Source organism: Streptomyces sp. NPDC002742 (genome assembly GCF_042888885.1).
GTDB lineage: Bacteria > Actinomycetota > Actinomycetes > Streptomycetales > Streptomycetaceae > Streptomyces.
In genome coordinates this window covers 56,997-113,550 of sequence record NZ_JBIAQF010000030.1, presented here as the reverse complement: position 1 = coordinate 113,550, position 56,554 = coordinate 56,997, and the positions used below count along the sequence as shown (strand labels likewise).

Sequence of the window (56,554 nt, the reverse complement as noted above, 5' to 3'; positions counted from 1 at the left end):
CCGAAGGCCCAGGTCCGGTCGGCGGCGGCGCGTTCGGCGGCGCTGCGGTGGTCGTCCTCCTCGTGCCGTTCGGCCATCCGCTCGGCGTCGATGATGTTGTGCGCGGACAGGATCTCGGAGTCGTCCTCGTGCTTGTCCTCGAACTCGTACGTACGCGAGGCGTAGGAGACGTCCAGCACGCCCTGCGCGTAGGCGATCTGGGTACGGCGTTCCTGGTCGGCCAGCGCCCGCGCGACCCGGTCGTCCTCGCCGAGGAGTTCGGCCGCCTCGTCCAGCAGCGGAACGTCGGCGCCGGTCCAGTCACGGGCGCCGGTCAGCGGGCGGTGGATCGCCGCCGCGTCCTCGTCCGGGAGGTGGCCGTACGGGTCGGCGAGGAAGTCGGCGACCAGTCGCTGCGGGGTCAGCCTCGGCCACAACTGATCGACGGCGGACCAGACTTCGGGGTTCTCTGCGAGTTCGTCGCGGATCTGGGTGATGTCGCTCGGGTCGAGGAGGTTGGAGCCGTCGAAGGGGTCCGTGCCGATGCGCTCGGCGAGCATGTCGGTGAGGGTGTTGAGGATGTGGCCCTCGAAGTGCTCGCGGGCGACGTTGTGGGGCAGGTCGGCCGCGCGGGTGCGGTCCCGGGCGACCTGGACGAGGCCCGCGTCGAGCATCAGGACGTCCCGGTCGTGCTCGATCGCGATCACCGGGTCGGGGAGCGCCTGGCGGTCCCGGACGACCTCGGCCAGGACGTCGGCCATCCGGGCGCGGCCCTTCACGGCGGCCGCGTCGGGCGTGTCGACGGCCGTCGCGTGGACTCCGGGGAAGAGCTCGCCGACGGTCGAGAGCAGCACGCCGGTCTCGCCGAGCGAGGGCAGCACCTCGCCGATGTAGCCGAGGAAGGCCGGGTTGGGGCCGACGATCAGGACGGCCCGCTTGGCGAGCAGTTCCCGGTGTTCGTAGAGGAGATACGCGGCGCGGTGCAGGGCGACGGCCGTCTTGCCGGTGCCGGGACCGCCCTCGACGACCATGATCCCCCGGTGCGGCGCGCGGATGATCCGGTCCTGTTCGGCCTGGATGGTCTGCACGATGTCGCTCATCCGGCCGGTCCGGGCCGAGTTGAGCGCGGCGAGCAGCACGGCGTCGCCGGTGGGGTCCTCGTGGCCGGTTCGTTCGCGGTCGCCGAGGTCGAGGATCTCGTCGTGCAGGTCGGTGACGTGCCGGCCCGCGGTGCCGATGTGCCGGCGGCGGCGCAGGCCCATCGGGGTGTGACCGGTGGCCAGGTAGAAGGGGCGGGCGACCGGGGCCCGCCAGTCGATGAGGATCGGGGTGCGCTCGATGTCGTCGGCGCGGATGCCGATCCGGCCGATGTGATGGGTGACGCCGGCGGGGGTCGCCCCTTCCGCGGGGGATTCCACCGGGGCCAGGTCGATACGGCCGAAGCAGAGCGACCCGTCCACGGCGTTCAGCGCTGCCAGCAGCCCCGAGCGTTCGGCGACAAGGACGTCCCGTTCGAGCCGGGCCTGCATGGGCGTGTTGCCCTGGGCGAGCGCGTCCTCGACGGAGGCCTCGGTGACACCGCGCAGCGCGTCGACACGCGCGTACAGCCCGTCGATGAATTCCTGCTCGCTTCGCAGTTCATCGTCGGGGAATTCTGTGTGCGATCCCTTGTTTGACAATTCCGCTCCCACCCAGATATACTGCGCCTACTGAACTTCTTCACGACTCGATCCCTCGAAGTCGCGAATCATTGAATATACGCAGAGAAATCCCCCGGGCGCAATTGCCCAGGGGATTTTTTGTCTGCCGGGCCGCCGGGGCGGGTCAGAGCACGTCGGACAGCTCCTGCAACAACCGTCGCTTGGCCCGGGCGCCCACCATCGACTTCACGGGCTCACCGTCGCGGAAGACCATGAACGTCGGCATCGAGAGGACGCCGTACGCGAGTGTGGTCTCCGGATTGGTGTCCACGTCCAGCTGGACCACCTTGAACCGGTCGCCCTCCTCGAAGGCCAGCTCGCTGAGCACCGGGCCCATCTGCCGGCACGGCGGACACCAGTCGGCCGTGAACTCCACCAGCACGGGCAGCTCCGACCCGATCACCTCCGCCCCGAAGTCGGCGTCCGTCACTTCCGCCACGCCTGCCGCCCTGATCATCGCGTCCGCCCTCCCAGTTCGCATACGGGTTCCGGACCGCCCGGAACCTCAGCGTCGGCCCCCAGCTCGTCGCGCGCCCGTTCCGCCCGCGCCAGCTGCCCGCCGACCTGCGCGCGCACCGACCGCAGCTCGTCGATCAGCGCGTCGAGCTCGCCGAGCTTGCGGCGGTAGACGTCCAGCGACGCCGGGCACGAGTCGCCCTCGGGATGCCCGGCCCGCAGACACTCCACGAAGGGCCGCGTCTCCTCCAGGTCGAACCCGAAGTCCTGCAGCGTCCTGATCTGCCGGAGCAGCCGCAGGTCGTGCTCGTCGTACGTCCGGTACCCGTTCTCGCCCCGCCTCGCGGGCAGCAGCCCGCGCGACTCGTAGTAGCGCAGAGTCCGTGTGGTCGTCCCGGCACGTGCGGCCAGCTCGCCGATTCGCATGCCCCGACGGTAATCCTTGACGCCGACGTCAAGGCAAGCGTCCGTGGGCGGCCGTCCCCTCGTGCGTCAGCGTGCGGTGCGCGGCAGCAGCGGCTTGTGGTCCACCGGTGACGACAGCACGATCGAGGTCGTCGTCCGCCCCAGCGCGGAGGTCTGTTCCAGGACGTCCTCCAGGTGAATCGTGTCCTCGACGGCGACCTTGAGGATCCAGCAGTCCTCGCCGACGACGTGGTGGACCTCGGTGACCTCGGGACGGGCCAGCAGTTCCAGGGTCCGCGGATGCTTCAGCGTGTACCCGCCGTGCGGGTTGACCCGGATGAAGGCCTGGATGCCGTAACCGAGGAGGGGTGCGGACACCCGGGCGCCGTAGCCGGTGATCGCGCCCGTCGCCTCCAGCCGGCGCACCCGCTCCGCGACCGCCGCCGGGCTCAGCCGGACCCGGCGGCCCAGCTCGCTGAGTTTGATACGGCCGTCGCTCTGGAGCAGTTCCAGGATCTGCCGGTCCAGCGCGTCGAAGCCCACCGACGTTTCGCCGGAGACGGCGCGCGGATGCCGTGTTTCTTTCGGTGCGACAGCCGGATCTCCCACGTCTTCCCCTTCGGACCTGACCCCCGCGACGGGAGAATTATGACCGCAGCCCGAGGCGCCGAACGATCGGCGACCGGCGACCGGTAACGGGTGCAAAAAGCAGAGGTGCACGGGTGCATGAGGCACGGGTTCGGGGAAATAAGGGAGGGCGACGTGCGAGAGATCTGCGTCATCGGCGGAAACCGGTATTTCGGAAAGCGGCTCATTGCCCGGCTGACGGCCGCGGGAGACCGGGTCACCGTCATCAATCGCGGCTCGTCGGCGCCGCCCGCCGGGACGATTCATCTGATCGCCGACCGCAATGACGAGAACTCCCTGGACAAGGCGCTGGGTTCACGGACTTTCGACGTCGTCGTCGACCAGGTCTGCTACACACCGCGGCAGGCGGAGATCGCCCGCCGGGTCTTCGCGGGGCGCACGCGCCGGTACGTGATGACTTCCACCGTCGAGGTGTACGAGTACGAGGACACGGCGGACCCGGTCGGCGAGGACGCCGTGGATCCCCGTACGGTCGCCGTCGATCTCGGACTCCCCTGGGACGACGCCGAGTTCCTCGACGCGCACTACGGCGAGGGCAAGCGGCAGGCCGAGGCGGTGTTCGCGGCCGATCCCGGCTTCCCGTACGTGGCCGTGCGCGTCGCCCATGTCCTGGGCGGGGACGACGACTTCACCGGCCGGCTGGAGCACTACGCCGACCGGATCCGTTCCGGCGCGACGATCGCGGTGCCTCCCGTGAACCACTCGGCGACCTACATCCACGTCGAGGAGATCGCCGACTTCCTGTTCTGGACGGTGGGCGAGGACTTCACCGGCCCGGTCAACGCGGCTTCCCACGGGCCGCTGACCACACGGGAGTTGTGCGAGGCGATCACCGCGCACCTCCCGTACGGCAAGGCGGTCCTGGGTGCCGTCGAAGCGGGCGAGGTCTCCCCGTTCTCCTTCAGCCGTTCCTACGCCATGGACAACTCCCGGGCCGCCGCGCTCGGTTTCCCCTTCGGTGACGCGCGGGCCTGGCTGCCGCGCGCCGTGGCCGAGACCCTCGGAAAGGGCGGCTGACGCACACGGGACGGTGCGTCAGCGCCGTGCGCCCACGGGTCAGACCATGACCCCGGCCGACTCCTCGACCTCCAGGAGCGACGCGCTCTGCCGCTCCGCCTCGAACGCCTTGTGTCCGCCGCGCAGGCCGAACAGCCTTTTGGCGAGGGCGATGTAGAGAACCGCGAGGACGTTGAGGACCAGCGTCGCGATCTTCAACCAGCTGATGTGCTCGGTGAGCTCGTAGATCTCCAGCGGAAGGAACGCTGCGGTGGCGACGACCGTGAGGTACTCCGCCCAGCGCTTGGCGTACCAGAGCCCGACCGCCTCGACGAGTTCGATCAACGCGTACACCAGCAGCAGGACCGCGACCAGCAGCAGCGTGGAGTGCTTGTAGCCGAAGGTCTTCTGGATGGTGCCGACCACGGGCGAGTGGTCGAGGTCGTAGTGGAAGTGCCGGAAGACCGGCCTGAGGACGTCGAGGTACTCGTCGAAGAGCCGGCGCACCGCGAACTGGCTGTTGCTGAACTTCCAGACGGCGGCCGCGACCAGCACGATGAACACCCCGCGCACGGCCCGCTCGATCGCCAGGAAGCGCAGGATGAACAGATCGCGGAGCACCTTGCCGCGGGGCACGAGCGGCGCCTCGTCCGCGGGGCCGAAGCCGTGCGGATCGCCGAGCGCGAAGTCGCCGCAGCGCAGACACCGCCAGGCCTCGCCGAGGCCCGTCTCGGCGCGCAGCCGCTCCCTCAGCACCCGCTCGTCGGGCGCGTACGTCACGTGGCCGCGCCGCGCACACGTACGCCGGTCCCAGTCGATCTTCATGCTCGGTGTCCTCCGCAGAACGTGCCGTGCCGTGCCGGTCGGTCCGGCACGGCACGGTAGTGCATGTTCTAGGAGACGGCGGCCCGGGGGGTCACGGTTCCGGCCGGATCGCCGCTCTGTCCTGCGGTCGCGCTGTCGTCGCCCCGCTCGTCGGCGTCCTTCTCGACCCCGGCCTCGGGCTCGCTCTCGGCCTTGTTCCCGGCCTCGGGCTCGGCCCGGTTCTCGTTCCCGGCCTGACTCTCGGCCTCGTTCTCGTTCACGGCCTTGTTCCCGGCCCCCTTCTCGTCCCCCGCCCCTTTCTCGTTCCCGGCCTCGTTCTCGTTCCCGGCCTCGTTCTCGACCCCCGTGCGGCTCTTGCCCGGCAGCAGCACCGCGACCAGGACCGTGCCCACGCCCAGGATCACCGCTCCGACGAGGCTGGTGTGCGCCACCGCGTCCGAGAAGGACGAGCCGACGGCGTCCGCCATCTGCCGCGCTCCGCCCGCGAGTTGACCGGCCTGCGCCTTCAACTGGGCCGCCTGCTCGGGGTTCGCCGCGTGTGCCGCCTGTGCACCGATCTGACGGGCCTTGTCGCCGATGCCCTGGGCGACGGCGTATCCGGCGCCCACCGAGTCCTGGGCCGTGGCCAGGGCGCCCGCCGGGAGCTTGCTGCCCGCGGTCGCGTCGGCCAGGTGCGAGGAGTACGAACCCGCCAGCACCGAGCCGAGGATGGCGATGCCGAGCGAGCCGCCGAGCTCCAGCGAGGTGTCGTTGACCGCGCCGCCGACACCCAGTTCGGCCTCGGGGAAGGCGCCCATGATGGCGTCCGTGCAGGGGGAGAGAGCCAGTCCGATGGCGAGGCCGAGGATGACCAGGGGCAGCACGAAGTCGCCGTATGCCGACGAGGCGTCCACCCGGGTGAGCAGCGCCAGCGCCGCCGTGCCGCCGACCATGCCCGCGGTGACCGTGAACCTCATGCCGATGCGCGGAGTGAGGTAGCCGGTGAGCGCCGAGCCCACGAAGACGGCGCCGGCCAGCGGCAGCATCCGCACTCCGGTGTCCAGCGCGTCGTAGCCGAGGACGAACTGGAGGTGCTGGGTGAGGTAGTAGAAGGCGCCGAACACGGCCAGGAAGAAGAGGGCGACGGCGAGGTTCGAGCCCGCGAAGCGGCGGTGGGCGAAGCGCCGCACGTCGATGACCGGGCGCGGGTGGCGCAGCTCCCACAGGACGAAGAGGACCAGTCCGGCCCCGGCGACCACCGCGGCGGTCACGGCCTTGACGCCCCACCCGAAGTGCGGGCCTTCGATGATCATGTAGACCAGCGAGCCGATCCAGACGACGGAGAGCAGCCCGCCGACGTAGTCGATGCGGTTGTGGTGCGCGGCCTTGGACGGCGGTACGAGGACGAGGGCGCCGACGATGGCGAGGGCCGCGATCGGCACGTTGATCAGGAACGTGGAGGACCAGCCGTGGTTCTCCAGCAGGGCGCCCGCGACCAGCGGCCCGGCGGCGATGGCCAGTCCGGCGGTGGCGGTCCACAGGACGATCGCCTTGGCCCGCTCGGCGCGCGGGAAGGTCGCGGCGAGCAGGGAGAGCGTGGCGGGCATGATCAGCGCGGCGCCGACGCCCATGACGGCGCGGGCCGCGATGACCCCGGTGGAGCTGTCGACGAGCGAACCGGCGACCGCGCCGCCGCCGAAGACGACGAGCCCCAGGATGAGCGCGCCGCGCCGGCTGTACTTGTCCCCGATGGCGCCGAGCAGCAGCATCAGCGCCGCGTACGGGACGGTGTAGCCGTCGATGACCCATTGCAGGTCGGCGCTGGACAGGCCGAGGTCCTGGGTCATGTCGGGAGCCGCGACCGTGAGGGCGGTGTTCGCCATCACGATGATCAGCAGGCTCAGGCAGAGCACCAGCAGCGCCCACCAGCGCCTGGCGTAGGGCCGGTCCATCCTCTCGACCGGTTCGTTCATGACGAGACGCATGGCTACGGTCGCCCTTCCTTCGTCGACGGGTACGGAGATCCGTCCGCACCAGGACTCGCACTGCAGGACTTGCACTGCAGCACTTGCACAGTGGCGTGCAATTACACAACACTGTGCAATGTACGAGATTGCACAGCACTGTGCAAATGGAGGAGGTGGAGACGCTGTGACCGCGGAGCCGGAAGTCGCCCGGGGGGGCGGGCAGAATGGCAGCCATGACCACGGGTAACCCGAGCCGCGCCGATGTGAACCGCCGCCGCATCCTCGACGTCGCGCTCGCCGAACTGCTGCGTGACCCCGACGCGTCCATGGACCAGATCGCCCGGGCGGCGGGTGTCGTACGGCGCACGGTGTACGGGCATTTCCCCAGCCGCGAGGCGCTGGTCGGCACCCTGACCGACGAGGCCGTGGCGGCGGTCGCGGCGGCGCACGCGGCGGGCCGCGAGGGGGTCGAGGACCCGGCCGAGTCGCTGGCCCGTTCGACCCTGGCCGTCTGGGAGATCGCCGACCGTTACCGGCTGCTGGTCGCCCTCGCCCAGCGCAGCGTCACCATGCAGGGCATCCGCGAACGTCTCACACCGGTCCGCGAGGCCTGCGCGGAGATTCTCCGACGCGGCCTGGAACAGGGCGTGTTCGCGTCACCGCTGCCCCCGAACGCGCTGGCGTACGTGCACGAGCAGACCCTGTTCGCCCTCATGGAGGCGGTGAACGACGGCCTCCTGGCAGCGGAGGAGGCGGGCGGCTCCGCCACGGTCACCATGCTGACCGCGGCGGGCGTACCCGCCTCACGCGCCACCGAACTCGTGGCCGAGCTGAGCGGCTGAGTCCTCGGAGGAGTCAGGGACCTCCGAGGACTCGGCCGTGTTCAGCGGTGCACCGGGCGGCCGGGCCCATGGGGATGAGCCGGGCCGTGGGGATGTGCCGGGCCCGCGGGGACGGGCCGGGCCCGTGGGCGGATACCCGGCCGCCCGGCGTCTCAAGGGTTCCTACGCCCCGGCCGGTTCCTTCTCGCCGCCCTGCTCCGGCACGTCCGCGTGGCCATCGGCGGAGGCGGCGGGACCGCCGTCGGCGTCGTCCAGCAGGGTCTTCTCGTCGAAGGGAAGCTCTCCGGCGAGGACCCTGGCCACCCGCTCCCTGTCGATCTCCTTCGTCCAGGTGCCGATCAGGACCGTGGCCACGGCGTTGCCGGCGAAGTTCGTCAGCGCACGGGCCTCGCTCATGAAGCGGTCGATGCCGACGATGAGGCCGACGCCGTCCACCAGGGCGGGCTTGTGCGACTGGAGGCCGCCGGCCAGCGTGGCGAGGCCCGCCCCGCTGACGCCGGCCGCGCCCTTGGAGGCGACCAGGAGGAAGAGCAGGAGCGGGACCTGCTCCCCGATCGACATGGGCGTGCCCATCGCGTCGGCGATGTAGAGCGAGGCCATGGTCATGTAGATCATCGTGCCGTCGAGGTTGAAGGAGTAGCCGGTCGGGACGGTGATGCCGACGACCGACTTGCCGACGCCCAGGTGCTCCATCTTCGCGATGAGCCGCGGGAGGGCGGACTCGGAGGACGAGGTGGACAGGATCAGCAGGAACTCCCGGCCCAGGTACTTGAAGAACGTGAGGATGTTCAGGCCCGTCACCGCGCGCAGCAGCGCGCCGAGCACGATGAAGACGAAGAGGAAGCAGGTGACGTAGAAGCCGAGCATCAGCACGGCGAGACTCTTGAGCGCGTCCAGGCCCGCGGAACCGACGACGGCGGCGATGGCGCCGAAGGCACCGAGCGGGGCCGCCCACATGACCATGGCGAGGATGCGGAAGACGAGCCGCTGGATGTGCTCCACACCGCGCAGGACCGGCTGCCCGGCCGCTCCCATCGCCTGGAGCGCGAACCCGGTGAGCAGCGCGACGAGCAGGGTCTGCAGGACCTGGCCCTCGGTGAACGCCGAGACCATCGTGGTCGGGATGATCGAGAGCACGAAGTCGACCGGCGGCAGGGCCTCCGCCGACACCTGCCCCTGACCGGCGTGCTTGACCGCGTCGGTCATCGCCAGGCCGCTGCCCGGCTCCAGGATGTTGCCGACGACCAGGCCGATGGCGAGCGCGACCAGCGACATCACCAGGAAGTAGCCGAGCGCGATACCGCCGACGGCGCCGACCTTGGCGGCCTTGCGGACCGAGCCGATGCCCAGCACGATCGTGCAGAAGATGATGGGGGAGATCATCATCTTGATCAGGTTCACGAAGCCCGTACCGATGGGCTTGAGCTCGACGGCGAAGTCGGGGACGATCAGGCCCACCGCGATCCCGAGGATCACGGCGCCGATCACGGCGATGTACAGAAAGTGCGTGCGGTCCCGCTCGGCGGCGGGTGCGGCAGGTGCCGTTTGCGGCGTGCTGGCCACGGCTGCCCTCCTTGACGACGTCTTCGGCATCATCCGGCGTGCGGCTCACGACCGGCGGTACCCGGCGTGCGGCTCACGTCCGGGGAAACCGGGAGGCGTGGGCTCCCGGGGGGATGAGGGGACTATCTCCCGGCGTGTGAGGGCGGTCACCCTTCCGTTCATTGAGTTCACGCGCCCCGGAGGGAGCCCGGTGCCTCCGCCGTCCCGGAGAGCCCCGCCCCGAAGGGCACCGGTCCGGAGAGCCCCCGCCCCGAAGGGCACCGGTCCGGAGGGCCCCCGTCCGGGCGAGGCACACTGAACGGCATGCGTCTCCCCCGTGTCCCGCGACCCCGCAGCCTGGCCGGCCAGCTCTTCGGCATGCAGGCCGTACTCATCGCGGTCCTCGTCGCCGGGTACGCGCTGTTCACCTACGTCGGCGACCGCAGCCAGGCCGAGGAGGCCGCGGGCCGCCACGCGATGGCCGTCGCCCGCTCGATCGCGGACGCCCCGTCCGTCCACGCGGCCATCGGCACCGCGAACCCCACCGAGGAACTCCAGCCGTACGCCCTGCGGGTGCAGCGGGACACCGAGGTCGACTTCGTGACGATCATGGATCCGCGGGGCATCCGCTGGACGCACCCCAAAGAGAAGCTGATAGGCAAGCACTTCCTCGGGCACATCGGGCCCGCGCTGGCGGGCACGTCCTTCACGGAGACGTTCACGGGCAGCCTCGGTGCCTCCGTGCGAGCCGTGACCCCGATCCAGGACGGCGGGCGGACCATCGGCCTGGTCAGCGCGGGCATCAAGGTGCGGGCGATCACCGAACGCGTCCAGAACCAGGTCACGGCCCTGTTCGGGGTCGCGGCGGGCACCCTGCTGCTGGGCGCCATCGGCACGTACGTCATCAACGCCCGGCTGCGCCGCTCCACCCACGGCATGAACGCGGCCGAGCTGAGCCGAATGCACGACTACCACCAGGCCGCGCTGCACGCCGTGCGCGAGGGACTGCTGATGCTGGACGGGCAGTTCCGGGTGGCGCTGATGAACGACGGCGGGCGGGAACTGCTCGGCGTGACCGACGACGTGGTCGGCCGCTCGGTGGCCGAACTCGGGCTGCCCGCGCCGCTGACGGGCGCGCTGCTGTCGGCGGCGCCCCGAGTGGACGAGGTCCATCTGACCGACGCGCGCGTGCTGGTCGTGAACACCTCCCCGGTGTCCGGCGGCGAACGCCGCGGCACCGTGGTCACCTTGCGTGATGTGACCGAACTCCAGGCATTGACGGGCGAGTTGGACTCGGAACGGGGTTTCACCCAGGCGCTGCGCTCGCAGGCGCACGAGGCGGCGAACCGTCTGCACACGGTGGTCTCCCTGATCGAACTGGGCCGCGCCGAGGAGGCCGTCGACTTCGCCACCGCCGAGCTGGAGCTGGCGCAGGCCCTCACCGACGAGGTGATCTCCGCGGTCGGCGAACCGGTCCTCGCCGCGCTGCTGCTGGGCAAGGCGGCGCAGGCGAACGAGCGCGGTGTGGAACTCGTGGTCTCCGAGGACAGCGGCATCGACGACGGACTGCTCCCGGCCTCGCTCTCCGCGCGCGACCTGGTCACCGTCCTCGGCAATCTGATCGACAACGCGATGGACGCGGCCCGGGGCACGGTGGGCGCCCGCGTCACGGTGACGGCCTTCACGGACGACTCGGCCCTGGTACTGCGGGTCTGCGACACCGGCTCCGGCGTGGACCCCTCCCAGGCCGAGCAGGTCTTCCGGCACGGCTGGTCCACGAAACCGGCGGGCCCCGGCGGCCGCGGTCTCGGCCTGGCCCTGGCCCGCCAGACGGTGAGCCGTCACTCGGGCACGCTGGAGGTACGGGAAGGGGCCGACGGCGGAGCGGAGTTCGAGGTGCGCCTGCCGCTGCCCCCGGCCGTCCCGCCCGCGCGGTCCACCCGCCTGCCCGAGCCCGCTCTGTCTGGAGGCGACGCATGACCGATCCGATCCGCGTGCTGGTCGTCGAGGACGACCCCGTCGCCGCCGACGCGCACGTCATGTACGTGGGCCGGGTGCCCGGTTTCACCGCGGTCGGCAAGGTCCACACGGGTGCGCAGGCGCGCCGCGAGCTTGACCGCACCCCCGTGGACCTGCTGCTGCTCGACCTGCACCTGCCGGACACGCACGGCCTCCGGCTCGCCCGTTCCCTGCGCGCCGCCGGCTATCACGCCGACGTCATAGCGGTGACGTCGGCGCGGGACCTGGCGGTCGTACGGGAGGGGGTGTCGCTCGGGGTCGTCCAGTACGTGCTGAAGCCGTTCACCTTCGCCACCCTGCGCGACCGGCTGATCCGGTACGCGGAGTTCCGCGCGGCGGCCGGCGAGGCGAGCGGCCAGGACGACGTGGACCGCGCGCTGGCCGCCCTGCGCGCCCCGGGTCCGGCCGCGCTGCCCAAGGGCCTGAGCGCGCCGACCCTGGAACGCGTGACCGTCACCCTCCGGGAGCACGCCGCCGGACTGACGGCGGCCAAGGTCGCCGAGGCCGTGGGCATCTCCCGGATCACCGCCCGGCGCTATCTGGAACACCTGGTGGAGGCGGGCCTTGCGGTACGCGCTCCGCAGTACGGGACGGTCGGGCGGCCGGAGTTGCGGTACCGCTGGGTGAAGGGCTGACCCGAGAGGGGCAGCCGTTAGGCAAGATCACGGCGCGATCGTCGATCTTGCTGGCGTGCAGGCGCTCGTACGCGAGGGGCGCCTCATCGAGCGAATACGTCTCGGTATGGACGGAGACGGCACAGGCTCTTTGGGGTGACGGTCAGACGGAACGCTGCTGGTTTCCGATGTACTGCTTGACGGCGGTCAGGGGTGCCCTGCCGCATGATCCCGCGAAGTAGGAGCCGGACCAGAAGCGTCCGCCCCACAGGTAGTGGCGGACGTGGCTGTCGTACTCCTGGCGGAGTCTGCGGGAGCTGACGCCCTTTAGGGAGTTGACCAGCTTGGAGAGCTGGACCTTGGGCGGGTAGTGCACCAGCAGGTGGACGTGGTCCTGTCCGCCGTCGAACTGCTTCAGCTCGGCCTCGAAGTCGGCGCAGACCTCCCGCATGATCTCTTCAGTGCGGGCCAGCATGGCGTCGGTGATCGCATTTCGCCGGTACTTCGTGACAAAAACCAAGTGAACATGCAGATTACAAACAACATGACGTCCGGTGCGTACATCGGGATGAGGATTCCAGCGCGGTGACATAAACCAATGCTACGGTCTCGGTCGTGAGTCAAGACACTCTGGTCAAGAGGCAGTTCGGGCATCGCGCCCGACTGGCGCTGTCCCCGGCGTGTGAGCTCAAGGCTGACGCCCAGGCGCACGCCGCCCGTACGATGTGGAATCTTCTCCACGCGTGGTGGCAGATGATGCCGAAGGAGATGCGGACTCTCGCCAACGCGGACGCCGCGATCCGACAAGCCCGCGAGGACATCGACTTCCTTGCCGTCCTGCCCGCCCAGGCCGCGCAAGCGGTGCTCAAGACGTACTTCCAGGCGTGGAAGAACTGCTTGGAGCACCGCGCCGATGCCCCAAACTTCAAGGGCCGCCCGCGCACCGTGATGTCCGTGGATATCCCGCAGGGCCGCGACCTGAACATCACCCGGGTTCACCGCCACTGGGGCATGGTCAACATTCCCAAGGTGGGCCGGGTCCGTTTCCGGTGGACCAAAGACCTCCCCGTGGGCGAACACTCCAACAACGAGAACCGCATCACCGGTGCACGACTGGTCAAAGACTCCCTCGGCTGGCACATCGCATTCCGTGTTCAGACCCTGGAGGTCGAGCCCGATCCACACCAGGGGCCGGACGTCGGCATCGACGTGGGCGTCACCGTGCCCATCGCCCTGTCGGACGGCGAAACCTACGAGCACGGCGCATGGCTGACCGGCAAGGAGAAAGCCAGGCTTCTGTGCCTGGAGCAGCGCGCCGCGCAGCGCAAGCGGCACCGCAAGCCCGGCGAGCGAACCAGCCGCCGGCTGCACCACACCTACGGCCAGATCGCAGGACTTCGTGCGAAAGCCAAGCGCCGGGCCCTGGACTGGCAGCACCAAACGACCACCGCCATCGCCAAGCAGTACGGCACCGTCGTGGTCGAAGCACTCACCATCACGAACATGGTCAAGTCCGCCAAGGGCACCGTCGAGGAGCCGGGAAAGAACGTCGCTCAGAAGTCCGGGCTGAACCGCTCCATCAGCGGCGAGGCGTGGGGCCGGACGGTCGCCATGCTGACGTACAAGACCGTCCAGCTCGGCGGCACCCTACACAAGGTCCCCGCCCCCCACACCTCCCAACGCTGTTCCGCGTGCGGCTTCATCACACCCGGCAGTCGGGAGAGCCAGGCCGTGTTCGTGTGCAAGAACCCGCACTGCGGCTGGTCTGGCAACGCCGACCACAACGCGGCCCGGAACATCCTGCACCTGTACCGGATGGGCCACGCGCTCGTCCCGGCTGCCGGAAGGGCAGTCGTCAGGCGCGCGAAGCGCGTCAAGCCCGCTGCCGCAAGGCAAGCAGGAATCTCCCGGCCTCAGCCGGGAGAGCACTTCAATCGACGCCGGTGATCCTGCTGTACCTGCTGGTGGCCCGGCGGCTGGGCGGGGGGTTCGCTCTCGGCGGGGCCGTCAAGGGGTGAACTCCCGTCACAGTACGGCGAATTCGAGGCCGCGGCCGAAACCGTACGTTCCTACAATCTGTAATTGTGGCCGAACAGACCGTAGTCATCGCCGTTCCCGGACCCATACTTTGTGCGCGTGCACCGACCGCAAGCCCAACAGCCCACCCCGCCCTTCAACGCCCCCGCCGCCCGAAGACTGCGGGCAGCACTCGGAATGGGGCCCGAGCATGTCGCGTACGGACTGCGAGCCTCGTACGGGCTGCCGTACGTCACGCCCGATCTCGTCACCGCCTGGGAGCGCGGCATCGCCGCACCGAGCAGCCCCGAACTCACCGCCCTCGCAGGCGTGTTGTGGTGCTCGGCAGGTGAACTCATAGGAAGCCCGCGTACGTTGCGCGAACACCGCGTCGCGCGTGATCTCGCTCCGGAGGACGTGGCCCACGCCGTCGGGATCGAACTCCTCGCCTACCAGCGGATGGAGGAGTCCGGAAGCTGGCGCGGCAACGAGCGGCAGTCGACCGCGCTCGCCGAGGTGCTGGATCTCTCGCTGCCCGACTTCGTCACCTTGATGGGCCGCGACGGCAGGCTCGCCGACCTGCTGCGCAGCGCCGTGACGACGCGCTGGCAGGCCTACGTGCGCCCGGTCGGCAAGGTGGTGCCCCTGGACCGGGGCGTCCTGGAGACGGCGCTGGAGGAACTGCACACCGACTACCAGGGGCTGATGGTCGCCACACTGAACTGGGGTGGTGTTTCGGCCACCACCGGCTCCGGCGAGTCGGGCCGGGAATTCCTCGACCGGGTCCTCGACCACTTCTGGGCCTCGGTCCGCCGAAGCACGTACTGAGGCACCCGACCACGAGCGCGGGCCCCCGACCACGAGGTCGGGGGCCCGCGCACCGGCCCGGTTCCCGTCCCCGAGGGGACCGAGGGGACTAGAACACCGACTCCGCCTCGTCCATCCGGTCCTTCGGCACCGTCTTCAGTTCGGTGGTCGCGTCCGCGAGCGGCACCATCTCGATGTCCGTGCCGCGCAGCGCGGTCATCCTGCCGAAGTCGCCGCGGTGCGCGGCCTCGACGGCGTGCCAGCCGAAGCGGGTCGCGAGGACGCGGTCGTACGCGGTCGGGGAGCCGCCGCGCTGGACGTGGCCGAGGATGACCGGCTTGGCCTCCTTGCCGAGGCGGCGCTCCAGCTCGTACGCGAGGGCCGTGCCGATGCCCTGGAAGCGCTCGTGGCCGAACTTGTCGATCGCGCCGTGGCCGTAGTCCATGGTGCCCTCGGCCGGATGCGCGCCCTCGGCGACGCAGATCACGGCGAACCGCTTGCCGCGCGCGAAGCGCTCCTCGACCATCGCGACGAGGTCGGAGGGGTCGAAGGGGCGCTCGGGCAGGCAGATGCCGTGGGCGCCGGCCGCCATGCCGGACTCCAGTGCGATCCAGCCCGCGTGCCGGCCCATGACCTCGACGACCATCACACGCTGGTGGGACTCGGCCGTGGTCTTCAGACGGTCCATGGCCTCGGTGGCGACGCCGACGGCGGTGTCGAAGCCGAAGGTGCGGTCCGTCGCGGAGATGTCGTTGTCGATCGTCTTCGGCACGCCGACCACCGGCAGGCCCGCGTCCGCCAGCATCCGGGCCGCGGTGAGCGTGCCCTCTCCGCCGATCGGGATGAGCACGTCGATGCCGAACTCGCGGGCCATGTCCTGCGCGTTGTCGCAGGCCTCGCGGAGCCGGTCGCGCTGCAGCCGGGAGGAGCCGAGGATGGTGCCGCCGCGGGCGAGGATGCCGCTGACGGCGTTGAGGTCGAGGGTGCGGTAGTGGCCGTCGAGGAGCCCGGCGTAGCCGTCCTCGAAGCCGATGACCTCGTCCCCGAAGTTGGTGACCGCTCGGTGCACGACCGACCGGATCACTGCGTTCAGGCCAGGGCAGTCGCCGCCTGCGGTGAGAACTCCGATGCGCATCGTGCTGTGTCTCCTGCTCCCTGCTGGTCCGTGTGAGCCGCTTCGATTGTTTCACGGCCCGGGGTGGGCCGCCGATTCCCTCCGACGGCCCATCCGCCGGGCCGCCGAAACGCCCGTTCCGGCCGACCGGCACGTCTGCCCTGGCGGGCGTCTTAGCCAGCCCCGGAGGTATTGTCAAGAGGGTCCTGCTCACGTTGGTGGGCCCTTTTTCCGAGCCCAGAAACCGCCTGCTGGCGAAACGGATGGAGAGCACGCGTGACGCGCAGCGTGTACGTGACCGGGATCGACCGAGGTGACGGCCGCCAGGTCGTCGAACTGGGGGTCATGGAGCTCCTGACCCGCCAGGTCGACCGGGTGGGGGTGTTCCGTCCGCTCGTGCACGACGGTCCGGACCGGCTCTTCGAGCTGCTGCGGGCCCGCTACCGGCTGGCGCAGGACCCGGCGACGGTGTACGGCATGGACTACCACGAGGCGTCCGCGCTCCAGGCCGAGCAGGGTACCGACGAGCTGGTGTCCACGCTCGTCGACCGGTTCCACCTGGTCGCCCGCGACTACGACGTCGTCCTCGTCCTCGGCACCGACTTCGCCGGCACCCAGGTCCCCGACGAGCTGGCGCTCAACGCCCGCCTGGCGAACGAGTTCGCCGCGTCCGTGATCCCGGTCGTCGGCGGCCGCGGCCAGAGTGCCGAGTCGGTGCGCTCCGAGACGCGCAACGCCTACCGCGCGTACGACGGGCTGGGCTGCGACGTCCTCGCCATGGTGGTGAACCGGGTGGCCCCGGAGGACCGGACGGCGGTCCTGGAGCGGCTCGGCTCCCGGCTTCCGGTGCCCTGTTACGTCCTTCCGGACGAGCCCGCCCTCTCCGCTCCCACGGTCGCGCAGATCACCCACGCGCTCGGCGGCGAGGTGCTCCTCGGCGACGACGCGGGGCTCGCCCGTGACGCGCTCGACTTCGTCTTCGGCGGCGCGATGCTGCCGAACTTCCTGCGGGCGCTGACCCCCGGATGCCTTGTGGTCACCCCTGGGGACCGGGCCGATCTGGTGATCGGCACGCTCGCCGCGCACAGCGCCGGCACCCCGCCCATAGCCGGCATCCTGCTCACCCTGGACGAGCGGCCCAGCAGCGAGATCCTCACGCTCGCGGCCCGTCTCGCGCCCGGCACCCCGGTCGTCTCGGTGGCCGGGAACTCCTTCCCCACCGCGACCGCGCTGTTCGCCATGGAGGGCAAGCTGAACGCGGCCACGCCCCGCAAGGCGGAGACCGCGCTCGGCCTCTTCGAGCGGTACGTGGACACCACCGACCTGCTGAAGCGGGTCTCCGCGCCCAGCAGCGACCGGCTCACCCCGATGATGTTCGAGCACAAGCTGCTGGAGCAGGCCCGCTCCGACCGGCGGCGCGTCGTGCTGCCGGAGGGGACCGAGGAGCGCGTCCTGCACGCCGCCGAGGTGCTGCTGCGCCGGGGTGTCTGCGATCTGACGCTGCTCGGCCCGGTCGACCAGATCCGCAAGAAGGCCGCCGACCTCGGCATCGACATCAGCGCCACCCAGCTCATCGACCCCGTGACCTCGCCGCTGCGCGACTCCTTCGCCGAGAAGTACGCGGAACTGCGCGCCCACAAGGGGGTCACGGTCGAGCTGGCCCACGACGTCGTCGCGGACGTGAACTACTTCGGGACGCTCATGGTGCAGGAGGGTCTCGCAGACGGCATGGTGTCGGGGGCCGTGCACTCGACGGCCGCGACGATCCGGCCCGCGTTCGAGATCATCAAGACCAGGCCGGAGTCGAGGATCGTCTCGTCCGTCTTCTTCATGTGCCTGGCCGACAAGGTCCTGGTCTACGGCGACTGCGCGGTGAACCCCGACCCGAACGCAGAGCAGCTCTGCGACATCGCCATCTCCTCGGCCGCCACCGCTGAGCAGTTCGGGGTGGAACCGCGGATCGCGATGCTGTCGTACTCCACGGGCACCTCGGGTTCGGGCGCCGACGTCGACAAGGTGCGCGAGGCCACCGAGCTGGTGCGCCGACGCCGCGGCGACCTGCGGATCGAGGGGCCGATCCAGTACGACGCCGCCGTCGAGCCGTCGGTCGCGGCGACCAAGCTGCCGGACTCGAAGGTCGCCGGGCAGGCGTCCGTGCTGATCTTCCCCGACCTGAACACCGGCAACAACACGTACAAGGCCGTGCAGCGTTCGGCCGGCGCGATCGCCGTCGGCCCGGTGCTCCAGGGTCTGCGCAAGCCCGTCAACGACCTGTCCCGCGGCGCGCTCGTCCAGGACATCGTCAACACGGTCGCCATCACGGCGATCCAGTCCCAGGCCCCCGAACAGAAGGCTGCCCAGCAGTGAGCGCCCACCCGTCCTCCTCCGCCGCCGCGACCGAAGAGCCCGGCTCCCCGCGGGCCACGCGTGTCCTCGTCCTCAACTCCGGCTCCTCGTCGGTGAAGTACCAGCTGCTCGACATGCGCGACAGCTCACGGCTCGCCGTCGGCCTGGTGGAGCGCATCGGCGAGGGGACCTCCCTGCTGCGGCACACCGCGCTGACGACGGGTGAGACCCGGGAGAGGGCCGCCGAGTTCACCGACCACGAGGCCGCGCTGAAGGCGGTCGCCGCGGAGCTGGCGGTGGACGGCCTCGGCCTGAACTCCCCGGAGCTGGCCGCGATCGGACACCGGGTGGTGCACGGCGGGCGGACCTTCACCGAACCGACCGTCATCGACGAGGCGGTCCTCGCGGAGATCGAGCGGCTGATCCCGGTGGCGCCCCTGCACAACCCGGCGAACCTCACCGGCATCCGCACCGGGATGGCGCTGCGCCCCGACCTTCCCCAGGTCGCGATCTTCGACACGGCGTTCCACACGACGATGCCGGAGTCGGCCGCGCGCTACGCGATCGACGTGGCGACCGCCGACGAGCACCGCATCCGCCGGTACGGCTTCCACGGCACCTCGCACGCCTACGTCTCCCGGGCGACCGCCGAACTCCTCGGCAAGGCACCCGAGGAGGTCAACGTCATCGTGCTGCACCTGGGCAACGGGGCCTCGGCGTCGGCGGTCAGGGGCGGGCGGTGCGTGGACACCTCGATGGGGCTCACGCCGCTGGAGGGCCTGGTGATGGGAACGCGCTCGGGCGACGTGGATCCGGCCGTCATCTTCCATTTGGAGCGCGTTGGCAAAATGTCCACGGACGAGATCGACACTTTGCTCAACAAGAAGAGCGGTCTGATCGGTCTGTGCGGCGACAACGACATGCGGGAGATACGCCGCCGTGTCGACGAGGGCGACGAGCAGGCACGGCTCGCCTTCGACATCTACATCCACCGACTGAAGAAATACATCGGCGCCTACTACGCGGTCCTCGGCCGGGTGGACGCCGTCGTCTTCACCGCCGGAGTGGGCGAGAACGCCGCGCCGGTGCGCGAGGCGGCGATCACGGGCCTGGAGGAACTGGGGCTCGCGGTCGACGGCGAGCTGAACGCCGTGCGCGGCGGTGAGCCCCGGCTGATCTCACCGCCGTACGCGCGCGTCGCGGTCGCCGTGGTGCCGACGGACGAGGAACTGGAGATCGCCACACAGACGTATGCGCTGGTCGGAAAAGGGCAACGCCTGAGCGGGCCGGAGAGCCACGCCTGAGCGCCCGCCCGCCCATTTGTATCTTCCGCCAGACGGAATATTCCGTAGCGAAACAAACCGATAGGATCGCCCCATGCGCCGTTCGAAAATCGTCTGTACTCTCGGCCCCGCGGTCGACTCCCACGAGAAGCTGGTCGAGCTGATCCAGGCCGGCATGAATGTGGCCCGCTTCAACTTCAGCCACGGATCCCACGCCGAGCACCAGGGCCGGTACGACCGGGTCCGGACCGCCTCGGCCGAGACCGGTGTCGCCATCGGTGTGCTCGCCGACCTGCAGGGCCCGAAGATCCGCCTGGAGACCTTCGCCGAAGGCCCCGTCGAGCTGGAGCGTGGCGACGAGTTCGTCATCACGGCCGAGGACGTGCCGGGTGACAAGCACATCTGCGGCACGACCTACAAGGGTCTGCCCGGGGACGTCTCCCACGGCGACCAGATCCTCATCAACGACGGCAACGTCGAGCTGCGCGTCGTCGAGATCGACGGCCCCCGGGTCAAGACGGTCGTCATCGAGGGCGGTGTGATCTCCGACCACAAGGGCATCAACCTGCCCGGTGCGGCCGTGAACGTGCCGGCGCTGTCGGAGAAGGACGTCGAGGACCTGCGCTTCGCCCTGCGGATGGGCTGCGACATGGTCGCCCTGTCCTTCGTGCGTGACGCCAACGACGTGAACGACGTCCACAAGGTGATGGACGAGGAGGGCCGCCGCGTCCCCGTCATCGCCAAGGTGGAGAAGCCGCAGGCGGTCGACAACATGGAGGGCGTCGTCGCCGCGTTCGACGCCGTCATGGTGGCCCGAGGCGACCTGGCCGTCGAGTACCCGCTGGAGCGGGTCCCGATGGTGCAGAAGCGCCTCGTGGAGCTGTGCCGCCGCAACGCCAAGCCGGTGATCGTCGCGACCCAGATGATGGAGTCGATGATCACCAACTCCCGTCCGACCCGCGCCGAGGCCTCCGACGTGGCCAACGCGATCCTGGACGGCGCCGACGCGGTCATGCTGTCGGCCGAGTCCAGCGTGGGCGCGTACCCGGTCGAGACCGTGAAGACGATGTCGAAGATCGTCGTCGCGGCCGAGGAGGAGCTCCTCTCCAAGGGCCTGCAGCCGCTGGTCCCGGGCAAGAAGCCGCGCACGCAGGGCGGTTCGGTCGCCCGTGCCGCCTGCGAGATCGCCGACTTCCTCGGCGGCAAGGGTCTGGTGGCCTTCACCAAGTCCGGTGACACCGCCCGCCGGCTCTCCCGCTACCGCGCCGCCCAGCCGATCCTGGCCTTCACCACGGACGAGGGCACCCGCAACCAGCTCACGCTGAGCTGGGGCGTCGAGTCGCACGTCGTGCCGTTCGTGAACAGCACCGACGAGATGGTCGAGCTGGTCGACCACGAGCTGCAGAAGCTCAAGCGGTTCAACGAGGGCGACGTCGTCGTGATCACCGCCGGTTCGCCCCCCGGCGTCGCCGGCACCACCAACATGGTCCGGGTGCACCACCTGGGCGAGGCCAACCGCGCCTGATCCCGCCCGCCGTACGCCGCTGAGGGCGCCCCCTGCGAACAGGGGGCGCCCTCAGCGTCTTTGCGGCTCCCGGACGGGCTCTGGACGACTCAGCCGGTCGTGTACTGGTGGAGTCCGGGGACGGTCAGGGTGCCGCCGAACTGACCCGCCTGAACGACCGTCACCTTGGTGAAGTAGATCAGCGGGATGTTCAGCGGCGGAGGGTTGTCCGGGTCGAACGTGACCGGGATGAGCCCGAGCAGGTTCCCGGAGATGCTCTCCGTGTACATGATCGTCTTGCCGTCACGGATGGTGGACGTCGAGCCCTTGGCGGCCTGCACGTGGTAGGTCTTGCCACTCTGCTTGTCGTCCACCGTCTGGTGCAGGTCCCCGATGTCGGTGCCGTCGGAGATGACGTACTTCAGCACCTTCTTGACGGAGCCGTCGGCGGTCCGCACCTTGACGATGCCCTGGTAGTCGGCGCCCTTGAGGGTCAGCGAACTGGCGTTGAGGTGCCAGGGGTCGACGGGCAGGGCGACCGGGTTGTCCACGCCGCCCTGGTCGTCGGTGGCGACCGGGCAGTCCGCGGCGTTCGTGGTGGCGCTCGCGGAGGGGCTGGGCGACTCGGTGACCGCGTCGGCCGCCTTCGAGGTGGTGTCGGTGGCGTCCGAGGCGGCCTTCGAGGCCGTGTCGGTGACCTTCCCGGTGGTGTCCTTCAGCGTCTCGGTGACCTTTTCGGTCGTGTCCTTGACGGTTCCGGAGGCGTTCGTGCCGTCGGAGGCGGCCGTGCTCGCGCTCGCCGAGGCGGACGGCGCGGGTGTGGAGCTCGCCGTCTCGTCGGGCGTGAGGATCTTCTTGATGGCGTCGCCGACGCCCAGCGGGTCGAGCGGGTTCGTGGTGCTCGCCGACGCCGAGGGGGCCGGTGTGGACGCGGCGCTGTCCGCCGCCTTGCCCGACGTGCTCGCGGAGGAGGACGCGGAGGGAGCGGGCGTGGCCTTGTCGTCGGAACCTGAATCCGACGAAGAGGTCTTGCCCGGTGCCGCGGACTCCGACGACGCGGAGGGTGCCGGTGTGGCCTGGTCGGAGGACGCGCTCGCACTCGCACTCGCGCTGGCGCTGGCGCTCGCCGAAGCGGACGGCGTGGCTGTGGCCGACGCGTCCTTGCCGTTCACGGCCTCGACGCACGCCTGGTACTCGTCCGCCGTGAGGGTCTTGGACGTGGCGTGGTCGTCGGCCTGGGCGAGCGTGGGGACGAAGCCCATGCCCATGAGGACGGCCGTCGGCATCGCCGCTATCGCTATCGCCTTGCCGGCAGGCATCTGGAACCTGGTGAGCAGCGGCTTCCTCGGGGCCGCGTGGCGCGGCCCGGTTCTCACACGGGAATCCTCCACATCAGTCCCGTGGGTCACCTCGTCAGCCGGCACTGTGCCTCCCGTCCGCCCCGTTGCTCGGGCTCGTTCCTGACAGATCGTTCGGGTCGTAAGCACCGTCCGCCGCCTCGGGCCCGACGGGCTCGGCCGCCGCGCTGTCCGGCGTGCCCTCCTTGTCGAGGGAGCGCTGGGCGGAGTACCCCTCGTCGGGTTCGCCGGGAACCCAGGAGACCGCCATGGCACCGCCGATGAGGGAGAACAGGAAGCCGATCAGGAAGCCGCCCAGGTTGGCCACCGGGATGGACACCAGCGCCAGGAGGATCGCGGCGACACCGGCGAACGTCCGTACGTGCTTCTGGAACCAGAGGCTGATCCCGAGCACGACGAGGAGCACGCCGATGATCAGGGAGCCGGCTCCGGCGGTGGTGGACATCGCCAGCGTCAGATGGCCGACCTGAAGGTGCGCGTACGGGAAGTAGGCGATGGGGACACCGCCGAACCCGATGAACAGACCGGCCCAGAACGGGCGGTCGCCCCTCCAGTCACGGAAGTTCCGCCGGAACACCTGAAGGTAGTGCTCATCGTTCTGGCCGGGCGCGGCAGGAGTCTCGGCGCTCATGGAAACAGCTCCCTGGAACGGCATTGCTGTGAGAAGTACGCGTTGAGTGCTCCGCGTACGACGGGCGGAGCGGCGGGGCGGGCGAAGCGGCCTGGGCCTCCTCGCCCACCCCTGGGGTGCTCAGTAGCACTCGTGGGTGCCCGCGGACACCGACATGTGCAGGCCGCTGAGCTTGAACGTGCCGGCGGTGGTCGCCCACGCCGTCTGCTTCACGTCGGTCAGCGTGGCCGAGGTGGCCTGCTGGGCGAAGCCGTAGGGGTTGGCCGCTTCGCCGCCACCCTTCATGCCCGGACCCTTGGTGGTGTCCTTGGCGGCAACACCGATGTCGATGCCGCGGAACGTCGCGTCGGCGCCGAGGTCCTCGACGTCGATGTACAGGTTGTCCGCCTCGACCGGCGTACCGCTGCCGCCGGCCTTCAGCACGAGGCTGACGGAACCGAACCCCGGGATGCCCGGGGTGACGACGGACTGGCACATGTTGGTGATCTTGGCGCTCGTGAACGCCGAGACCGCGACGGGGTGCCCTGTCTGCTTACCGTCGAGGGTGTAACCCGAGTCAATGGCTCCGTACTGCGAGAAGCCCTGGCCGTCAAGCTTGTCCGCAGACACCTTGAACGACTGACCGGAAACGCTGAACGACGCGGCGAGGGCACCCTGCGCGAGGGCGACACCTATCGCTGCCGTGGCTGCCACGCTGGGCACCATGACGACGGCGAACCGCTTCCATCTGGTCCCGCCACGCACCTGGGACATCATATTTTCCTCCTTCTCGGACGTACATCTCCTGGCCCTGACTGCCACGTTGCGGCGGCTCAGCCGGGCAGGGATGGGAGAAGTGCTACGTCCTCGGGAAGGAGAGCGCCTGTACCCGGAGGTGCGAATGCACCCGAATCACCGGCGATCACCCCCGAGCGACAACCACTGGTCGCGCCTGACACACATCACGCACAACCTGCTGGACAGGCTCTGCCGGACGGCAAAGACCCCCCTGCCCAAGAACCGACCGCACTAGCTGTCGGCCCTACTCGGTGGGGACCCAGAAAGTCCGCCGACCCGATTGGCTGTCGGGGTGCGGGAATGGACCGAGCGTCGCCGATCGTGGTGCATTCTCGCCTCGGACACAAGGGGGTTCGTTACTCGCTAGTAACGGCGGGATAACCGAAGAACGGCCCGTCGGTATCGGGCGGCGACACAGGGTGGCGCCATCGGGGGCGACACAACGGTCAAATGCCGGACGGAACCAGACAGTTCAACGCCCTAGACTTACTACGAGTAACAGCGGCCGCGTTTACCAAGTTTTGGTAAAGCGCGGCCACATGTACCCCTCTCGCCCAATCTTTCACCTGGGCATCACAGGCCCTGACGTTTAGGGACTGGTCAGAACAGAGCCCGGGCCAGCGCCCGGCGCGCCGCGACCACGCGCGGGTCGTCGGCACCGACCACCTCGAAGAGCTCCAGCAGTCGCAGCCGTACGACGTCCCGGTCGTCACCGGCCGTGCGCCGCACCGTCTCGATGAGCCGCCCGAAGGCGTCCTCGACATGACCGCCGACGAGGTCGAGGTCGGCCCCCGCGATCTGCGCCCGCGCGTCACCGGGCTTCTCGGCGGCGTCCTTGCGCACCCGCTGCGGATCGAGGCCCTGCACCCGCTGGAGCAACTCGGCCTGGGCCAGTCCCAGTTTGGCCTCCGTGTTGCCCGGGTCGTCGCCCAGCACGTTCTTGTAGGCCTGGACGGCACCGCCGAAGTCGCCCGCGTCCAGCGCCTGCACGGCGGCCTCCAGCAGCGCGTCGTACGGCCCGGCCGGCGTCTCCTGCACGGCGGGGGCCCCGACCGGCTCGGCGTCGGTGTCGACCGTCAGACCGGTCAGGCCGAAGCGCTGCTCGGCGACCTGGACGAGCTGGTCGAGGGTCCCGCGGATCTGCGCCTCGGCGGCGGCTCCCTGGAAGAGCGGCAGGGCCTGTCCGGCCACCACCGCGAAGACGGCCGGGATCCCCTGGACCCCGAACTGCTGCATCAGCATCTGATTGGCGTCGACGTCGATCTTGGCGAGCACGAAGCGCCCGTTGTATTCGACGGCCAGCCGCTCCAGGACCGGGCTGAGCTGCTTGCAGGGCTCGCACCACTCGGCCCAGAAGTCGATGACGACGGGCACCTCGGTGGAGCGCTGCAGGACGTCCTGCTCGAATCCCGCCTCGTCGACGTCGATGACGAGGCTCGCGGGGGTCACCGCGCCACCCCCGCCACCTTGCCTGGCGGCTTCGGCGCGCGCCTGCTCCGCCTTCGACTTGGCCTCCTGGGCCGCCTTCACCGCGGCGAGGTCGACGACTCCGCTCATGGACATGTTCCGTGGCTGCATGAGTACATCCTCCCCCTTCCTCGCGCACGTGTGAAAAGCGTCGTGAAAGCCAAGCCTTGCCATGCGTGTTCGGCGCCGGGTCCCCACCTGGCGCCAGTGCGGTTGTCGCCGCGTTCGAGCTTTCGCTACGAGTCGTAGCGTAACTGGGTGAGGGCATGCCCATGTGCCGTCTCCCGGTGATCTCCCTCACGGCTTCACAGAACCGCCGGATATGGCTGTTGAATCGGCCGGATATGGTCACTGACATGCAATGTCGCTCCCAGGCCGCCCGTACGGGCCGCCCCCGCAGCGCCGCCGCGGACGCCGCGATCCTGGAGGCGACGCGCACGGCCCTGGTCGAACTGGGCTGGTCCAAACTGACGTTGGGGTACGTGGCGACCCTCGCCGGAGTGGCCAAAACGACCCTCTACCGTCGCTGGGCGGGCAAGAACGAACTCGTCGTCGACGCCGTGGCCGAGCTCTTCGACGAGCTGGAACTCCCCGACCGGGGCAGTCTGGCCGCCGACATCGAGGGCGTGGTGCTCCAGTTCGCGGCGATTCTGGACCGCCCGGAGGCGAAGACGGCGCTGATGGCCGTGGTCGCGGAGTCCACCCGGGACGAACCGCTGCGCGAACGCATCCGCACGTCCATCGTCGACCGGCAGAAGCGCCTGGTCATGGAGGGCCGCGCCCGCGCCCAGGCCCGCGGCGAGCTCCCCCCGGAGACGGACCCGGCCGCCGCCGACCGCACCGCCGCCCTGATCTTCGACGTGGTCGCAGGAGCCGTCGTGCATCGCACCCTGGTCAGCGCGGAACCCGCGGACGAGGAGTGGGTGCGCTCGTTCACCCGGATCCTGCTCTTCGGCCTGACCGGAGCGGCAGCCGACGAACCGGCGCCTCCCTCGACGGAGGGCCCGGCCGGAGTCTGACAGGGTCTGACAGGGCGGCCGGCAACGTCGTGGGGCGGGGCCGCGCCGGTGCATCAGCCCGTCGCTGTCGGACGAGGCGTGACCGTCGGTGGCGACGGGCATCGATGTACCGGCACGTCCCCTCGCACCGGATGCCGACTGCGGGTGCATCGTGATGACCGCGCCACGTTTCAGCCCGGCCGCGGCAAGTTTCAGCCCCGGCCAGGGAAATCCAGCCCCTCCGGCGATTGAGGAGCGGGGGTCCGGGGGCGGAGCCCCCGGGTACGGGACGGGTAGGGGCGGAGGGGGCGAGAAAAGGGCACCTGGCGCCGGGCAGGTCTCGGTGGCGGAGCGAGAGCCCGGAGCCCCGGGCCCGGCCCGGATGCCGGGCAGCCAGGGACGCCGGGCTGCCCGGGCCGTTCAGAAGCCGGCCGGCTCCGTGTACACCCCCCATTCGTCCCGCAGGACGCCGCAGATCTCGCCCAGCGTCGCCTCGGCGCGGACCGCCTCCAGCATGGGGGCGATCATGTTGGACCCGTCGCGCGCGGCGGCGAGCATGGCGTCCAGCGCACCGCGCACGGCGGCCTCGTCACGACCCCCCTTGCGCGAGGCCAGCTCCCGTACCTGCTCACGCTCCACCTCGTGGCTGACCCGGAGGATCTCCAGGTCGCCGGTCACGGACCCGTGGTGGACGTTGACGCCGACGACCCGCTTGTCGCCCTTCTCGACCGAGCGCTGGTACTGGAACGCCGACTCGGCGATCTCGCCGGTGAACCAGCCGTCCTCGATCCCGCGCAGGATGCCGGAGGTGATGGGACCGATGGGGTGCTTCCCGTCGGGGTGCGCCCGCAGTCCGCGCTCCTTGATCTGCTCGAAGATCTTCTCCGCGTCGGCCTCGATGCGGTCGGTGAGCTGCTCGACGTACCAGGAACCGCCCAGCGGGTCGGCGACGTTGGCGACGCCCGTCTCCTCCATGAGCACCTGCTGCGTCCGCAGGGCGATCTCCGCGGCCTGCTCGGACGGCAGGGCGAGCGTCTCGTCCAGCGCGTTGGTGTGCAGCGAGTTCGTGCCGCCGAGTACCGCGGCGAGCGCCTCCACGGCGGTGCGCACGACGTTGTTGTACGGCTGCTGGGCCGTCAGCGAGACGCCGGCGGTCTGCGTGTGGAAGCGCAGCCACTGCGCCTTCTCGGAGGTGGCGCCGTACACGTCGCGCATCCAGCGGGCCCAGATCCGGCGCGCCGCGCGGAACTTGGCGATCTCCTCGAAGAAGTCGACGTGCGCGTCGAAGAAGAAGGAGAGGCCGGGGGCGAAGACGTTCACGTCGAGCCCGCGGGAGAGCCCCAGCTCCACGTAGCCGAAGCCGTCCGCCAGCGTGTACGCGAGCTCCTGCGCGGCCGTGGAGCCGGCCTCCCGGATGTGGTACCCGGAGACGGACAGCGGCTTGTACGCGGGGATCTTCTCGGCGCAGTGCTCCATCAGGTCGCCGATGAGGCGCAGGTGCGGCTCGGGCTGGAAGAGCCACTCCTTCTGCGCGATGTACTCCTTGAAGATGTCGGTCTGGAGCGTGCCGTTCAGCACGGCGGGGTCGATGCCCTGGCGCTCGGCGGCGACCAGGTACATGCAGAAGACCGGCACCGCGGGACCGCTGATCGTCATCGACGTCGTGACGTCACCGAGCGGGATGTCCTGGAAGAGGACCTCCATGTCGGCCGCCGAGTCGATCGCGACACCGCAGTGCCCGACCTCGCCGAGCGCACGGGGGTCGTCCGAGTCGCGGCCCATCAGCGTGGGCATGTCGAAGGCCACGGAGAGGCCGCCGCCGCCGTTGGCGAGGATCTTCTTGTAGCGCTCGTTGGTCTGCTCGGCGTTGCCGAATCCGGCGAACTGCCGGATGGTCCACGTACGCCCCCGGTAGCCGGTCGCGTACAGCCCGCGGGTGAAGGGGTACTCCCCGGGCCAGCCGATCTGCTCGAAGCCTTCGTAGTTGTCCCCGGGCCGGGGACCGTACACCGGCTCCACGGAATCGCCGGAGAGCGTGGTGAAGTCGGCCTCGCGCTTGCGCGAAGCGTCGTAACGGGCCTGCCAGCGTCGGCGGCCTTCCTCGATGGCGTGAGCGTCCATACCCTCGAATTTACTAGGACGTCCTAGTAAATGTCGATGGCAAACCGCCGTACGATCCCGTACGGCGGTGTGGATCAGGCCTTGACGGCCTCGGGAGAGGCCTCCGTGACCTGCGACTCCAGCTCGTGGCTGATGCGGCGCTCCACGAAGAAGGCGGCCGTGGGAATCGTGCCCGCCAGCAGCACCCAGAGCTGCTTGCCGACCGGCCACTTCGCCTTGGACCCCAGGTCGAACGCGAAGACCAGGTAGACGACGTACAGCCAGCCGTGCGCGATGGCGACGACACGGGTGAAGTCCGCGGCCCCGTCGACGCCCAGGCCGTACTTGGCGATCATGCTGAGGCACAGCAGAACCAGCAGCACGCCGGTGACGTAGGCCATGACGCGGTAGCGGGTCAACACGCTCTTCTTCATGGGACGAGGGTAACCACCCTTTTTGCGCGATCTTCACGCGCCCCCATGCCTCGCCGCCCGCCCCGGTGGCGCTCCGCCCGCCGCCGGACCACCGGCCGCCGGACCACTCGCCGCCCGATTGCCGGCCTTCGGACTACACGTCGTCGAAGTCGTGCGCGGCGACCCGCAGCGGCCGCAGCATCGCGAAGATCTCCCCGCACTCCTCGGCGTCGTAGACCCCGAGCCCGAAGTCCATCGCCATCAGGTCGCGGGTGGCCGCGTCGCAGACCTCACGGCCCTTGTCCGTGATGGAGGCGAGGGTGCCGCGCCCGTCCTTCGGGTTCGGGCGCTTGTCGACGAGCCCGGACAGCACGAGCCGGTCCACCGTGTTGGTGACGGACGTCGGATGCACCATGAGCCGCTCGCCGATCTTGGACATCGGCAGCTCGCCCGCCTTGGAGAAGGTGAGCAGCACCAGTGCCTCGTAGCGCGCGAAGGTCAGTCCGTACGGCTTGACGACCGAGTCCACCTCGGCCAGCAGGATCTGGTGCGCGCGCATGATCGAGGTGATCGCGGCCATGGACGGCACGGAGCCCCAGCGCTGCCGCCAGTGTTCGTCGGCGCGGGCGATGGGATCGAAGGCAAGACTGAGCGGCTTCGGCACGCCAAAGACCTTACCGGCCGGTCACATCGTGGTCAGCCCCGTCTCGCGTTTCGGTACACGCCCCCACGGCGGCCGGGTTCCGGGCTTCCTGGACCGCCGGACCCACGCGCTGTCCGCGCCGCTCCCCCATCTGTCTACTCGCCCCGCGCCCCGCCGTGTTCGGTCCGCCGGGCCGCGACCGCCAGGCCCGCGCAGACCGCGGTCCCCAGCACTCCCGCGCCCACGACCGCCGCCCGCACCCCGGCGAACTCCGCCGCCACCCCCGACAGCACCATCCCTACACCCTGAATGGTCATCAGCCCGGCCGCGTTCAACGTCATCGCGCGCCCCAGCAGTTCGTCCGGCACCGCCCGCACGAACCACTGGTCCAGGCCGAGGGTGTACGCCGATCCGGCACCCGCGAGCACGAGCAGGACCAGCGTCCAGCCGAGACCGGGCCGCAGCGCGTAGCCGGCGTAGGGCAGCAGCGTGACGCAGACCAGCGGGAGCGTGAGCCGGTTCCGGGTCGCCGGCCGCAGTCGCGACCCCGCGAACAGCTCCCCCGCGATCGTGCCGACGGGCAGCGCGCACATCAGCAGGCCGAGCCCGGCCGTACCGGCCCCGAGCCCTTCGGCGTACGGCGCCGCCAGCGCCTCCGGCGCCACGGCGAACATCGAAGGCGCCCAGAACAGCAGGAGCAGTACGAGGATCCGACGGTCGCCCAGCACCTGACGGGCCCCACGGAGGGAGTCCCGCACGAGCGGCGCCCCCTGGTGCGCCCGCGCGGGCCGCCGCCGGGTGCCGAACCGCAGCAGCAGGGCGGAGAGGAGGAAGGTGCAGACCGTGACGAGGAGCGCGTGGCGCGGGGACACGACGGTGAGCAGCAGGCCGCCCGTCCCGAACCCGGCCAGGAGCGCGCTCTGCGACAGGATCCGCAGCAGGGAACGGCCGAGCACGAACAGTTCCCCGTCGCCGAGGACGTCCGCGAGGGTCGCCGTCCGCGTTCCCTGGAAGACCGGGGCGACCAGGGCGAGCGCGGCCCGCATCGCGAGCAGCACCGCGATGGGCGCGCCCGGCAGCACCATCACGGCCACGCATCCCGCGCACGCCAGATCACACACCACCAGGACCCGGCGGGCCGGGAAGCGGTCCGCGACGCCCGCCAGCAGGGTCCCGCCGATCAGATAGGGCAGAAAGCCGAGCGCGAACGTCAGGGCGCTCAGCAGCGGAGAGCCCGTCAGGTCGTAGACGAGGACGGAGAGCGCGATCTCGCTGACGACGAGTCCGAGCAACGAGAACGCGTGCGCGGCGAAGACGGCCCGGAACTCGGGCACGGCGAACACGGGACCGTACCCGGTGCGCTCGGCGACGCCCTCCGGGACGCCTGCCCCCTTCGGCGCGCTCGGGGTACTCGGGGCGCTGGTCTCTGCTTCTGGCATGGGCGACAGCGTGCCCGGACCCGCTCCGGCCCCGTAGAGTTTCGGCGTCAGCCGAATCTTCTGGGGTCGTTTCATGCCGTCGCTGCTGCACTTCTCGGAGGACGACCTCCTCAACTGCCGGTTCGCGGTGTCGCCGCTGTGGGAGACGCAGGAGGCGGTACGCACGCTCAGCCGGCCCGCGCGGCACGGCTATCACGCGCACTGGCTGCGCCGCATCCGCGCGGCGGCCGCCGGACTCGACCTCACCCCGCTGTGGCTGCTGATGCCGCAGCGCGGCTACTCCCCCGACTGGCTCGGCCCGCCCCCGCTCGGCCCGGCGGCGAGCTTCGAGGAGGAGATCGCCGCCCTCCGCACGGCCGACCCGGACGTGGTCCGCGAGGAGAGCGCGCGCTCGCTCGCCGATACCCCCGGAGCCCTCGCCTCGCCGCGCGGCCGGGCGCTGCTGGCCGACCCCGCCCGCATGGTGCGTGAACTGACCGACCTGCTGGAAGAGGCCTGGCACACCCTCGTCGAACCGGACTGGCCACGGCTGCGCGCCCTGCTGGAGGCCGACGTCGCCTTCCACTCACGGCGGCTCGCCGAGGTCGGCCTCGGCGGACTCCTCCCGGAGATCGACCGACGGTTCGGCTGGCGCTCCCACACCCTGACCGTCGAGGCCAAAGGCCGGCACGAACGGCACCTGGCCGGGCAGGGCCTGGTCCTCATGCCGAGCGTCTTCTCCTGGCCCGACGTGATCAGCGACTTCGAACCTCCCTGGCAGGCGACGCTCGTCTACCCCGCGCGCGGGATCGGCGGCCTGTGGGCCGAGCCGACGAAGCGCACCCCCGACGTGCTCGTACGGCTCCTCGGGCGCGGCCGGGCCGCCGTGCTCACCGCGCTCGACGAGCCGGCCGGCACGACGGCCCTCGCCCACCGGCTGCGCCTCGCGCCGTCGTCGGTCTCCGCGCATCTCGCCGCCCTGCGCGACGCGGGCCTGCTCGTCTCCCGCCGGTACGGGCACCAGGTGCTGTACGAGCGGACGCCGCTCGGGATCGCGCTGACGTCGGGCGGTGCCTGACCCGGGGAGCGGGACCGGGAGCGGGAGCGCTCATCACGCCACGCCGCTTCCCTGTCGATATGCCCCCTTGTGCAACCATTGGTGACCGGTCGTCACCTTCGCGCAAGGGAGCAGCATGCCCCGGCTGATCCACGCCCTCGCGGCACTCGCGGTGCTCGGACTCGTGGCGGGCTGCACGACCGCGCCCGCGGCCGGCGAGGCCTCCGCCGTCGGTGCCGCCTCGAATCAGGCGGGCCCCGCCGCGCGCTCCCCCTTCTGGGTCGACCCGGCCGGCCCGGCGGCCCGGCAGATCGAGCTGTGGCGGCAGCAGGGCCGCACCCGGGACGCCCTGCTGCTGAAGCGGATCGCGGACCAGCCCGTCGCCCTGTGGCCGGCCGGTGAGCTCGACCCGGGCCCGGCGGTCCGCTCGGCGACCGCGTCCGCGACGCGGGAAGGACGGACGGCGCTGTTCGTGGCGTACGACATCCCGCACCGGGACTGCGGCCGGCACTCGGCGGGCGGGGCGGCGGACGCGGACGCCTACCTGCGGTGGATCGACCGGTTCGCCGACGCCCTCGGCGACGGCCGGGCCCTGGTGGTCCTGGAACCCGACGCGATCGCCCACATCGTGGACGGCTGCACGCCCGGCGCGTACCGGGACGAGCGCGAGCGGCTGCTGAACGAGGCGATCGTGCGGCTGAAGCGCCAGCCGCGCGCCAAGGTGTACCTGGACGCCGGGAACCCCGCCTGGATCCTCGATTCCGGAAAACTGGTCGAGCCCCTGCGACGAGCGGGCATCGCGAGCGCCGACGGCTTCTCGCTCAACGTCTCCAACTTCCAGACGAACGACGTTGTCGGACAGTACGGAGTCCGCCTCTCCGAACGGCTCGGCGGCAAGCACTTCGTCGTCGACACCAGCCGCAACGGCAACGGTCCGCTGGAGGGCGTCTGGTGCAACCCGCCGGGCCGGGCACTCGGCACCCCGCCGACCACGGTCACCGGTGAGCCCGCCCTCGACGCCTACCTGTGGATCAAGCGGCCTGGCGAGTCGGACGGGGAGTGCGGCGGCGGCCCGGCGGCCGGCCGGTGGTGGCCGGACTACGCCCTGGAACTGGCGCGCGGCTCCGTCACCTGACCTGGATCCACTTCGCCTCGGACGGCGTGCCCTGACCGTCCGTCACGAAGAGCATGTACCAGCCGGGCGGCACGAGCGACGGGTCCCTCGGTACGTCGACGGTGACCGAGTCCGCGGTCTTCGTCAGCCCCAGTCGGATCGACCGCTGTTCGACGTCCGTCGTGTGGGTGACGGCGCTGGGGCGCATCAGCCTGGCCCTGACGACCCGTTCCGGGTGGTCGGTGGCGAACGTCGCCCGGTGGTTCCCGTCGAGTTCCTCGGGGCCGTGACCCAGCACCGGACGGTTCCTGCCGTTCCGGTACAGGGCGGGCGGGGTGAAGACCTCCATGCGCTGTTCGAAGTGGCCCAGTTTGGTGTTCTGCCGGTCGTCGAACAGCGGGTCGGAGCCGAAGGTGGCGACGCGGCCGTCGGGCAGGAGCAGCGCCTCGGAGTGGTAGTTGCGGCCCACGCTCGGGGACGCCGCCTCGTGGAAGGCGTTGGCCTTGGGATCGTAGAACTGCGCCCTGAGGATGTTGCTGGCGCCGCGGCCGCGGTAGTCCTTGGAGCCGTTGGTGGTGAAGACGGAGTCGTCCGGCATGATCACGCTGTTGAGATAGCGCGTGCCCTGGGGAAGGTCGGGGCCGTCCTTGAAGGCCGGGCTGTCCTTCTTGAGGTCGACGACGGCGGTGCGGGCGGTCGACTTCCCGGACTCGCCGACGCCTCCGCCGCCGAGGATCATCACCTTCTGGTCCTGGGCGGGCGGGAGCAGCAGCGAGGCGGAGGTCTCCGTCCGGTCGGCGTCCCGCAGACCGGGCACCTTCTGGAAGGTGTTGGTGCGCAGGTCCCACAGGCCGGGCTCACGGCCCCGGTCGGCGGGCCCGTAGCCGGCGTTGGAGGCCGGGTAGAAGAGTTTGCCGCCCTTGGTGAGGAAGAGGGCCGGGTAGGTGGGGAAATAACGGTGCGGGCCCGGGCTCCACTTCTTCGTCCTCGGGTCGTAGATCTCGTTGTCGCCGGGGTCGATGACCCCGAGGTCGTCGAGGCCGGAGACGGCGAGGACCCGTCCGTCGTCGAGTCCGACGAGGGTCGGGTACCAGCGGGCCTTGTCCATCGGGTCGACGGGGATGTACTTCTCGGCCCTCGGGTCGAACTCGTAGGCGGCCCTGATGCCCTGGAAGTCCTGCTTCTCCAGCGTGATCCTCTCCGAGAGGCCGTACGTGTTGCGGGCGTCCTCGCCGCGCAGGCCGACGATCTCGTACTGGGCCTGCCGGTCGGTGACCGACCCCGGTCCCTTCTCCTCGGCCTCGACGAAGACGCGGGCCTCGCCGGCGGTGACCTCGGTCTTCCACGGCCGCATGACGCCGGCCCGGTCGTACGTGATGACCTGGTTCCGTCTGGCCCTGGGGACCGTCACGTCGACCCTGCTGACGTAGTCGACGCCGGCGGGTGAGCGGAAGACGGTGCCCTTCTTGAGGACGACGGCGGTGTCCGGGTTCTCGTTCTTCACGCGCATGCCGCCGCCGGCCCGTACGACCTCGCCGTCCAGCCGTTCGTAGCGGGCGGTGCCGCCGGCCACGAGCAGTCTGCCGTCGGGAAGCTGGGCGTGTCCGGAGCAGAAGAAGTCGTCCGGGGTGGGGACCTTCTTGAAGGTGTCCGTCCTCGGATCCCACAGGATCGTGTCGAAGGACCCCTTGTCGAACTTCTTCTGCTCGTTGCCCGACCCGGCGACGATGAGCACCTTCCCGGTGTGCAGCAGGGCCGCGTGGATCGCGTTGGTGCGGTACTTCGCGGGGATGTCGATCCGGCTCCAGGAGCCGTACTTCGCCCGGTAGGCGGGCTGGGAGATCTTGTACTCGTAGTACTTCTCACCGGCGAATCCCAGCGCCGCCGGGGCGTTGAGTCCCGCGAGGACGGCGATTCCCGCGATGCCGAGCACCGTCTTCTTCGTCTTCTTCGAGGGCCGGTACGCCATGGCCTAGGTTCCTCCTGTCGTGGAGCCGGTGACCGTCATGGGGGAACCGGCCGCGGTCGGCACCGGTTCCGCGCCGTCGGGGACCCTGGTGGGGGCGGGCAGTACGAGCCGCCGGCTCCGGCGCTCCCCGAGGAGGGTGCGGCCCCAGACCGCGACCGGTGCGAGGGAGATCCCCATGGCCAGCAGCGCCCAGGTCCGCATGGCCGCGTGGGTGTGGCCGAGGAAGGCCGACGCGGCGAGCGAGACGGCGAGGAACGCGGCCCAGCCGAGGTGGACGCGGAAGGTCAGCAGCCGGTCGGGGCTGGCGTCGCGGCCCTTCGGGGTGACGACGAAGCGGCTGGGGCGCCGGATCAGGGCCTCGCCCAGCGACTTCAGATAGACGGGGGCCGACAGCGCCGACATCGCCATGCCGGCCAGGCCGCCGGATCCCTCGGGTTCGTGCGGTGAGACGTTGTGCCGCCGGTTCCACAGGTAGAGACAGATCTGGAGGGCGGCGGCGTCGCTGTAGAGCATCAGCCACACGGAGGCCGTCACCTGTGTCCCGGAGGCCCCGAACCACAGGAACAGGAAGCAACTGAGCATTCCCAGAAGCCAGTTGACCGCCGTCATCGGGTAGTAGAGGAGCATCAGGGTGTACGAGAACAGCCGGCCGGGCGGCATGGTGAACGGCGCCTTCCAGTACTGCTTGAACAGGGTCTCGTAGGTGCCGCGCGACCAGCGCGTCTGCTGGGTGAAGAAGTCGGTCCAGGAGGAGGGGCCTTCGCCGACGGCGAGGACGTCCGGTGTGTAGACGGACCGCCAGTGCCGGCCCGTCCGGGGGTTCCGGTGCCGGTGCAGTTCGAACCCGGTGGCCATGTCCTCGGTGATGGAGTCGTACAGCCCGCCGATCTGCTTGAGGGCGGCGATGCGGACGACGTTGTTGGTGCCGACGAACATGGGCGAGCCGTAGCGGTTGCCGGCGCGCTGGATCAGGGCGTGGAAGAGGAACTGCTGGGACTCGGCGGCCTTGGTGACCGGGTTCCCGTAGTTCCCGTACACCTGGGGGCCGACGACGAACGCGACGTCGGGGTCCCGGAAGTAGCCCATCATGCGGTCGAGGAAGCCGGGCAGCGGGACGTGGTCGGTGTCGACCGAGGCGAAGAAATCGTACGCGTGACCGTAGAGGGAGAGCCACGCGTTGTAGTTGCCGTGTTTGGTCCGGGCCCGGTGGCTCCCCTCGGGGCGGTTCCACTCGGGCACCCCGTTGCGGGTGAAGTGCCGCACCCCGAGCTCGGCGCACAGGGCCCTGGCCTGTTCGTCGTCACCCTCGTCGAGCAGCCAGACGTCGAGGCGGCCGGTGTGGGTGATGCCGACGGCACCTTCGAGGGTGGCGCGGACCGTGGCGAGGGGCTCCTTTCCCGGGACGTACGTGGTGAGGAAGGCGACCCGGGTCCCCTGTGCGGGGACGACGGGAACGGGGTCGCACGCGGCCATCGTCGCGTGGGCGATGCTCAGGACGTTGACGACCATGAAGAACTCGATCAGACCGATGGCGACGAGCACGGTCGTGTCGAGGGCGGTCAGCCAGGGCTCGCCGCCCTCGCGTTCCACCCAGTGGGTGGGCCACACGAGGTAGACGAGGAGCGCGCCGGTGAGGACGGGCGCGAGGGTCATCAGCACGATGGCGCGTATTCGGTGCGGCTCGCGGGACAGGAGCTGGGCGTACTGCACCCGGTAGCCCGCGCCGGACGGCTGGGTCAGCGGTCCGGCGAGTCGGCTGTAGGTGTCGTAGTCGTAGCCCTCGGGCCGCACATCGCCCTCCAGTGGTTGAACGTGCCCCGTGATCGTTCTGGCTGGTACCCACACATAAGTGGAGTTTTGACGACGTGTCGAACGGGGCGCGTCCGAAGGGGTGCGGGGGCGTGCGGGCGGGTGGACTTTCGCTCCCGGGGCGGCCGTCCGGCCCCGGACGTGGAACTGCGCGCCCGCGCGGGGACGGTGGCACCGCGGGCATGCGGCGCCGTTCGCCGCCGCCCTCACCGCCACGGCCGCCGCCGTCACCGTCACGGCCGTCGCCGTCACCGTCGCCGCCGGGACATGCTAGAACCCCGGTCCTGGGGACCGGGGTTCTAGGTGCGGGGCCCGCACCCGGAGGTCATGCCGTCATGACGGCATGACGGCAGGGCGTCAGGGCGTCAGGGCGTCAGATGGCGTTCCACCGTGTCCACCTTGGACGTGAGGCCGTCCGTCACGCCGGGGCGGATGTCCGCCTTGAGGACGACCGAGACGCGGGGCGCGCGTTCTTCGACGACGGCGACGGCGCGCTTGACGACGGCCATCACTTCATCCCAGTCGCCCTCGATCGAGGTGAACATCGCGTCGGTGCGGTTGGGCAGGCCCGACTCACGGACGACACGGACGGCATCGGCGACGTACTCCCCCACGTCCTCGCCGACACCGAGCGGTGTCACGGAGAAGGCGACGATCATGCGTTCACGACCCCTTCCTTACGCGCGCGGTCCGCGATCACCGCGTCCTCGCTGGCGCGGCGCAGCCTGCGCTCGGCCACGAAGCCGCCGCCGGGGATGATCGAGTACGCGAAGTACATAAGGCCCGTCTTCCGGTCCCACCTGGTGCGGTTCCAGGCGTCGAGCCAGAAGATCACGTAGAGCGTGAACAGCACGCCATGGATCGGTCCGAGCCACCGTGCGACGTCGACCTCGGAGGTGACGGTGTACTTGATGACCGTGCAGGTCGCGAGCACGATCCAGGAGATGCCCTCCGGTACGGAGACCAGACGGAGCCGGCGGAGTGCGGTGGCGGTCTTTATGTCCACGGGTCACCTTCGGTGGGATTCGCTGTCGGGGGGAACGCCTGCCTTGTGAACGCAAGCACAAGCGTCCCGGACATTGTGGCATCCGAAGGGCTCGATCCCGGGTCCGGGGCCCCTAGGGGGCGACTCAGGGGCGGGATCCACCCGTGGGCTCTGTCCGCCGTCCGGCGCTGCGGCTACCTTCACACCTGTGGCGATGTTTCGACTTCAGGGCAGCAAGGTGCTGGCCGTCGACATGACCGGGGACGCCGTGAAGGCGAAGAACGGCTCCATGGTCGCGTACGACGGCCAGATGGCCTTCAAGAAGCTGAGCGGGGGTGGTGAGGGGATCCGGGGGATGGTGACCCGGCGCCTCACCGGCGAGCAGATGACGGTGATGGAGGTGAAGGGGCACGGCACCTGCTGGTTCGCGGACCGCGCCTCGGAGATCAACCTGGTGGCTCTTCAGGGGGACAAGCTGTACGTGGAGTCGAGCAACCTGCTCGCCACGGACGCGGGTCTGCGCACGGGCACGACGTTCACGGGACTGCGCGGTGCCTCCCAGGGCAACGGTCTGTTCACGACCACCGTCGAGGGCCACGGCCAGGCGGCGATCATGTCGGACGGGCCCGCCGTGGTGCTGCGGGTCAGCGGCCAGTATCCGTTGACGGTCGATCCGGGGGCGTACATCGCGCACCAGGGCGACATACGGCAGTCACTGCAGTCCGGTGTGACGTTCCGCACCCTCCTCGGCGAGGGCGGTGGCGAGGCGTTCCAGATGCGCTTCGAGGGCGACGGGCTGGTCTACGTCCAGCCCAGTGAGCGCAACACGATCGCGGGGGATGTCTGACATGCCCTTCCGCGAGGTGAATTCGAAGATGGTCGAGGCGACCGTGGTGCCGGGTCAACGGCTGTTCAGTCAGCGCGGCGCGATGCTCGCGTACAAGGGCGAGGTGTCGTTCACGCCCAACATCCAGGGCGGGCAGGGCGGGGTGATGTCGATGATCGGCCGCCGGCTGGCCAACGAGGCGACTCCCCTGATGACCGTCGAGGGCGCGGGCACGGTGCTCTTCGGGCACGGCGGCCATCATGTCCATGTGATCAGCCTCACCGGGGACACGCTGTACGTCGAGGCGGACCGGCTGCTGGCGTTCGACGGGGCGCTTCAGCAGGGCACGATGTTCCTGGGCTCGCAGGGCGGCGTGATGGGCATGGTGCGGGGCCAGGTGACGGGCCAGGGGCTCTTCACGACCACCCTCAAGGGGCACGGAGCGGTGGCCGTCATGGCGCACGGCGGTGTCTTCGAGGTCCCGATCACCCCGCAGCGGACGGTGCACGTCGACCCGCAGGCGTACGTGGCGCACCACGGCGACGTGCGCAACAAGCTGTCCACGGCACTGGGCTGGCGCGACATGGTGGGCCGCGGTTCGGGCGAGGCCTTCCAGCTGGAGCTGAGCGGAAGCGGTTCGGTGTACGTCCAGGCCTCGGAGGAGAAGCTTTGAGCGGGTACGGAGCCCCCGGCGGCCCGGTGATCCACGATCCGATGTCGCTTCCGGTCGACGACAACGTCAACAACTACACCTTCTGCGTGGAGCTCAAGGGGAGCGAGTGGTTCCTGCAGAAGGGCAAGATGATCGCCTACTACGGGTCGATGGAGTTCAACGGCATCGGGCACGGCCGACTTGACCGTCTTGTCCGTACCTCGTTCCATTCGCCTCTGCACGCGAGCGACTGGGTCGTGGCACAGGGTTCGGGCAAGATGCTGCTCGCCGACCGGGCCTTCGACGTGAATTCGTACGACCTCGACGACGGCAACCTGACCATTCGCTCTGGCAACTTGCTCGCTTTTCAGCCAAGTCTCGCGCTCAAGCAGTCGATCGTGCCGGGCTTTCTGACCCTGATCGGAACCGGCAAGTTCGTGGCCGCGTCAAACGGTCCGGTGGTGTTCATGGAACCCCCGATCAGAGTGGACCCGCAGGCCCTCGTCGGATGGGCGGACTGCCCGTCCCCGTGCCACCACTACGACCATGGGTACATGACCGGCGTCATGGGCGGTCTACGTGCGATGACGGGCCTCGGAGGGGCCTCCGGGGAGGAGCACCAGTTCGAGTTCGTGGGGGCCGGCACGGTGCTGCTCCAGTCCACCGAGATCCTGATGGCGGAGCAGGCCACGGGGGCGGTCCCGCAACAGGCCGGAGTGCCTGGCGCGGGAGGGGCGCCCGGTCAGCACGGAGGGCAAGCCGGCGCACCGCGCCTTCCCGGACAGCTGGGGGACCTCCAGCGTCGCTTCGGGCTGTGAGCGGTAGTCTGCGGAGTGTGACATCGAACGCGCATCGAACGCGTGCGCACGGTCACACAACCCCTCACTAGTTCGCCTTTCAACATTTTAGGTAGACTTCACATATGGAGACCGAGACGGCCACGCGCTGGCTGACCGATGCGGAGCAGTGCGCCTGGCGCACCCACCTGGAGGTCAACAGGCTGTTGACGTACCAGCTCGAAAGGGACCTTCAGCCGTTCGGGCTGACGATGAACGACTACGAGATCCTGGTGAACCTCTCCGAATCGGAGGGCGTACGGATGCGGATGAGCGACCTGGCGTCCGCCACCCTCCAGTCCAAGAGCCGCCTCTCCCACCAGATCACGCGCATGGAGAACGCGGATCTGGTGCGCCGGGAGAACTGCGAGTCCGACCGGCGAGGGCTGTACGCGGTGCTCACCGAGCACGGCATGGAGACGATGAAGAAGGTCTCGCCGCATCATGTGGCGTCCGTACGGCGGCACTTCATCGACCTGGTGTCTCCCGAGGCGCTGGAGGACCTGCACAAGTCGCTGCGGCCGATCGCCGAGCATCTGCTCGGGCAGCGCGGCAAGCCCTAGGCCTCGGGCGGGGAGTTGCGCGCCGTCCGCCTCGGCGGGGCGCGCGACCTCGGCCGCACCGTGCCCCGCGTCCGCGTCCGGACGCGGGGTTCTCGCGTGCCGCACGCGGACAAGGGCGGCCGTCGACGCCGGTGTCCCCGGGAACGCGAAGCACAGCCCCGGGGGCAGCGGGCCCGCCGGCGGGCCCGCACCGGCGGCACCCACCGGACTCCCGGCGTTCACGGCGGCGCAGTGCCGCTCAGCTCTCCGTGAGGCCCTCGATCAGGGAGTCGGCGGCCCGGTACGGGTCCAGTTCGCCCGCGACGATGCGCTCCGCGAGGGCGCTCAGGCGGCGGTCGCCGTGGAGGTCGCCGATACGCCGGCGCAACGCGGTGACGGCGATCGTCTCGACCTCCTGGGACGCGCGGGCGAGCCGGCGCTCGGCCAGCACGCCGTGCTCCTCCATCCACGCCCGGTGCTTCTCCAGTGCCTCGACGACCTCGTCGATGCCCTCACCACGCGCGGCGACGGTCTTGACGATCGGCGGGCGCCAGGCCCCCGGACCGCGCGACTCACCGAGGCTGAGCATGTGGTTGAGCTCGCGGGCGGTGGCGTCGGCGCCGTCGCGGTCGGCCTTGTTGACGACGTACACGTCGCCGATCTCCAGGATTCCCGCCTTGGCGGCCTGGATGCCGTCGCCCATGCCGGGGGCGAGGAGGACGACGGAGGTGTCCGCCTGGGAGGCGATCTCCACCTCCGACTGGCCGACGCCGACGGTCTCCACCAGGATCACGTCGCAGCCCGCCGCGTCCAGCACGCGGATCGCCTGGGGGGCCGACCAGGCCAGTCCCCCCAGGTGGCCGCGCGTCGCCATCGAGCGGATGTAGACGCCCGGGTCCGAGGCGTGGTCGGACATCCGGACGCGGTCGCCGAGGAGCGCGCCCCCGGAGAACGGCGAGGACGGGTCGACGGCGAGTACGCCGACCCGCTTGCCCTGCCGCCGGTAGGCCGTCACCAGCGCCGACGTCGACGTCGACTTGCCGACGCCGGGCGAGCCGGTGAGACCCACCACGTACGCGTTGCCCGTCAGCGGGGCCAGCGCGGCCATGACCTCACGGAGCTGCGGTGCGGCTCCCTCGACGAGGGAGATCAGCCGGGCCACCGCCCGCGGCCGCCCTTCCCTGGCCTGGGTCACCAGCGAGGAGACGTCCTGCATCACAGCTCCGTTCACGAGAGGTCGGTCGGTCGAACGCGGGTCAGGCCTTGGCCACCCGCACGATCAGGGCGTCGCCCTGACCGCCGCCACCGCACAGGGCGGCCGCGCCGACACCGCCGCCGCGCCGCTTCAGTTCGAGGGCGAGGTGCAGCACGACCCGGGCGCCGGACATGCCGATCGGGTGACCGAGGGCGATGGCGCCGCCGTTGACGTTCACCTTTTCCGTGGACACCCCGAGGTCCTTCATCGACTGGACCGCGACAGCCGCGAAGGCCTCGTTGATCTCGATCAGGTCGAGGTCCCCGACCTCCAGGCCCTCCTTCTTGAGGGCGTGCAGGATCGCGTTCGAGGGCTGCGACTGCAGGGAGTTGTCCGGACCCGCCACGTTGCCGTGCGCGCCGATCTCCGCGATCCACTCCAGTCCGAGCTCCAGCGCCTTGGCCTTGCTCATCACGACCACGGCGGCCGCGCCGTCCGAGATCTGCGAGGAGGTGCCGGCGGTGATGGTGCCGTCCTTGGCGAAGGCCGGGCGCAGCTTGCCGAGCGACTCGGCGGTCGTCTCGGCGCGGATGCCCTCGTCCTTGCTGAAGACGACGGGCTCGCCCTTGCGCTGCGGGATCTCGACGGGTGTGATCTCCGCCTCGAAGATGCCGTTCTTCTGGGCGGTGGCCGCGCGCTGGTGGGAGAGGGCCGCGATCTCGTCCTGCGCCGGGCGCTGGATCCCGAGGCGGGTGTTGTGCTTCTCCGTGGACTCGCCCATGGCGATGCCCTCGAAGGCGTCCGTCAGACCGTCGTACGCCATGGCGTCGAGCATCTCGATCGCGCCGTACTTGTAGCCCTCGCGGGACTTCGGGAGCAGGTGCGGGGCGTTCGTCATGGACTCCTGGCCGCCCGCGACCACGATGTCGAACTCGCCGGCGCGGATCAGCTGGTCCGCGAGGGCGATGGCGTCGAGGCCGGAGAGACACACCTTGTTGATGGTCAGGGCCGGGACGCTCATCGGGATGCCCGCCTTGACGGCGGCCTGGCGTGCCGGGATCTGCCCTGCCCCGGCCTGGAGCACCTGGCCCATGATCACGTACTGCACCTGGTCGCCGCCGATACCCGCACGGTCGAGGGCGGCCTTGATCGCGAAGCCACCGAGGTCGGCCCCGGAGAAGGACTTCAGCGAGCCCAGCAACCGCCCCATGGGCGTTCGGGCGCCCGCGACGATCACCGAAGTACTGCTGTTCGTTCCAGACATGAGGTGCGATCCCCTTACCGGCTGCACAGCCGAGGAGTGAACGAGGGTTTACTGAGAATGTACTGAGCGGTAGGCCACCCGTCATCCGGCCCGCAGTGTGATCGCGCGCACGTTGCGTAACCACGCCAGGAGCGCTGCACTGACTCCATGCTGACGCGAATCGACCACATCGGGATCGCCTGTTTCGACCTCGACGCCACTGTCGAGTTCTACCGTGCGACGTACGGCTTCGAAGTCTTCCACTCCGAGATCAACGAGGAGCAGGGCGTCCGGGAGGCCATGCTCAAGATCAACGAGACGTCCGACGGCGGCGCCTCCTACCTCCAGCTCCTCGAACCCACCCGCGAGGACTCGGCCGTGGGCAAGTGGCTGGCCAAGAACGGCGAGGGCGTGCATCACATCGCCTTCGGCACCGCGGACGTCGACGGGGACGCCGCGGACATCCGGAACAAGGGCGTCCGAGTCCTGTACGACGAGCCCCGGACCGGGTCCATGGGGTCCCGGATCACCTTCCTCCACCCGAAGGATTGCCACGGAGTACTGACAGAACTGGTCACTTCGGCGGCGGTTGAGTCGGCTGAGCACTGACCTCCGTATATCTGGGCCGGTAGGGTTGGGGTCGGCCGTCACCTTTTACGGGGGACGGCCGTGGTCCCGGCGCCTTCCAGCGGGCGGGACCAAGGGCCGGGGTCCAGGTTTCGGGGGGCGAGCGTCGGGGCAGCAGCCCGTGCTCCGCCGTTGATCTGACACCATTCCCCGGGGGCCCCGTTCGGCGGAAGAACGGTGCTCGTTCGGATTTACTTGCGACCAGGGGACGGATGGGACCGCGCAGTGCGGGGCTACGAACGCCAGGAGCGAGAGCCGGCGGCTGACGTCGACCACCTCTCTCGGTTCGAGGCCGAGATGGAACGGCTGAAGACCGAGCGGGAGAAGGCCGTCCAGCACGCCGAGGACCTCGGCTATCAGGTCGAGGTGCTGCGCGCCAAGCTGCATGAGGCGCGCCGCAGTCTGGCGACCCGTCCTGCCTACGACGGGGCCGACATCGGCTATCAGGCCGAGCAGATGCTCCGTAATGCCCAGATGCAGGCCGACCAGCTGCGCGTCGACGCCGAGCGTGAGATCAGCCAGGCGCGGGCGCAGACCCAGCGCATCCTCCAGGAGCACGCCGAGCAGGCCGCGCGGCTCCAGGCGGAGCTGCACCAGGAGGCGGTCACCCGTCGCCAGCAGCTCGACCAGGAGCTGGCCGAGCGCCGGCAGACCGTCGAGTCGCACGTCAACGAGAACGTGGCGTGGGCGGAGCAGCTGCGCGCCCGCTCCGAGTCGCAGGCCCGCCGTCTCCTGGACGAGTCGCGTGCCGAGGCCGATCAGGCGCTCGCCGCGGCCCGCGCGGAGGCCGAGCGCGTCGCCGCCGAGGCGCGCCAGCGGCTCACCAACGACGCCGAGGCGACCCGAGCCGAGGCCGAGGCGCTGCTGCGCCGGGCCCGCACGGACGCCGAACGACTGCTGAACGCCGCGTCGACGCAGGCCCAGGAGGCCACCGACCACGCCGAGCAGCTGCGCAGTTCCACGGCCAACGAGTCGGACAACGCCCGCCGTCAGGCCACCGAGCTGAGCCGGGCCGCTGAGCAGCGGATGAGCGCCGCCGAGGCGGCGTTGCGCGAGGCGCAGGCCGAGGCGGACAAGGTTCTGGCCGAGGCCAAGGAAACCGCGGCCAAGACCCTCGCCGGGGCCGAGTCGGTCAACGAGCAGCGCACGCGCACGGCGAAGGAGCAGGTCGCCCGGCTGGTCAGCGAGGCCACCAAGGAGGCCGAGACCACCAAGTCCGAGGCCGAGCAGATCGTCGCCGACGCCCGTTCCAAAGCCGAGACGATCGTCGCCGAGGCCGAGGACAGCGCCCGCAGCCTCACCGCCGAGGAGACCGCCTCCCAGCTCGCCAAGGCCGCCCGTACCGCCGAGGACGTACTCAACCGCGCGTCCGACGAGGCCAAGAGGACCACCAAGGCGGCGGCCGAGGAGGCCGAGCGGATCCGCACCGAGGCGGAGACCGAGGCCGACCGGCTGCGCGCCGAGGCGCACGACATCGCCGAGCAGCTCAAGGGCACGGCGAAGGACGACACCAAGGAGTACCGCGCCAAGACGGTCGAGCTCCAGGAGGAGGCCCGTCGGCTGCGCGGCGACGCCGAGCAGCTTCGTTCGGACGCGGTCGCCGAGGGCGAGCGCATCCGCGCCGAGGCCCGGCGCGAGGCCGTCCAGCAGATCGAGGAGGCGGCACGGACCGCCGAGGAGCTGCTGGGCAAGGCGAAGGCGGACGCGGACGAGCTGCGCCAGGCCGCCACGGCGGACAGCGAGAAGGTCCGCACCGAGGCCATCGAGCGCGCCACGACCCTGCGCCGGCAGGCCGAGGAGACGCTGGAGCGGACCCGCGCGGAGGCCGAGAAGCACCGTGCGGACGCCGTCGAGCAGGCCGAGGCGATCGCGGCCGACGCGGAGCGGGCCGCCGAGCGGCAGCGCGAGGAGACCGAGCGGGCCATAGCGGCCCGTCAGGCCGAGGCCGCCGAGGGTCTCGCCCGGCTGCACACGGAGACCGAGGAGCGTCTCACCGCCGCCGAGCAGGCGCTGACGGACGCCCGCGCGGAGGCCGAGCGGATCCGCCGCGAGGCCGCCGAGGAGAACGACCGGCTGCGTTCGGAGGCCGCCGAGCGGATCCGTACGCTCCAGGCGCAGGCCGAGGCGGAGGCCGACCGGCTGCGCGACGAGGCGGCGGGAGACGCGTCGGCGTCCCGCGCCGAGGGCGAGGCCATCGCCGTACGGCTGCGTTCGGAGGCCGCGGCTGAGGCCGAGCGGCTGAAGTCGGAGGCCCAGGACAGCGCCGACCGGGTACGGAGCGAGGCACAGGCCGCGGCCGAGCGCCTGGCGACCGAGGGTGCCGAGACGCTGGCCGCCGCCCAGGAGGAGGCCGCCCGGCGCCGCCGCGAGGCGGAGGAGACCCTCGGTTCGGCGCGCCAGGAGGCCGACCAGGAGCGCGAGCGGGCCCGCGAGCAGAGCGAGGAACTGCTCGCTTCCGCGCGCAAGCGCGTCGAGGAGGCCCAGACCGAGGCCGTACGGCTGGTCGAGGAGGCCGACCGGCGCGCGACCGAGATGGTCTCCAACGCCGAGCAGACCGCGCAGCAGGTGCGGGACTCGGTGGCCGGACTGCACGAGCAGGCCCAGGAGGAGATCACCGGGCTGCGCTCGGCCGCCGAGCACGTGGCGGACCGTACGCGGACCGAGGCGCAGGAGGAGGCGGACCGGGTCCGCGCCGACGCGTACGCCGAGCGCGAGCGGGCGTCCGAGGACGCGGCGCGCCTGCGGCGCGAGGCGAGCGAGGCGAGCGAGGCCGCGAGCTCCCTCGCGGAGCGCACGGTCGCCGAGGCGATCGCCGAGGCGGAGCGGATGCGTTCGGACGCGGCCGATCACGCCCAGCGGGTGCGCACCGAGGTGTCGGACTCCATCGCGAACGCCGACCAGGACGCCGCGCGCACCCGTGCGGACGCCCGGGAGGACGCGAACCGGATCCGTTCGGACGCGGCCGCGCAGGTGGACACGCTGATCACCGAGGCGACGGCGGAGGCCGAGCGGCTCGGGATCGAGACCGCGGCCGAGGCGGAGCGGGTACGCGCCGAGTCCGTGGCCAAGGCCGAGAAGCTCATCTCGGACGCGACCGGTGACGCGGAGCGGCTGCGCGCCGAGGCCGCCGACGCGGTCGGTTCCGCGCAGCAGCACTCCGAGCGGATCCGCACCGAGGCCGAGCGCTTCAAGGCGCGGGCGACGGAGGAGGCGGAGCGGCGCACGGCGTCGGCGCGCGAGGAGGCCGAGCGCACGCTGGACGCGGCCCGCCAGGAAGCCAACAAGCGGCGCTCCGAGGCGGCCGAGCAGGTCGACACGCTCATCTCCGAGACGGCGTCCGAGGCGGACAAGCTGCTCTCCGAGGCGCAGCAGAGCGCGCAGAAGACGACGGCGGACGCCGAGTCGCAGGCCGACACGATGGTCGGTGTGGCGCGGGGCGAGGCAGAGCGGCTCGTCTCGGAGGCGACCGTCGAGGGCAACACCCTCGTGGAGCGGGCCCGTACGGACGCGGACGAACTGCTGGTCGGCGCGCGCCGGGACGCAACGGCGATCCGGCAGCGCGCGGAGGAGCTGCGCGACCGCGTCACGTCCGAGATCGAGGATCTGCACGAGCGGGCGCGCCGTGAGTCGTCCGAGGCGATGAAGAACGCGGGCGACCGGTGCGACGCGCTCATCAAGGCCGCCGAGGACCAGCTCGCCGAGGCGGACGCGAAGGCCAAGGATCTGCTGGCGGAGGCGAACTCCGAGGCGAGCAAGGTCCGTATCGCCGCCGTGCGCAAGGCCGAGGGTCTGCTCAAGGAGGCCGAGCAGAAGAAGTCCTCGCTCGTGGCCGAGGCCGAGAAGATCAGGTCCGAGGCCATCCAGGAGGCGAAGGCGGCCGTCGAGGAGGGCAAGCGCGACCTGGAGGTCCTGGTCCGCCGGCGTGAGGACATCAACGCGGAGATCTCCCGTGTCCAGGACGTCCTGGAAGCGTTGGAGTCTTTCGAGGCACCGACGGGTGGCAAGGACGGCGGGGTGAAGGCGGGTGCTGCCGCGGGGGCTACCCGCTCGGGTGGCAAGGCGTCGGAGAGCTAGCCGGAAGCATTGATTCCGTGCTTTGTGGGACGTTTGTCACAGATTCTGGCAAGCCATCCGACAGCTAGCCACCCAAAAGGAGTGTCATTCTCCAGATCAAACACGTATCCGCTCGATGACACACCGCATTGACCCCTAGGATTCCACCTATCACCTCACCGGTCTCATTCGACAGGAACCCCATGAGCGACACTTCCCCCTACGGCTTCGAGCTTGTGCGGCGTGGATACGACCGCGCTCAGGTGGACGAACGCATCTCGAAGCTCGTCTCCGACCGTGACAGCGCTCTGGCCCGTATCACCGCCCTCGAAAAGCGCATCGAAGAACTCCATCTGGAAACCCAGAACGCCCAGGCCCAGATGAGCGACGCCGAGCCGTCGTACGCCGGTCTCGGCGCGCGCGTCGAGAAGATCCTCCGCCTCGCCGAGGAGGAGGCCAAGGACCTGCGCGAGGAGGCCCGTCGCGCGTCCGAGCAGCACCGCGAGCTCGCCGAGTCGGCGGCTCAGCAGGTGCGCAACGACGCGGAATCGTTCGCCGCGGACCGCAAGTCCAAGGCGGAGGACGAGGGCGTCCGGATCGTCGAGAAGGCCAAGAGCGACGCCTCGCAGCTGCGCTCCGACGCGCAGAAGGACGCGCAGTCCAAGCGTGAGGAGGCGGACGCCCTCTTCGAGGAGACCCGTGCCAAGGCCGCCCAGGCCGCCGCCGACTTCGAGACGAACCTGGCCAAGCGCCGCGAGCAGTCCGAGCGTGACCTGGCGTCGCGGCAGGCCAAGGCCGAGAAGCGCCTCGCGGAGATCGAGCACCGCGCGGAGCAGCTCCGCCTGGAGGCCGAGAAGCTGCGCACGGACGCCGAGCGCCGCGCCCGCCAGACGGTGGAGACGGCTCAGCGGCAGGCCGAGGACATCGTGGCCGACGCGAACGCCAAGGCCGACCGCATCCGCTCGGAATCCGAGCGCGAGCTGGCCGCCCTCACCAACCGTCGTGACTCGATCAACGCGCAGCTCACGAACGTCCGCGAGATGCTCGCGACGCTCACGGGCGCCGCGGTGGCCGCCGCCACCGGCCCGGCCGAGGACGAGCCGATCTCGCGCGGGGTTCCGGCACAGCAGTCCCGGTGACTGCGCGGCAGTACCGGTAGGCGCACAGCACGACACCAGGGCCCGTTCCCTCTGCCGAGGGCGCGGGCCTTGTCGTGCCGCCGGGGGGTGCGGGCGGTGGCGCGCGGGTGAGCGGCGGGACCGCCCGTACCGGCGAGGACCCGGGCTTTTTCGTGCCCGCGAAGGTGTCCTCGCTCAAGTGGCAGGCCCCCCGGGGCCGTCTTAGCGTGGCCGCATGATCGAGCTCGAGGGGCTGACCAAGCGGTACGGCGAGAAGGTGGCGGTCAACAACCTCACCTTCGCCGTCAGACCGGGCATCGTGACCGGCTTCCTCGGTCCCAACGGTGCCGGGAAGTCCACGACGATGCGGATGATGCTCGGGCTCGACCGTCCCACCGCGGGCGACGTACGGATCGACGGACAGCACTACGACCGTCTCAAGGACCCGCTGAAGTACATCGGCGCCCTGCTGGACGCCCAGGCAATGCACGGCGGCCGCAGCGCCTTCAACCATCTCCTCTGCCTCGCCCAGAGCAACGGCATCCCGAAGGCGCGGGTGCACGAGGTCCTCGACAGCGTCGGTCTCACCGCGGTCGCGCGGAAGAAGGCGAAGGGGTTCTCGCTGGGCATGGGCCAGCGACTCGGCATCGCGGGCGCCCTCCTCGGCGACCCGCGGATCCTGATGTTCGACGAGCCGGTCAACGGCCTCGACCCCGAGGGCATCCACTGGATCCGCAACCTGATGAAATCACTCGCCGCGCAGGGCCGTACGGTCTTCGTCTCCTCGCACCTCATGAGCGAGATGGCGCTGACCGCCGACCACCTCGTCGTCATCGGCCAGGGCAGGCTGCTCGCCGACACCTCGATGGCCGACTTCATCCAGCAGAACTCGCGCTCGTACGTCCGGATCCGCTCCCCACAGCGCGAGCGGCTGCTCGATGTGCTGCAGGGCGCGGGGATCACCGTCGTCCGGACGGGCAGCGGCGCCCTCGAAGTGGACGACGGGAAGCCGGAGCACATCGGCGAACTGGCCGCGCGGCACCAGATCGTGCTGCATGAGCTGAGCCCTCAGCAGGCCTCGCTGGAGGAGGCGTTCATGCAGCTCACCGCGGAGTCGGTGGAGTACCACGCGCACAGCGACGCGCCGGGTCAACAGATCGCGTCGAGCCCAATCGGAACATCCCCGGCCCCGCAATGGGGCAGCGGCTGGAAGAAGGACTGACCGTGACTCCTCCCCCACGTAAACGCGGAGGCTTCTCACTCGGCTCCAAGGAGTTTCGTGACGGCCAAGCCCTGACCGCTGCCGGAGGCAGATCCGGATCTGACCACGCCGCTTTGCGGCTCATGCACTCAGGATGCGCTTCCCACCCGGCCTGAGGTGGGGATTCTCACGCAAGGAGAAAGATGGCGGCCACCCAGGTACTCAAGTCCGAGTGGACCAAGATCCGGTCCGTGTCGTCCACGGTGTGGACGCTGAGTCTCGCGGCGGTGGTCACGATCGCACTGGGCCTCCTCATCTCGCTCCTCTCCAACAATCAGTGGGACAACCTGAGCGCGAGGGACCGGCTCACCTTCGACCCGACGCGCATCAGCTTCGCGGGCATGGGCCTCGGCCAGCTCGCGATGATCGTGTTCGGGGTGCTCGTCGTCGGCAACGAGTACAGCACCGGCATGATCCGCACCTCGCTCGCGGCGGTCCCGCAGCGCGGCAGGTTCCTCTTCAGCAAGATCGCGGTGGCGGCCGGTCTCGCCCTCGTCGTCGGCACGGTCACCAGCTTCATCACGTTCTTCGTGGGCCAGGCCGCGCTCGGCACGCACAGGACGTCGATCAGCGATCCGGGTGTGCTGCGCGCGGTGATCGGCGGCGGGCTCTACATGACGCTCATCGCCGTCTTCTCGATGGGCGTCGCGGCGATGCTGCGCAGCCCGATGCTCTCGCTCGGCATCCTGATGCCGTTCTTCTTCCTGATCTCCAACATCCTGGGCGCCGTGTCCGCGACGAAGAAGGTCGGCCGCTACCTCCCCGACCAGGCCGGCAGCAGGATCCTCCAGGTGGTGACGCCCCTCGACGACACCCCGTACGGGCCCTGGGGCGGTCTCGGCATCATGGTGTTGTGGGTGGCCGCGGCCCTGGTCGGCGGCTACGTGCTGCTCAAGAAACGGGACGCCTAGGGGCGAACTTCTGGATCGCCGCCGGGGTGACGGGGGTGAAGAAGTTGACCAGATTGCCGTCGGGGTCGCGGAACAGCGGCGAGCGGTTGCCCCAGGGCATGGTGGTGGGCTCCTTCACGAAGTCCGTGACGAAGGCGGTCAGGTTGAAGCCGACGTCAGCGGCAGGCACGGGCGTCACCGCGGGCGGGGGCACCACCACAGGCACGGGCGTCACCGCGGGCACGAGCCCCGCCGCAGGCACAGACGCCACCGCGGGCACGGGCGCAGGCACGGGCGTCACCGCGGGCGGGGAGCCTGCGACCGGGCACTGGCTGGTCGTGGGGCTGCGGGTGGAGCGGCTCGACCGGCTGCCTCCCGTGCTCGCCTACCTCGACCTGCCGTTCGTCGTCGAGCGCCCAGACGAACTGCGCGACCTCGTCGTCGCGTTCGCCGAGCGCTTCGCGACTCGCGCGCGTGGAGCCTGACCCGGCCGGGAGGCGTCCTCCGCGCACGCACGGCGCCCCGGGCTCCCAGGAGTGGCATGCCTAGTCGGGCTCGTCCCCGTCCGGCCGGGATCCGAGCAGCCCGTCGAAGTCGGACCACCCCTCCCAGCGCCACACGTCCTTGTCGAGATCCGGCTGGAGCGGCACGAAACGGCCCAGCTCGAAGTCCCCGGCCTCCAGGTCGAACCAGCGCTCGTCGGCGACCTCGGTGCCGAGACCGACGGTCCGCGCGGTCAGCCGGACGAGCAGCTTAACCCCGGACGAGCCGGACAGGTCCTTGCCCTGGATCCTGCGGAACGGCAGTTCGGCCACCGGCGCCTCGACCGGTATCCACACGGTGAAGGGTGCCCCGCGTTCGACCGCGAGCCAGCTCCGCTCGTCGGCCGGCTCGCCGTTCGCGTCCAGGACCCTCAGCCACTGTTTGTAGATGACGAGGCTGCCGTCGTGCGGGGAGCGCTCCAGATAGCGCAGATGGGCGCGGGCCCGCAGGTCGACGACCGACAGATTGTCGAAGCGGTTGTAGAACCGGACGGCGATGACGGCGTCGTCGCTGTCCGCGTTCCGTCGCGCGTAGCCCGGGAAATCGGCGGTCCAGGCGTGCGAGATGCCGGCCCGGCGCCGCCACACGAAGGGCCGCAGCGCGAACAGTTTGATCAGGACGATGCCGAGCAGCACCGCGGGAACCAGGGCACCGGTCACCGAGGCGAGCGTGGCGAGCAGCTGGTGAGCGGTGCTGTCCTGTTCGGGGTCGAGGCTGTCGGTGCCCACGCAGGCCCGCAGTACGGCCAGGCTGAGGTCGAGGAGCCGCTCCTCGTCCGAGAACCGGTCCGCCATGGAACGCGGCGAGTTCTCGGTCAGTGTCCACGCCGTCGCCACGACCACCGAGAGTCCGGCCAGCGCGCCCAGCGCCATCAGCAGCAGGGCATGGACCGTGCGTCCCGCGATCCACCAGCGAACGGACGTGCGAAAACGCGGATGGGCCGACCCACGCCCCGGCCGCAGCGCTCGCACCACTCGACCCGCTCGTCGCACTTCGCGCCTCATCGGCCTCAACTCCCTTCCCCCGTACCCGACTTCGATCCCACTCGTACAATCGGGACCGCATCATTCCCGGTGTCGGTTCAGGACAACCCCGCCCGACCGGGGAGACCGGGCCCCGCGCCGGGTACATCTGGCGTGAAGGCCCAGGTACATCTCGCGTGAAAGGCTGTGCCCGCATGCGCGCGACACCACCCCCGAAGGGCGTCACCGTGACGACGAAGGACCGAAGCCTCGAGGCGCTGGGCCTGGACGACGTGCCCGCGAAGAAGCCCCTCACCTATCCCGGCCGGCCCACCACCGAGCCGGCCCTGCTGACCGGCGGCGAGCTGCTCCAGCTGGACGTGCGGCCATTGCGGCTCGGCGAGTGGTACGTGGAGGAGCGCCAGGAGCAGCAGCGGCTGGACGAGGCCCTCGCGGACCTGGGCCAGGTGGGCACCGGACTGCGCCACCCGGTCGTCGCCGTCGGCTCGAACGCCTCCCCCGGGCAGGTCGCCCACAAACTGACCAGGCTCGGCATCCCGGCGACGGTGCCGATGGTCCCGGTGCGGGTGCGCGGAGTCGCCGTGGGCTGCTCCGGGCACATCAGCCCGGCGGGCTACGTGGCCGGGACCCCGTACGTGGACCGGACCGCCGAGACGACGCTCGTGGTGACCTGGCTGGACTCGACGCAGCTCAAGGCCGTCGACGACACAGAGTTCCCGGACTACCGGCGGGCGATACTCCCCGGCGACGAGTTCGCGATGACGATGCCCTCCGGGGAGCGGCTCGGCGGCGCGTACATCTACTTCAGCGCGCACGGTGTGCTCGCCGAGCCGGAGACCGGGCGTCCCCGCCGGGGCGGCGGTGACCAGTCCGAGCTGCTCCGCGCCCTGCTCGCCGGCTCCGCGCGCCTGCGCGAACTGCTCGGGCCCGACCCGGCGGCCTGGGTGCGCCGCGCGTGGGCCGAGCGGTCGCTGCGCGAGGCGGGCACGCTGATCTTCGGCGAGGAGGGCTGGGTGCTGCCGCAGACCGACTTCCTGCCCTACCTCGACGAATCGGCCGAACTGCGGCTGTACGACGACCTGCCGCCGCTGGACCATTCGCTGCCGGACCGCCCCTGAGAATTCCCGGCCGGCGGTCGGGCGCGCATTCCCCCTTCCCGCCCGACCAGGAAAGACGGGTACCTGACAGGACACCCATACGAAGATTCGCCCTCTACTGGATCTTTCACCAGCCGATGGGCGCGACTTTACTTTCTCTTGAGTGGAACCACCCGCGCCCGGATATCCTCCTAAGCCTTACGGGGGCGTGCGCCCCGACGTCCTGAACCTTTCGATGGGTGCGGAGAATGATCGAGGCAGTCGGCCTTACTAAGCGCTACGGCGCGAAGACGGCCGTGTACAACCTTTCCTTCCAGGTCCGGCCGGGTGCCGTCACCGGTTTCCTCGGGCCCAACGGCTCGGGCAAGTCGACGACGATGCGCATGATCCTCGGCCTCGACAACCCCTCCTCCGGGCAGGTGACGATCGGCGGCTTCCCCTACCGCAAGCTGCCGAACGCCCCCCGCCAGGTCGGCGCGCTCCTCGACGCCAAGGCCGTGCACGGTGGCCGGCACGCCCGCAACCACCTGCTGTGCCTGGCCCAGCTGTCGGGCATCCCGGCCCGCCGCGTGGACGAGGTGCTCGGCGTCGTCGGTCTCCAGGACGTGGCGCGAAAGCGCTCCAAGGGCTTCTCCCTCGGCATGGGCCAGCGCCTCGGCATCGCCGCCGCGCTCCTCGGCGACCCCCAGGTGCTGCTCTTCGACGAACCGGTCAACGGTCTGGACCCCGAGGGCATCCTCTGGGTACGCAACCTGATGAAGTCCCTCGCGGCGGAGGGCCGTACGGTCTTCGTCTCCTCGCACCTGATGAGCGAGATGGCGCTGACCGCCGACCACCTCATCGTGATCGGCCGCGGCCAGTTGCTCGCCGACCAGAACATCAAGGACTTCATCTCGCACAACTCGGCCGACTTCGCCCGGGTGCGCACCCCCGACACCGAGCCGCAGCAGCGCGAGAAGCTGACCGCCGCGCTGACCGAGGCGGGCGGCCAGGTGCTGCCCGAGCAGGACGGCGCGCTGCGCGTCACCGGACTGCCGCTCCCCCGCATCAGCGACCTCGCGCATTCGTCCGACGTCCGGCTGTGGGAGCTGTCGCCGCACCAGGCCTCGCTGGAGGAGGCGTACATGCGGATGACGCAGGGCGCCGTCGACTACCGCTCGACCATCGACCAGAAGGCCGGGCTCCAGCAGCAGCTGCCGCCGGGCGCCATGCCGCCGCCGCAGCTGCCGGTGGCGGGCCAGGGCCAGCCCGGCTGGTACGCGCCGCCGCCGCCCCAGCAGGGCGGGCAGCCCTTCGCCATGCCGCAGACCGGGCCGTACGGCGCTCCCGTCGCTCCCGGCGCGGGCGGCCCCGGCCCGTACGGCGCTCCGGCCGCCCCCGGCGCCCCGGACGTCAACCCGTACGCCCAGGCCACCCCCCAGGCCCCCGCGGGCCCCCCGGCGCCCGCCGCCACCCCCGAACCCGCACCCGCGCCTGCGCCTGCCGCCGACCTGACCAAGCCCGAGGACGCCCGATGAGCACGCCCCAGCCCCCGATGCCGCAGCAGGCCGCCGCTGCCCCCGACTGGCAGGCGGCGCCCGGCACTTCGTACACCTCGCCGATCCCCGTCACCCGCACCCACCTCGGGCACGCGCTCAGCTCCGAGTGGACGAAGATCAAGTCGGTGCGCTCCACGATGTGGACGCTCGGCACCTTCCTGCTTCTGGTGGTCGGCATCGGCTTCCTGGTGGCCGCGCAGACCACGAACGAGGACTTCCAGGACGTTCCGTACACGATCACCGCTTTCTTCGGGCTGTTGCTCGGACAGATCTGCCTGCTCACGCTGGGCGTGCTGGTGGTCTCGTCCGAGTACGGCACGGGCATGATCCGTACGACGTTCACGGCCTCGCCGCAGCGGTACCGGGTGCTCGCCGCGAAGCTGATCATCTTCTTCGCGGTCGCGTTCGCCGTCTCGGCCTTCGCGATCGGGCTGGTCGGCCTGTTCACCGCAGGAATGCACAGCGACGGCTCCGACGTCCCGTGGGGCGGCACCGTCCTGATGGGCGCGCTGTACGTCTCGCTGCTCGGCGTGCTCGCGCTCGCGGTGGGCTCGATGCTGCGTCACTCGGCCGGCGCGATCACCACGATGCTCGGTGTCGTGCTGCTGCCCGCGATCATGCCCGCGTTCCTGATGATGTCCGACAGCCTGCGGACGATCGGCGAGAAGATGCAGGAGTACAACGCCCCCAACGCCCTCGCCAAGATCTTCCGGCTGGGCAACGAGAGCGGCCACGGCGGCGCGCAGCTCGGTCTGCTCGCCGGAGTGACGGCGGCGGCGGTCGTCGGCGCCTTCGTGCTCCTTGAGCGCCGGGACGTGTGACGACCGCGCCCACCGGACGGCCCGGGGCCGGACAGCCCGGGGCCGGACAGCCCGGGGCCGGACGACCTGACACCGGACAGCCCGACACCGGACAGCCCGAGACCGGACGGCTTGAGTCCGGGCCGTCCGAAGTCGCCTAGAACCTGGGCGCGTTACGGGACCGCTGCACCCGCGAGGTGCGGCGGTCCTTCGCGTTCCAGCAGGCCTTGTGCCAGTGCCGCCGCTCGTCGACGCCCGAGTGCTCCGGCCAGGCCACCACGTGCGGAACCCCTGACGGGATCAACTGGTCGCAGCCGGGGCAGCGGTAGGTCTTGCCCTGCGCGCTCGCGCCCGCCACATGGCGCACGCTCCACTCCTCGCCCCGCCAGCTCTCCGTGGACTGCCAGCCGCCGTAGCGGTCCGACGCGTCCTCCCCGGCGCTCCTGCCGGACGAGCCGGCGTCCTTCGCCTTCGGACGGTTGCGACGCGGGGACAAGGGACACCTCACGGAGCTGTGCAGGGGGCAGGGGCCAAGTCCAGCCTACGCGGCACGCACAGGGGTACGCGTA

The 56,554-nt window shown here is 70.5% G+C and carries 49 protein-coding genes and 3 pseudogenes (1 of these 52 running past the window's edge); 25 read left to right on the top strand and 27 right to left on the bottom strand.

Translation table 11 applies throughout. From position 1 onward, the window contains the following. The 4 genes from ACFYW8_RS37460 to ACFYW8_RS37445 all read right to left on the bottom strand — a co-directional run. A protein-coding gene (locus ACFYW8_RS37460; RefSeq protein ID WP_389089403.1) for a HelD family protein crosses the window boundary here: on the bottom strand, nt 1-1,616 show its 5' portion. The gene continues 652 nt to the left of window position 1, outside the view; 1,616 of the gene's 2,268 nt are visible here — the first part of the coding sequence; the start codon lies at nt 1,614-1,616; the stop codon falls past the left edge of the window. A 187-nt stretch (nt 1,617-1,803) separates the two neighbouring features. Beyond that, nucleotides 1,804-2,136 carry a thioredoxin domain-containing protein gene (locus ACFYW8_RS37455; protein ID WP_355853157.1) on the bottom strand — a complete coding sequence of 111 codons (333 nt, stop codon included), beginning with the start codon at nt 2,134-2,136 and terminating at the stop codon, nt 1,804-1,806. Further along, a complete protein-coding gene (locus tag ACFYW8_RS37450) occupies nt 2,133-2,561 on the bottom strand; it encodes a MerR family transcriptional regulator (protein WP_389089369.1) in 429 nt (142 codons plus the stop codon). Before ACFYW8_RS37450 ends, ACFYW8_RS37455 begins: the two co-directional genes overlap by 4 nt. Before the next feature lie 66 nt (nt 2,562-2,627). After that, a complete protein-coding gene (locus ACFYW8_RS37445) occupies nt 2,628-3,149 on the bottom strand; it encodes an Lrp/AsnC family transcriptional regulator (protein ID WP_389089366.1) in 522 nt (173 codons plus the stop codon). 117 nt (nt 3,150-3,266) lie between these two features. Here ACFYW8_RS37445 and ACFYW8_RS37440 point away from each other — a divergent pair, with 117 nt between their 5' ends. Further along, on the top strand, nt 3,267-4,205 hold the full coding sequence (locus tag ACFYW8_RS37440) for an NAD-dependent epimerase/dehydratase family protein (RefSeq protein WP_389089363.1): 939 nt from the start codon (nt 3,267-3,269) through the stop codon (nt 4,203-4,205). A gap of 39 nt (nt 4,206-4,244) precedes the next feature. On the opposite strand, the gene ACFYW8_RS37435 is transcribed toward ACFYW8_RS37440, so the two are convergent. Both ACFYW8_RS37435 and ACFYW8_RS37430 read right to left on the bottom strand, forming a co-directional pair. Then, entirely contained in the window at nt 4,245-5,009 is a 765-nt protein-coding gene (locus ACFYW8_RS37435) for a DUF2127 domain-containing protein (protein ID WP_389089360.1), read from the bottom strand. 68 nt (nt 5,010-5,077) lie between these two features. After that, nucleotides 5,078-6,973: a DHA2 family efflux MFS transporter permease subunit gene (locus ACFYW8_RS37430; RefSeq protein ID WP_389089357.1), complete on the bottom strand. Its 1,896-nt coding sequence runs from the start codon at nt 6,971-6,973 to the stop codon at nt 5,078-5,080. A 206-nt stretch (nt 6,974-7,179) separates the two neighbouring features. On the opposite strand from ACFYW8_RS37430, the gene ACFYW8_RS37425 reads away from it, so the two are divergent. Next, complete coding sequence (locus ACFYW8_RS37425) at nt 7,180-7,797, top strand: TetR/AcrR family transcriptional regulator (RefSeq protein WP_389089355.1); 618 nt, start codon at nt 7,180-7,182, stop codon at nt 7,795-7,797. Between the two features lie 162 nt (nt 7,798-7,959). Here ACFYW8_RS37425 and ACFYW8_RS37420 read toward each other — a convergent pair whose 3' ends face one another. Continuing rightward, the gene (locus tag ACFYW8_RS37420) at nt 7,960-9,390 is read right to left on the bottom strand and encodes a cation:dicarboxylate symporter family transporter (RefSeq protein ID WP_389089400.1); all 1,431 of its coding nucleotides are present in this window, start codon (nt 9,388-9,390) and stop codon (nt 7,960-7,962) included. Nucleotides 9,391-9,663: 273 nt separating this feature from the next. On the opposite strand from ACFYW8_RS37420, the gene ACFYW8_RS37415 reads away from it, so the two are divergent. Both ACFYW8_RS37415 and ACFYW8_RS37410 read left to right on the top strand, forming a co-directional pair. After that, the gene (locus tag ACFYW8_RS37415) at nt 9,664-11,319 is read left to right on the top strand and encodes an ATP-binding protein (RefSeq protein WP_389089352.1); all 1,656 of its coding nucleotides are present in this window, start codon (nt 9,664-9,666) and stop codon (nt 11,317-11,319) included. Beyond that, a complete protein-coding gene (locus tag ACFYW8_RS37410; RefSeq protein ID WP_389089349.1) occupies nt 11,316-11,993 on the top strand; it encodes a response regulator in 678 nt (225 codons plus the stop codon). The genes ACFYW8_RS37415 and ACFYW8_RS37410 overlap by 4 nt, the downstream gene beginning before the upstream one ends. A gap of 13 nt (nt 11,994-12,006) precedes the next feature. Here ACFYW8_RS37410 and ACFYW8_RS37405 read toward each other — a convergent pair. Both ACFYW8_RS37405 and tnpA read right to left on the bottom strand, forming a co-directional pair. Then, nucleotides 12,007-12,123: pseudogene (locus tag ACFYW8_RS37405) on the bottom strand (NAD(P)-dependent alcohol dehydrogenase); the annotation flags it as partial. 12 nt (nt 12,124-12,135) lie between these two features. Next, on the bottom strand, nt 12,136-12,564 hold the full coding sequence (gene tnpA, locus ACFYW8_RS37400) for an IS200/IS605 family transposase (RefSeq protein WP_365879583.1): 429 nt from the start codon (nt 12,562-12,564) through the stop codon (nt 12,136-12,138). 23 nt (nt 12,565-12,587) lie between these two features. Between tnpA and ACFYW8_RS37395 the strand changes: the two genes are divergently transcribed. Then, nucleotides 12,588-13,919 carry an RNA-guided endonuclease InsQ/TnpB family protein gene (locus tag ACFYW8_RS37395; protein ID WP_389089344.1) on the top strand — a complete coding sequence of 444 codons (1,332 nt, stop codon included), beginning with the start codon at nt 12,588-12,590 and terminating at the stop codon, nt 13,917-13,919. Between the two features lie 267 nt (nt 13,920-14,186). Then, a complete protein-coding gene (locus tag ACFYW8_RS37390) occupies nt 14,187-14,816 on the top strand; it encodes a helix-turn-helix domain-containing protein (RefSeq protein WP_389089396.1) in 630 nt (209 codons plus the stop codon). Nucleotides 14,817-14,904: 88 nt separating this feature from the next. Here ACFYW8_RS37390 and ACFYW8_RS37385 read toward each other — a convergent pair whose 3' ends face one another. Further along, on the bottom strand, nt 14,905-15,930 hold the full coding sequence (locus ACFYW8_RS37385) for an ATP-dependent 6-phosphofructokinase (RefSeq protein ID WP_389089342.1): 1,026 nt from the start codon (nt 15,928-15,930) through the stop codon (nt 14,905-14,907). A gap of 255 nt (nt 15,931-16,185) precedes the next feature. On the opposite strand from ACFYW8_RS37385, the gene pta reads away from it, so the two are divergent. The 3 genes from pta (at nt 16,186) to pyk (ending at nt 21,063) form a co-directional block, all read left to right on the top strand. Continuing rightward, nucleotides 16,186-18,276 carry a phosphate acetyltransferase gene (pta, locus tag ACFYW8_RS37380; RefSeq protein ID WP_389089339.1) on the top strand — a complete coding sequence of 697 codons (2,091 nt, stop codon included), beginning with the start codon at nt 16,186-16,188 and terminating at the stop codon, nt 18,274-18,276. Further along, complete coding sequence (locus ACFYW8_RS37375; protein ID WP_389089336.1) at nt 18,273-19,559, top strand: acetate kinase; 1,287 nt, start codon at nt 18,273-18,275, stop codon at nt 19,557-19,559. The genes pta and ACFYW8_RS37375 overlap by 4 nt, the downstream gene beginning before the upstream one ends. A 73-nt stretch (nt 19,560-19,632) precedes the next feature. Then, nucleotides 19,633-21,063 (top strand): pyruvate kinase, encoded by a 1,431-nt coding sequence (pyk, locus tag ACFYW8_RS37370; protein WP_389089333.1) that lies wholly within the window; start codon nt 19,633-19,635, stop codon nt 21,061-21,063. Nucleotides 21,064-21,152: 89 nt separating this feature from the next. Here pyk and ACFYW8_RS37365 read toward each other — a convergent pair whose 3' ends face one another. From ACFYW8_RS37365 to ACFYW8_RS37350, 4 genes are all read right to left on the bottom strand, one after another. Continuing rightward, entirely contained in the window at nt 21,153-22,466 is a 1,314-nt protein-coding gene (locus ACFYW8_RS37365; protein WP_389089330.1) for a hypothetical protein, read from the bottom strand. Next, a complete protein-coding gene (locus ACFYW8_RS37360; RefSeq protein WP_389089327.1) occupies nt 22,456-23,031 on the bottom strand; it encodes a DUF6114 domain-containing protein in 576 nt (191 codons plus the stop codon). Before ACFYW8_RS37360 ends, ACFYW8_RS37365 begins: the two co-directional genes overlap by 11 nt. A 120-nt stretch (nt 23,032-23,151) precedes the next feature. Beyond that, nucleotides 23,152-23,787, bottom strand: coding sequence for a DUF6230 family protein (locus ACFYW8_RS37355; RefSeq protein WP_365879567.1), 636 nt, complete (start codon nt 23,785-23,787; stop codon nt 23,152-23,154). Between the two features lie 621 nt (nt 23,788-24,408). Further along, on the bottom strand, nt 24,409-25,386 hold the full coding sequence (locus ACFYW8_RS37350; RefSeq protein ID WP_389089322.1) for a tetratricopeptide repeat protein: 978 nt from the start codon (nt 25,384-25,386) through the stop codon (nt 24,409-24,411). A gap of 245 nt (nt 25,387-25,631) precedes the next feature. On the opposite strand from ACFYW8_RS37350, the gene ACFYW8_RS37345 reads away from it, so the two are divergent. Next, the gene (locus ACFYW8_RS37345) at nt 25,632-26,294 is read left to right on the top strand and encodes a TetR/AcrR family transcriptional regulator (RefSeq protein ID WP_389089319.1); all 663 of its coding nucleotides are present in this window, start codon (nt 25,632-25,634) and stop codon (nt 26,292-26,294) included. 399 nt (nt 26,295-26,693) lie between these two features. Here ACFYW8_RS37345 and ACFYW8_RS37340 read toward each other — a convergent pair whose 3' ends face one another. The 4 genes from ACFYW8_RS37340 to ACFYW8_RS37325 form a co-directional block, all read right to left on the bottom strand. After that, entirely contained in the window at nt 26,694-28,394 is a 1,701-nt protein-coding gene (locus ACFYW8_RS37340; protein WP_365879561.1) for a methylmalonyl-CoA mutase family protein, read from the bottom strand. A gap of 74 nt (nt 28,395-28,468) precedes the next feature. Next, the gene (locus ACFYW8_RS37335) at nt 28,469-28,807 is read right to left on the bottom strand and encodes a DUF3817 domain-containing protein (RefSeq protein WP_389089314.1); all 339 of its coding nucleotides are present in this window, start codon (nt 28,805-28,807) and stop codon (nt 28,469-28,471) included. 133 nt (nt 28,808-28,940) lie between these two features. Then, the gene (locus tag ACFYW8_RS37330) at nt 28,941-29,450 is read right to left on the bottom strand and encodes a MarR family transcriptional regulator (RefSeq protein ID WP_365879559.1); all 510 of its coding nucleotides are present in this window, start codon (nt 29,448-29,450) and stop codon (nt 28,941-28,943) included. 134 nt (nt 29,451-29,584) lie between these two features. Then, nucleotides 29,585-30,868: an MFS transporter gene (locus ACFYW8_RS37325; RefSeq protein ID WP_389089310.1), complete on the bottom strand. Its 1,284-nt coding sequence runs from the start codon at nt 30,866-30,868 to the stop codon at nt 29,585-29,587. A gap of 73 nt (nt 30,869-30,941) precedes the next feature. On the opposite strand from ACFYW8_RS37325, the gene ACFYW8_RS37320 reads away from it, so the two are divergent. Continuing rightward, a complete protein-coding gene (locus ACFYW8_RS37320) occupies nt 30,942-31,925 on the top strand; it encodes a DUF5937 family protein (protein WP_389089306.1) in 984 nt (327 codons plus the stop codon). Between the two features lie 115 nt (nt 31,926-32,040). Then, complete coding sequence (locus tag ACFYW8_RS37315) at nt 32,041-33,039, top strand: glycoside hydrolase family 6 protein (protein WP_389089303.1); 999 nt, start codon at nt 32,041-32,043, stop codon at nt 33,037-33,039. On the opposite strand, the gene ACFYW8_RS37310 is transcribed toward ACFYW8_RS37315, so the two are convergent. The 4 genes from ACFYW8_RS37310 to ACFYW8_RS37295 form a co-directional block, all read right to left on the bottom strand. Continuing rightward, the gene (locus tag ACFYW8_RS37310; protein WP_389089300.1) at nt 33,032-34,987 is read right to left on the bottom strand and encodes a galactose oxidase-like domain-containing protein; all 1,956 of its coding nucleotides are present in this window, start codon (nt 34,985-34,987) and stop codon (nt 33,032-33,034) included. The two genes, ACFYW8_RS37315 and ACFYW8_RS37310, sit on opposite strands and share 8 nt — an antisense overlap. A 3-nt stretch (nt 34,988-34,990) precedes the next feature. Continuing rightward, nucleotides 34,991-36,778, bottom strand: coding sequence for a glycosyltransferase family 2 protein (locus ACFYW8_RS37305; RefSeq protein WP_389089297.1), 1,788 nt, complete (start codon nt 36,776-36,778; stop codon nt 34,991-34,993). Nucleotides 36,779-37,161: 383 nt separating this feature from the next. Then, nucleotides 37,162-37,455, bottom strand: a complete 294-nt coding sequence (locus ACFYW8_RS37300) for an MTH1187 family thiamine-binding protein (protein WP_365879547.1) — start codon at nt 37,453-37,455, stop codon at nt 37,162-37,164. Further along, nucleotides 37,452-37,802 (bottom strand): DUF3817 domain-containing protein, encoded by a 351-nt coding sequence (locus ACFYW8_RS37295; RefSeq protein ID WP_365879545.1) that lies wholly within the window; start codon nt 37,800-37,802, stop codon nt 37,452-37,454. Before ACFYW8_RS37295 ends, ACFYW8_RS37300 begins: the two co-directional genes overlap by 4 nt. A gap of 193 nt (nt 37,803-37,995) precedes the next feature. Between ACFYW8_RS37295 and ACFYW8_RS37290 the strand changes: the two genes are divergently transcribed. From ACFYW8_RS37290 to ACFYW8_RS37275, 4 genes are all read left to right on the top strand, one after another. After that, entirely contained in the window at nt 37,996-38,628 is a 633-nt protein-coding gene (locus ACFYW8_RS37290) for an AIM24 family protein (RefSeq protein WP_389089393.1), read from the top strand. Between the two features lies 1 nt (nt 38,629). Further along, nucleotides 38,630-39,280, top strand: a complete 651-nt coding sequence (locus ACFYW8_RS37285) for an AIM24 family protein (RefSeq protein WP_365879607.1) — start codon at nt 38,630-38,632, stop codon at nt 39,278-39,280. Beyond that, a complete protein-coding gene (locus ACFYW8_RS37280) occupies nt 39,277-40,077 on the top strand; it encodes an AIM24 family protein (RefSeq protein ID WP_389089290.1) in 801 nt (266 codons plus the stop codon). Before ACFYW8_RS37285 ends, ACFYW8_RS37280 begins: the two co-directional genes overlap by 4 nt. 104 nt (nt 40,078-40,181) lie before the next feature. Then, a complete protein-coding gene (locus tag ACFYW8_RS37275; protein WP_365879541.1) occupies nt 40,182-40,658 on the top strand; it encodes a MarR family transcriptional regulator in 477 nt (158 codons plus the stop codon). A 238-nt stretch (nt 40,659-40,896) separates the two neighbouring features. Here ACFYW8_RS37275 and meaB read toward each other — a convergent pair whose 3' ends face one another. Both meaB and ACFYW8_RS37265 read right to left on the bottom strand, forming a co-directional pair. Continuing rightward, a complete protein-coding gene (meaB, locus tag ACFYW8_RS37270; RefSeq protein ID WP_365879539.1) occupies nt 40,897-41,853 on the bottom strand; it encodes a methylmalonyl Co-A mutase-associated GTPase MeaB in 957 nt (318 codons plus the stop codon). Nucleotides 41,854-41,893: 40 nt separating this feature from the next. Further along, the gene (locus ACFYW8_RS37265) at nt 41,894-43,096 is read right to left on the bottom strand and encodes an acetyl-CoA C-acetyltransferase (RefSeq protein ID WP_389089284.1); all 1,203 of its coding nucleotides are present in this window, start codon (nt 43,094-43,096) and stop codon (nt 41,894-41,896) included. A 147-nt stretch (nt 43,097-43,243) separates the two neighbouring features. Here ACFYW8_RS37265 and mce point away from each other — a divergent pair, with 147 nt between their 5' ends. From mce to ACFYW8_RS37240, 5 genes are all read left to right on the top strand, one after another. After that, on the top strand, nt 43,244-43,684 hold the full coding sequence (gene mce, locus ACFYW8_RS37260; protein WP_261707191.1) for a methylmalonyl-CoA epimerase: 441 nt from the start codon (nt 43,244-43,246) through the stop codon (nt 43,682-43,684). Between the two features lie 243 nt (nt 43,685-43,927). Further along, nucleotides 43,928-47,776 carry a polarized growth protein Scy gene (gene scy, locus ACFYW8_RS37255; RefSeq protein WP_389089279.1) on the top strand — a complete coding sequence of 1,283 codons (3,849 nt, stop codon included), beginning with the start codon at nt 43,928-43,930 and terminating at the stop codon, nt 47,774-47,776. A 182-nt stretch (nt 47,777-47,958) separates the two neighbouring features. Further along, entirely contained in the window at nt 47,959-48,894 is a 936-nt protein-coding gene (locus ACFYW8_RS37250) for a cellulose-binding protein (protein ID WP_389089276.1), read from the top strand. A gap of 214 nt (nt 48,895-49,108) precedes the next feature. After that, nucleotides 49,109-50,095 (top strand): ABC transporter ATP-binding protein, encoded by a 987-nt coding sequence (locus ACFYW8_RS37245; RefSeq protein WP_389089273.1) that lies wholly within the window; start codon nt 49,109-49,111, stop codon nt 50,093-50,095. Nucleotides 50,096-50,277: 182 nt separating this feature from the next. Beyond that, entirely contained in the window at nt 50,278-51,045 is a 768-nt protein-coding gene (locus ACFYW8_RS37240) for an ABC transporter permease (protein ID WP_365879529.1), read from the top strand. Here the strand turns inward: ACFYW8_RS37240 and ACFYW8_RS37235 are convergent. Continuing rightward, a pseudogene (locus tag ACFYW8_RS37235) lies at nt 51,026-51,190 on the bottom strand (VOC family protein); the annotation flags it as partial. The gene ACFYW8_RS37240 and the pseudogene ACFYW8_RS37235 sit on opposite strands and share 20 nt — an antisense overlap. Before the next feature lie 154 nt (nt 51,191-51,344). Here ACFYW8_RS37235 and ACFYW8_RS37230 point away from each other — a divergent pair. Further along, nucleotides 51,345-51,509, top strand: a pseudogene (locus tag ACFYW8_RS37230) (transcriptional regulator); the annotation flags it as partial. 60 nt (nt 51,510-51,569) lie between these two features. Here the strand turns inward: ACFYW8_RS37230 and ACFYW8_RS37225 are convergent. Continuing rightward, nucleotides 51,570-52,571, bottom strand: a complete 1,002-nt coding sequence (locus tag ACFYW8_RS37225; protein ID WP_389089268.1) for a hypothetical protein — start codon at nt 52,569-52,571, stop codon at nt 51,570-51,572. Between the two features lie 173 nt (nt 52,572-52,744). Between ACFYW8_RS37225 and ACFYW8_RS37220 the strand changes: the two genes are divergently transcribed. The 3 genes from ACFYW8_RS37220 (at nt 52,745) to ACFYW8_RS37210 (ending at nt 56,006) form a co-directional block, all read left to right on the top strand. Further along, nucleotides 52,745-53,668: a hypothetical protein gene (locus ACFYW8_RS37220; protein ID WP_389089265.1), complete on the top strand. Its 924-nt coding sequence runs from the start codon at nt 52,745-52,747 to the stop codon at nt 53,666-53,668. A gap of 227 nt (nt 53,669-53,895) precedes the next feature. Further along, nucleotides 53,896-55,164, top strand: a complete 1,269-nt coding sequence (locus ACFYW8_RS37215; protein ID WP_389089262.1) for an ABC transporter ATP-binding protein — start codon at nt 53,896-53,898, stop codon at nt 55,162-55,164. After that, nucleotides 55,161-56,006 carry an ABC transporter permease gene (locus ACFYW8_RS37210; RefSeq protein ID WP_389089259.1) on the top strand — a complete coding sequence of 282 codons (846 nt, stop codon included), beginning with the start codon at nt 55,161-55,163 and terminating at the stop codon, nt 56,004-56,006. Before ACFYW8_RS37215 ends, ACFYW8_RS37210 begins: the two co-directional genes overlap by 4 nt. A gap of 136 nt (nt 56,007-56,142) precedes the next feature. On the opposite strand, the gene ACFYW8_RS37205 is transcribed toward ACFYW8_RS37210, so the two are convergent. Beyond that, entirely contained in the window at nt 56,143-56,481 is a 339-nt protein-coding gene (locus ACFYW8_RS37205; RefSeq protein ID WP_365879519.1) for an ATP/GTP-binding protein, read from the bottom strand. Nucleotides 56,482-56,554: the final 73 nt, after the last annotated feature.

Coding starts and splice junctions, on each gene's coding strand:
- ACFYW8_RS37215 (WP_389089262.1), top strand. CDS start 53,896: ATGATCGAGGCAGTCGGCCTTACTAAGCGCTACGGCGCGAAGACGGCC.
- ACFYW8_RS37225 (WP_389089268.1), bottom strand. CDS start 52,571: ATGAGGCGCGAAGTGCGACGAGCGGGTCGAGTGGTGCGAGCGCTGCGG.
- ACFYW8_RS37360 (WP_389089327.1), bottom strand. CDS start 23,031: ATGAGCGCCGAGACTCCTGCCGCGCCCGGCCAGAACGATGAGCACTAC.
- ACFYW8_RS37415 (WP_389089352.1), top strand. CDS start 9,664: ATGCGTCTCCCCCGTGTCCCGCGACCCCGCAGCCTGGCCGGCCAGCTC.
- ACFYW8_RS37355 (WP_365879567.1), bottom strand. CDS start 23,787: ATGATGTCCCAGGTGCGTGGCGGGACCAGATGGAAGCGGTTCGCCGTC.
- ACFYW8_RS37425 (WP_389089355.1), top strand. CDS start 7,180: ATGGCAGCCATGACCACGGGTAACCCGAGCCGCGCCGATGTGAACCGC.
- tnpA (WP_365879583.1), bottom strand. CDS start 12,564: ATGTCACCGCGCTGGAATCCTCATCCCGATGTACGCACCGGACGTCAT.
- ACFYW8_RS37265 (WP_389089284.1), bottom strand. CDS start 43,096: ATGTCTGGAACGAACAGCAGTACTTCGGTGATCGTCGCGGGCGCCCGA.
- ACFYW8_RS37300 (WP_365879547.1), bottom strand. CDS start 37,455: ATGATCGTCGCCTTCTCCGTGACACCGCTCGGTGTCGGCGAGGACGTG.
- meaB (WP_365879539.1), bottom strand. CDS start 41,853: ATGCAGGACGTCTCCTCGCTGGTGACCCAGGCCAGGGAAGGGCGGCCG.
- ACFYW8_RS37350 (WP_389089322.1), bottom strand. CDS start 25,386: ATGCAGCCACGGAACATGTCCATGAGCGGAGTCGTCGACCTCGCCGCG.
- ACFYW8_RS37210 (WP_389089259.1), top strand. CDS start 55,161: ATGAGCACGCCCCAGCCCCCGATGCCGCAGCAGGCCGCCGCTGCCCCC.
- ACFYW8_RS37435 (WP_389089360.1), bottom strand. CDS start 5,009: ATGAAGATCGACTGGGACCGGCGTACGTGTGCGCGGCGCGGCCACGTG.
- ACFYW8_RS37315 (WP_389089303.1), top strand. CDS start 32,041: ATGCCCCGGCTGATCCACGCCCTCGCGGCACTCGCGGTGCTCGGACTC.
- ACFYW8_RS37220 (WP_389089265.1), top strand. CDS start 52,745: ATGCGCGCGACACCACCCCCGAAGGGCGTCACCGTGACGACGAAGGAC.
- ACFYW8_RS37450 (WP_389089369.1), bottom strand. CDS start 2,561: ATGCGAATCGGCGAGCTGGCCGCACGTGCCGGGACGACCACACGGACT.
- ACFYW8_RS37390 (WP_389089396.1), top strand. CDS start 14,187: ATGGGGCCCGAGCATGTCGCGTACGGACTGCGAGCCTCGTACGGGCTG.
- ACFYW8_RS37430 (WP_389089357.1), bottom strand. CDS start 6,973: ATGCGTCTCGTCATGAACGAACCGGTCGAGAGGATGGACCGGCCCTAC.
- ACFYW8_RS37420 (WP_389089400.1), bottom strand. CDS start 9,390: ATGCCGAAGACGTCGTCAAGGAGGGCAGCCGTGGCCAGCACGCCGCAA.
- ACFYW8_RS37335 (WP_389089314.1), bottom strand. CDS start 28,807: ATGAAGAAGAGCGTGTTGACCCGCTACCGCGTCATGGCCTACGTCACC.
- ACFYW8_RS37440 (WP_389089363.1), top strand. CDS start 3,267: ATGAGGCACGGGTTCGGGGAAATAAGGGAGGGCGACGTGCGAGAGATC.
- pyk (WP_389089333.1), top strand. CDS start 19,633: ATGCGCCGTTCGAAAATCGTCTGTACTCTCGGCCCCGCGGTCGACTCC.
- ACFYW8_RS37455 (WP_355853157.1), bottom strand. CDS start 2,136: ATGATCAGGGCGGCAGGCGTGGCGGAAGTGACGGACGCCGACTTCGGG.
- ACFYW8_RS37240 (WP_365879529.1), top strand. CDS start 50,278: ATGGCGGCCACCCAGGTACTCAAGTCCGAGTGGACCAAGATCCGGTCC.
- ACFYW8_RS37325 (WP_389089310.1), bottom strand. CDS start 30,868: ATGCCAGAAGCAGAGACCAGCGCCCCGAGTACCCCGAGCGCGCCGAAG.
- ACFYW8_RS37245 (WP_389089273.1), top strand. CDS start 49,109: ATGATCGAGCTCGAGGGGCTGACCAAGCGGTACGGCGAGAAGGTGGCG.
- ACFYW8_RS37410 (WP_389089349.1), top strand. CDS start 11,316: ATGACCGATCCGATCCGCGTGCTGGTCGTCGAGGACGACCCCGTCGCC.
- ACFYW8_RS37285 (WP_365879607.1), top strand. CDS start 38,630: ATGCCCTTCCGCGAGGTGAATTCGAAGATGGTCGAGGCGACCGTGGTG.
- ACFYW8_RS37290 (WP_389089393.1), top strand. CDS start 37,996: ATGTTTCGACTTCAGGGCAGCAAGGTGCTGGCCGTCGACATGACCGGG.
- ACFYW8_RS37340 (WP_365879561.1), bottom strand. CDS start 28,394: ATGGACGCTCACGCCATCGAGGAAGGCCGCCGACGCTGGCAGGCCCGT.
- ACFYW8_RS37250 (WP_389089276.1), top strand. CDS start 47,959: ATGAGCGACACTTCCCCCTACGGCTTCGAGCTTGTGCGGCGTGGATAC.
- ACFYW8_RS37310 (WP_389089300.1), bottom strand. CDS start 34,987: ATGGCGTACCGGCCCTCGAAGAAGACGAAGAAGACGGTGCTCGGCATC.
- ACFYW8_RS37320 (WP_389089306.1), top strand. CDS start 30,942: ATGCCGTCGCTGCTGCACTTCTCGGAGGACGACCTCCTCAACTGCCGG.
- ACFYW8_RS37275 (WP_365879541.1), top strand. CDS start 40,182: ATGGAGACCGAGACGGCCACGCGCTGGCTGACCGATGCGGAGCAGTGC.
- ACFYW8_RS37385 (WP_389089342.1), bottom strand. CDS start 15,930: ATGCGCATCGGAGTTCTCACCGCAGGCGGCGACTGCCCTGGCCTGAAC.
- ACFYW8_RS37345 (WP_389089319.1), top strand. CDS start 25,632: ATGCAATGTCGCTCCCAGGCCGCCCGTACGGGCCGCCCCCGCAGCGCC.
- mce (WP_261707191.1), top strand. CDS start 43,244: ATGCTGACGCGAATCGACCACATCGGGATCGCCTGTTTCGACCTCGAC.